Genomic DNA, 57007 nt, shown 5'->3' with positions numbered 1-57007 from the left:
GTTAATCGCACTAAGTTCACCGACGCCAAAGGTGGTCAGCAGCGCGGCCGCGCCGTTGCAGCGACCGTAACCATCGGCCGCATAGGCGGCATTGAGTTCATTAGCGCAGCCGACCCAGGTAATGCCGGGATGGTCAATGACGCTGTCGAGAAATTGCAGGTTGTAGTCGCCGGGTACGCCGAACAGATGGCGGATACCCGCCTGGTGCAAACGATGCAGTAAATAGTCGCCAACGTTAAGAGTGTTCATCGACCGCTCCTGTGAGGGGGAATGATCAGGAGTATTAGCGATGTGGCTGAACTGGCGAGATTTTCACCATCATCGCGCTGTCATGCATGGCAAGCATTCGTTACGACGACAGAAAATTCTGTAAGTTGCGATCTTTGCCGCGTTACGGCGCAGTGTAAACGCATACACTGCTATGCTGATGCCACTTTCTCCCACCTGAGACAGGAACGCTGCATGAGTACTTTTCCCCACGCCGAACGTTATCACCAGATGCAGTATCGCCGCAGCGGCCGCAGCGGCCTGAAGCTGCCGGCGATTTCGCTGGGTCTATGGCACAACTTTGGCGACAGCACGCGCGTCGACAACAGCCGCGCGCTGCTGCGTCACGCATTTGATCGCGGTATTACCCATTTTGATCTGGCCAATAACTACGGGCCGCCGCCCGGTTCTGCGGAGAGCAACTTTGGCCGCATTCTGCGCGAAGATTTTCACGGCCTGCGCGACGAGCTGGTGATCTCCACCAAAGCGGGTTACACCATGTGGGACGGTCCGTACGGCGACTGGGGCTCACGCAAGTACCTGATTTCCAGCCTCGATCAAAGCCTGAAGCGCATGGGGCTGGAGTACGTGGATATCTTTTATCACCATCGTCCGGATCCGGAAACGCCGCTGGAAGAGACCATGCGCGCGCTCGATCAGGTGGTGCGTCAGGGTAAAGCGCTGTACGCGGCGATTTCGAACTACCCGGCGGATAAAGCCGCCGCCGCTATCGCCATGCTGCGCGATCTCGGCACCCCCTGCCTGATCCACCAGCCGCGCTATTCGATGTTCGAACGCACGCCGGAACAGGGTCTGCTGGACGTGCTGGGTGACAATGGCGTCGGCTGTATTGCTTTTTCACCACTGGCCGGTGGCGTGCTGACCGACCGCTATCTGCAGGGCATTCCGCAGGATTCGCGCATCGCCAGCGGCAGCAAATTCCTCAACGAAAACCAGCTGACGCCAGAGAAGATGGCGAAAGTGCAGCAGCTGCAGGCGCTGGCGCATCAGCGCGGTCAAAAGCTGGCGCAAATGGCGCTGCGCTGGGTGCTGCGCGACACGCGCGTCACGTCGGTGCTGATTGGCGCCAGTAAAACCGCGCAGATTGACGATGCCGTCGACATGCTGAGCCAGCCTGAATTAACCGCGGACGAGATCGCTGCCATTGAGCAAATTCTGGTGTAACCGTTTACCCGCCCGGAATTTTCCGGGCGCTGTCTTTAGCAGAAAACGCTGCACAACCTTTCGCTGACACTTTTTCAGACTAAATCTCAAGGCGTGTCTGGTCCGATATGGCACACTAGCGCCACGGTAGCCTCGATGCTATCGATGAGGAGAAAGTATGAAACGTGCAATTTTGTTTGCCGCTTTGCTGGCAACGTTATCCCCTCTGGCGCTGCACACAGCTGAAGCCAGTAGCGCTACCATCAATCTGGCCCCTGGCGTCACGCTGCATCTCGGCGATCGCGATCGTCGCGGCTACTACTGGGACGGTGGTCGCTGGCGTGAACCGCGCTGGTGGCACGATCGCTATCAGTACAACGATCATCGCTGGTGGCGTCACGAAGAGTGGAAACGCCACCGTGCCTGGGAGCGTGAACGTGAGCGCCGCTGGCACGAGCGCGAACGTCGCGAACACTGGCGTCACGATCACCGGCACGACCGCCACGACCATCATCACCATTAAAAAAAATCCCGGCGCAGACGCAGCCGGGATTTTTTTATTCAGTCATTTGTTTACCAGCCGAGCGCTTCGCCCACCAGCAAATAGATATTCAGCGCCACCACCAGCACCACAATCAGCCGACCGGCATTTTGCATCAGGCGTGAGTTCACCAGTTCATCGCCCATGATGTCACGGTTCCCGGTGAACGACAGCAGCGGAATCAGCGCCAGCGCAATACCGAAGCTCAGCAGCACCTGGCTCATCACCAGAATGCGCGTCGGATCCCAGCCCGCCCAGATAACAATAAAGGACGGCAGCATAGTAATGGTACGACGGAACCACAGCGGAATGTGGAAGCGGATAAAGCCCTGCATCACCACCTGGCCGGCCAGCGTGCCCACCACGGTAGAAGAGAGGCCGGCCGCTACCAGACTCAGCCCGAACACAATCGCCGCCGCGTGACCCAGCAGCGGCTGCAGCGTCAGATAGGCCTGGTCGAGATCGACAATGCTGGTGTGACCGCTAAAGTGAAACGCGGCCGCTGCGGTGGCCATCATCGCCAGGTTAACGAAACCGGCAATGGTCATGGCGATCGCCACGTCGAGCTTGGTGGAGGAGTAGCGCTCCGCCTTGCTGCCTTTATTACCGTACTGCGTCAGCGCCGAGTGCAGATAAATGACGTGCGGCATAATGGTCGCGCCCAGTACGCCAGCCGCGAGGAATACCGCGTCCGAAGTAGGCAGGCTCGGCAGCGCCATGCCCACCACCAGATCGCTGACGCGCGGCTGCGAGAAGAACAGCTCAACGATATAAGCGGCGGCGACAAACAGCAGCAGCCCGCCAATCACCAGCTCCAGCGGCTTCTGTCCACGGTTTTGCAGCATCAGGATCAGGAACGTGGCGATACCGGTTAACACCGCGCCCTGCAGCAGCGAGATGCCGAGCAGCAGCTTAAAGCCGAGCGCAGCCCCGATGAATTCCGCCAGATCGGTGGCCATGGCGATAATCTCCGCCTGTACCCAGTAGAACCACACCGCCGGGCGCGGGAAGCGATCGCGAATATGCTCGGCGAGGTTTTTACCGGTGGCAATACCCAGCTTGGCAGACATCAGCTGGATCAGCATCGCCATAATGTTGGCCCATACCACCACCCACAGCAGTTTGTAGCCGTACGCGGCCCCCGCCTGGATGTTGGTGGCAAAGTTGCCGGGATCGATATAACCAATGGCCGCGATGAAGGCCGGTCCCAGCAGCGCGAGCTTGATCTTTCTGGCTCCGCGAGCGGCGCGCTCGGCGGTGCGACTTTCTGACATAGTTTTGACCCTGTCCTAACGCTTGTCTGACCCATCCAGCTTACGGGGCATTCAAGGCAAGTGAAATTTGGTTATAGTTATCGCATTGATAGATGGTGCTATAAAGTATAGCCATTGCTATACCACAAGGTAAAGTTAGCGCTTGCTAAAAATTATGCAACAGGTTTCACTCTACTCCCGGGTCAAATTATAGACAATCTCTTTGTGGATATTTCTTGTGATCGATTTGTAAACAGGTTGTGAGCGGTGAGACTAATCCGAGAAATAAAGCGATACCGAATACTTATATTGTGGTTTTGATCTCGTTTTTAAGTAACGCGTTACATAGAATACGCAGCAAAATACAACCCTCCTCAAATTTGGAGCCGATATGTCCCATATTTTGCACTTCCTTTTAGCATTGGTGGTGGTAGCCGTGCTGGCGTTACTCGTCAGTCACGATCGTAAGAGTATCCGGATTCGCTATATCGTTCAGCTGCTGGTGATTGAAGTGCTGCTGGCGTGGTTCTTCCTTAACTCCGAAGCAGGCCTCGGTTTTGTTAAAGGTTTCGCCGGGCTGTTTGATCATCTGCTCAAATATGCAGCAGAAGGCACCAATTTCGTGTTCGGTAACATGAACGAGAAAGGTCTGGCCTTCTTCTTCCTCAATGTTTTGTGCCCTATCGTCTTCATCTCAGCCCTGATCGGTATTTTGCAGCATTTCCGCATCCTGCCGTGGGTGATTCGCGCTATCGGTACCGTGCTGTCGAAGATCAACGGCATGGGCAAACTGGAATCCTTTAACGCCGTCAGCTCTCTGATTCTGGGACAGTCAGAAAACTTTATCGCCTATAAGGATATCCTTGGCAAAATGTCACAGCGCCGCATGTACACCATGGCAGCCACCGCGATGTCGACGGTGTCGATGTCGATTGTGGGTGCATACATGACGATGCTGCAGCCAAAGTACGTGGTGGCCGCGCTGGTGCTCAACATGTTCAGTACCTTTATCGTGCTGTCGCTGATTAACCCGTACCGCGTGGACAGCGAAGAAGACCTGCAGCTGCAGGATCTGCATAAAGGTCAGAGCTTCTTTGAGATGCTGGGTGAATACATCCTGGCCGGTTTCAAGGTGGCGATTATCGTTGCGGCGATGCTGATTGGCTTTATCGCGCTGATCTCCGGCCTCAACGCGCTGTTTGATACCATCTTCGGCATCAGCTTCCAGGGCGTGCTGGGCTATGTGTTCTATCCGTTTGCCTGGGTAATGGGCGTACCATCCAGCGAAGCGCTGCAGGTGGGCAGCATCATGGCGACCAAGCTGGTTTCTAACGAATTCGTTGCAATGATGGACCTGCAGAAAATCGCCGGTCAGCTGTCGCCGCATGCGGAAGGCATTCTGTCGGTGTTCCTGGTCTCCTTCGCCAACTTCTCCTCCATCGGCATTGTCGCAGGCGCGATCAAAGGTCTGCATGAAGAGCAGGGTAACGTGGTATCACGTTTCGGCCTGAAACTGCTGTACGGCTCGACGCTGGTGAGCGTGCTTTCCGCCGCCATCGCCGGTCTGGTGCTGGGCTTCTGATCTACAGGGCGGGCTGCGGCTCGCCCTTCTCTTCTTTTATATACCTAAGCGTTATATCCCGCGCCAGTCAGCCTGCCGCCGCGTCACGCCCTGCTTCACCGTTTCCCGCAAACCCTTTGCACAATATCGAATTTCCGTTGTTGCCGTCTGCGCCCGTAGCTTTTCCTTCTGACCTCACCTCAGGAGAATCGCATGAGCATTCAGTTCCTTGGCATGATTGGCCACCGGCTTGCCTCAGAAATCATTCCCGCATCCGGCACGTTGTTCGATAAAGATTACATTGCCCGCTTTGCCCGCGCCCATGAAGCGGCCGGCTTCGATCGCATTCTTGTCGGCTACTGGTCCGATCAACCCGATGGCTTTCTGGTCACCGCTCACGCAGCGGCGCATACCCAGAAGATTAAATTCCTGCTGGCGCACCGTCCGGGGTTTGTCGCGCCCACGCTGGCGGCCCGCAAGCTGGCTTCGCTCGACCATCTCACCGACGGCCGCCTGGCCGTGCACATTATCAGCGGCGGCAGCGACAGCGAACAGCGCCGCGACGGTGATTTTCTCAGCAAGGCTGAACGCTATGCGCGCACCGACGAATTTCTCAGCGTGCTGAAACAGAGCCTTGAGTCGCCACAGCCTTACGATCATCAGGGCCGGTTTTACCAGGCTGAGCAGGCTTTCTCTGCCATTAAACCGCTGCAACATAAGCTGCCGATCTATTTCGGCGGATCGTCACCGGAGGCGATTGACGTGGCGGCGCGACATGCCGATGTCTTCGCGCTGTGGGGCGAACCGTTAAAAGGCGCGGCCGAGACGGTACGTAATGTGCGTGCGGCGGCGGCCGCGCAGGGGCGCCAGATTGCGTTTAACATCTCCTTCCGGCCAATTCTGGGTAACACCGAAAAAGAAGCCTGGGAGCGTGCCGAACATATCCGCGCCACCGCAGAGAAGCAGCTGGCGGATACCGGCTATACCTTTGGTTTGCCGAAGCCGCAGAGTGTCGGTGCGCAGCGTCTGCTGGCGGCGGCGCATGAGAGCGAACGCCACGACAAAGTGCTGTGGACCGGCGTGGCAAAACTGGTGCAGGGCGGCTACAACTCCACCGCGCTGGTCGGCACGCCGGATCAGGTTTCTGAGGCGCTGCTGGATTATTATCGCCTCGGCATTCATAGCGTGCTGATCCGCGGATTTGACCCGCTGAATGATGCGGTGGAATACGGCCGTGAGCTGCTGCCGCTGACGCGTGAAAAAGTGGCTGCGCTCAGCGCAACTGAAAAAAGGAGCGCCTGATGCGTCTCGCCGCTCTGTTTGCCGGTGTTGCGCTGGCCCTCGCGTCACTCCAGCCGCTGCTGGCGGCCGATAAAGTCACGCTGCGCCTTGGCGATGTGAAAGGCGATCGTTTTGCCGCCCTGAAAGCCTCGGGCGAACTGAACAATCTGCCTTACGATCTTAAGCTCACCGCCTTTGACTCCGGCGCGCCGGTGCAGGAAGCGCTCAATGCCGGGGCGCTCGATGTTGGCTTTACCGGTGATTTGCCGTTTCTGTTTGTCTATGCGGCAGGCGCGCCGGTGAAAGCCGTGGGTGCCTGGCAGAATAACCCGGACAGCATCGCCCTGCTGACCCGCCCCGACGCCGGCATTCACCGGCTGCAGGATTTAAAAGGTAAGCAGATCGCGGTCAACCGCGGCGGCTGGGGACACTATCTGCTGCTTGGCTTGCTGGAGCGCGCTGGCCTGACGCCGCAGGATGTCACGCTGCGCTTCCTTGGACCGGTGGATGGCCGCGCGGCGCTGACGTCCGGTGCGGTCGCGGCCTGGGCGCCGTGGGAGCCCTATATCGCCACCTCGACCGCCATCGACGGTACGGTGCGCGTGCCGGACGGCGGCGGTAAAGGCATTATGTCTGGTTACTCCTACGCACTGGCCCGTAATGAAGCGTTGCAGGACGCCGGCAAGCGGGAAGCGATTGCCGACCTGCTGGCGCGACTGGCGAAGGCGCAAATCTGGGCGCAACACCATCCGCAGGAATTCGCCGGCGTGCTGAGCCAAACCCTGAATATGCCCCCCGCCATTACCCGCAGCTGGATTGACGATGCGCGCATCCGCCCGCTGGTGTTTGACACGCACCTGATTGCCACGCTGCAGAAATCCGCCGACTTTTTCCATCGTTATCAGGTGTTGCCAAAGCAGGTCGATGTCAGCCAGGCGTTTGACTTCAGCCTGTCCGCCGCCGCTAACCGCATCGCCCAGCACGCGCCGGGAGACAAATCATGAGTGATTATCAGCAACATCGCCTGCGCACCTTCGTCGCCCGGCTGGCCACCCTGCTCGACAGCCAGCCGGACGAAGCGACCATTTTGCGGCAGGGCAGCGGCTGGCTGGCCGAACTGATTCGCCACGATGACTGGCTGGATGAGGCGTTTACCCAGCCCCATCCGCAGCACTATCAGCAATATCTGCTGTATGCCGATGCGCAGCAGCGCTTTTCCGTGGTGAGTTTTGTCTGGGGGCCGGGTCAGCAGACGCCGATTCACGATCACCGCGTCTGGGGACTGATTGGCATGCTGCGCGGCGCCGAGATTTCACAATCGTGGCAGCCGGGCCCGCACGGTTTACAGGCAGAAGGTGCGCCGGTGCGGCTTGAACCCGGCAGCGTGGAGGCGGTGTCGCCGACGGTCGGTGATATCCATCGCGTCAGCAACGCCTATGACGATCGCGTCTCTGTCAGTATCCACGTGTATGGCGCGAATATCGGCGCGGTTGAGCGCGCGGTCTACACCGCCGACGGCCACGAAAAACGCTTTATTTCCGGCTACAGCAACCGTTATCTACCTAACATTTGGGACCTTTCACATGACTAAACCGGTTTTCCCGTTTCGCCAGGCGGCGGAACTGCTGACAGCGCTGCGTCAGCAACAGGAAGTGGCGATCATTGACGTGCGCGATGAGGCGCTGTTTGCCACCGGGCACCCGCTGTTTGCCGTCAACATTCCGCTATCAAAGCTGGAGCTGGAGCTGCTGGACCGCATTCCCCAACGTCACACCGCCATTACGCTGTATGACAACGGCGAAGGCCTGGCGCAGACCGCCGCTGAACGTCTCGCCGCACTGGGTTATCAGCAGGTCACGCTACTGGCCGATGATTTAGCCGGCTGGCAGGCGGCTGGCGGCGAGCTGTTTATCGATGTTAATTCACCCAGCAAAGCGTTTGGCGAACTGGTGGAACATCATGCCCGCACGCCTTCGCTCTCCGCCGATGAGGTACAGGCGCTGATTAGCGATGATGCCGACGTGGTGGTTTTGGATGCGCGGCGCTTCGATGAATATCACACCATGAGCATTCCGGGCGCCACCAGCGTACCGGGCGGCGAACTGGTGCTGCGCGTGCGCGATTTAGCCCCCTCACCGCGCACCACGGTGATTGTGAATTGCGCCGGACGCACGCGCAGCATTATTGGCACGCAGTCGCTGGTCAATGCCGGTATTCGTAATCCGGTATTCGCGCTGCGCAACGGCACCATTGGCTGGACGCTGGCTGGTCATGCCCTGGAGCATGGGCAGAGCCGCCGCTATGGCAACGCCAGCGAAACCGCGCAACGTCAGGCCGCGAGCCAGGCCCGCGCCATTGCCGATCGCGCTGGTGTGACACGCATTCCTCTGGCGACGCTGACGCGCTGGCAGCAGGAAGCACGCACCACCTACCTGTTTGACGTGCGTGATGCCGAAGAGTACGCCGCCGGTCATCTGCCGGGCAGCCGCCACGTGGCGGGCGGCCAGCTGGTACAGGAGACCGATCATTACGCCAGCGTGCGCGGTGCGCGTATCGTGCTGGTGGATGATGACGGTGTCCGCGCCAATATGACCGGCTCCTGGCTGGCGCAGCTTGGCTGGCAGGTGGCGGTGCTTGATGCATTGCAGGCCAGCGATTTCAGCGCTGTCGGTAGCTGGCAGCCGCAGGTCGCGCCGGTTGCTGCGCCGGAATCGATCTCCCCCGCGCAGCTGGCCGAGTGGCTGGCGGCTGGCGACACGCAGGTGCTGGATTTCACCACGCTCGCCAATTACCGCAACAGCCATATTCCCGGGGCGGCCTGGCTACTGCGTTCCACCCTGCAGCAGCAGGGCAAAGCACTACTGCCCGATGCTGGCCGCTATGTGCTGACCTGCGGCAGCAGTCTGCTGGCCAGCTATGCCGTGGAGCAAATTGCCACGCTGACCGGCAAACCGGTGCGGGTGCTGGCGGGAGGCAATGCAGCCTGGCGTGCCGCCGGTCTGCCCACCGAACAGGGCGAGCAGCGCCTGCTCTCGCCGCCCATCGATCGTTATCGCCGCCCGTACGAAGGCACCGATATTGAACCGGACGTGATGCAGGCCTATCTCGACTGGGAATATGGTCTGGTGGCGCAACTGGATCGCGACGGTACCCACGGTTTTCGCGTGCTGCAGCTGCAGCCACAGGCCGTAACGGTTTAACACGGAAAGGCGCTGCAGGTCAGCGCCATTGCGCGCAGCCAGTCGGCGAATGCAACGTCACACTGCGCAAACGGGCAGTATTATTATCGGGTTTTAAGTACGTTTGTTCTGAACGAACAGAGAATTGGTGGAGATAAGCGGGATCGAACCGCTGACCTCTTGCATGCCATGCAAGCGCTCTCCCAGCTGAGCTATACCCCCACATCTGGAATTCGTTTTTTCAGTGCAAACCGTTGGGAGCGGTTTGGTGGAGCTAAGCGGGATCGAACCGCTGACCTCTTGCATGCCATGCAAGCGCTCTCCCAGCTGAGCTATAGCCCCGTACCGAAAAAACCGCCGAGTTACCTCGACGGACGGCATAATATGAGACCGCTGTTTGAGTGTCAACGGCAAATTCTCGTTCTGCGTGCGATCGCTGAAAAAGGCGGCAACCCTGTGTCGCCGTGGCTTTTTTTTCAGCGCAGCGCGTACTCGTCATCCCTGCCCTCAGCCGTTATCTCAACGCCGCCTCAACGGTGCACCACGCCGAGGTTAACTTTAGGTTAAAGATGTTAGCGTCAGGCTTGTTTTCGTTAATGGTGCGTGTAAAACTTAGCGCGCTAATTAACCGGTTAGCCGTCCAGGGTATTCACTCGCTAACCGGCCAGCACGTCCTCCTTGTTTAATAAAAGAAAAGTGAACTATGTCGCTGCATACACCTAAAGAGATCGCGCAACTGGCGATTCAGGCCGGCGTGGCTAAAAGCCGTCTGCCGGTTTCCACCTTATTAATTCTTGGCTTTATGGCTGGCGCGTTTATCGCGACCGGCTTCCTGCTCGATCTGCACGTTATTAACCAGCTGCCTGCTGAATGGGGCTCGTTTGCCGGCTTCCTCGGTGCGGCGGTATTCCCGGTCGGACTGATTCTGACCGTGCTGGCGGGCGGCGAGCTGCTGACCGGCAACATGATGACCCTGCCCATTGCCTGGTTCGCGCGCCGCATTAGTGGTTTCAGCGTGCTGCGTAACTGGTTTTGGGTCACCATCGCCAATTTTATTGGCAGCGTTGCGGTAGCATGGTTCTTCGGCCATCTGCTCGGCATGACCGAAGGCGACTATCTGAAGAAAACCGTGGCGATCGCGCATGCCAAAGTGAACGCCGATTTCATGCACGCGTTCATCTCCGGCATCGGCTGCAACTGGCTGGTGTGTCTGGCGGTGTGGCTGGCCTTCGCCAGTAAAGATATGGTCGGCAAAATCTTCGGCATGTGGTTCCCGGTGATGGCCTTCGTGGCAATCGGTTTCCAGCACGTGGTGGCCAACATGTTTATCGTGCCTGCCGCAATTTTTGCCGGTCAGATGAGCTGGGCAGAATTTGCACCTAACGTGGTTGCGGTATTTTTAGGCAATGGTGTGGGCGGTGCGATCTTTGTCGGCCTCACCTATTTCCTCGCCTTCCGTCCGGCACAGGCGGCGGTCAGCGAAGCGCAGTAAACCGATTTTGCCTTTTGTCGCACAGCAAAAGGCATTTTCTGCCTTGATTACTTTTCCCCGTAACGTTTTGTTGTAATATGTAGAGCTAATGTATTTAACAGGGACAGCATCGTGAAAAAGGAATGGCTCACTCCCGAAGAGCTCGCGCTGGAAACGGGCTACAGTCGGCAGACAGTGAATAAATGGATCAAGCGTGAAAACTGGACGACCACGCCCAAGCCCGGTGTACAGGGCGGTAAGGCGCGATTAATCCACATTGATGAGCGTGTCAAAAGCTTCATTCAGTCCACCCGCCATGCAAACGAACCGGCGGCGAATTACGGCGCTCAGCAAAATACGTTACCTGCGTTATTAATAAATTCTGTCCAGCAAATGACGCCCACCGAACAGGAACAACTGGCGGCGCTGTTATTGCGGGAAGGGATCAGGGGCGTATTACAGCGGTTAGGAATCCAGGAAGAATAGAAAAGCCGGAAGCAGTGAGATGCTTCCGGCTTTTTTGTTGCCTGCCGCATCACAGCAGCCTGACAGGCCGCTGTTCAGCTCAATCAGGCCTGTGCTTCACGCTCCGCGATGAACGCCAGTGCTTTTTCGATACGCGCCACGCTGCGGCTGCGGCCGATGGCTTCCACCGTCACGTCGAGCCCAGGCGACTGACCGGCACCGGTTACGGCAACGCGCAGCGGCATACCGACTTTGCCCATGCCGAGCTCGAGTTCATCCGCAGCAGCCTGGATGGCGTGATGCACGTTTTCCGCATTCCAGTCGCTGTCGCTGATGGCCGCCAGCTTGTCGCGTACCACTTCCAGCGGCTGACGCGCCACCGGACGCAGATGCTTTTTCGCTGCATCCGCATCAAACGCGTCAAACTCTTCATAGAAGTAGCGGCAGGACGCGGCGATTTCGACCAGCGTTTTGCAACGCTCACCCAGCAGCGTCACCAGCTTCGCCAGCTCCGGTCCGGTGCGGGTATCGATATTCTGCTGCTCAATGTGCCACTGCAGCTGGGTCGCGACATATTCCGGCGGCAGCGTATTAATGTAGTGGTGGTTGAGCCACTGCAGTTTCTCGGTGTTGAAGGCGCTGGCCGACTTGCTTACCGCATCGAGGGTGAACAGTTCGGTCATTTCCGCCACGCTGAAAATCTCCTGATCGCCATGTGACCAGCCGAGGCGCACCAGATAATTAAGCAGCGCTTCCGGCAGGTAGCCGTCGTCGCGATACTGCATGACGCCCACTGCGCCGTGACGCTTGGACAGCTTTTTACCGTCATCGCCAAGGATCATGGATACGTGCGCATAAGTTGGCACTTCCGCACCAATCGCTTTCAGGATGTTGATCTGACGCGGCGTGTTGTTGATATGGTCTTCACCACGAATAACGTGCGTGATGCCCATATCCCAGTCGTCGACCACCACACAGAAGTTGTAGGTCGGTGAACCGTCGGTACGGCGGATGATCAGATCATCCAGTTCCTGGTTGCTGAATTCGATCGGACCACGAATCTGATCGTCAAAAATCACCGAACCGTCCTGCGGGTTGCGGAAGCGCACCACGCACGGCTCATCGACAGCATGATGTTCATGGCTGTCGCGGCAGCGGCCGTCATAACGGGGCTTCTCGCCTTTTTCCATCTGCTCTTCACGCAGCGCTTCCAGACGCTCTTTCGAGCAATAGCATTTATAAGCAGTACCGGCTTCCAGCATTTCGTCGATAACGTCGTTATAACGGTCGAAACGTTTGGTCTGGTAGTACGGGCCCTCATCCCAGTCGAGATTCAGCCAGTTCATCCCATCCATAATGGCTTCGATCGCTTCCGGCGTGGAGCGCTCCAGGTCGGTATCTTCGATACGCAGGACGAATTCGCCCTGGTTATGGCGAGCATAAAGCCATGAGTAAAGCGCAGTACGCGCACCACCGACGTGCAGGTAGCCCGTCGGGCTGGGTGCGAAGCGAGTTTTGATTTTCATTCAGCATTGCCTTAAATGCGCAGGTTTCGTTGTCTGGATGACAAAAAAACGGGTTAACGCGGAAAAACAGTGCGCATATTCTAGCAGGTGAGGCTGATTCCTCAATCACTGTCACGCTGGCGGCGCGGGCAGAAGTGCGTTTTTCTGCTAATAAAACCAGCACATTGGCTAAAAGCGCTGCATGATGTCTAAATTTAAAGCGAACGCACATTTATGTTTTAAAAAGCGTTGACTCACTTCGAAGGATCCCTATAATGCGACTCCACACAGCGGGGGTGATTAGCTCAGTTGGTAGAGCATCTCCCTTACAAGGAGGGGGTCGGCGGTTCGAGCCCGTCATCACCCACCACTCTTAATGAGATGGCCCGCAGTGAACAAGAGATAAGATATGGGTGATTAGCTCAGTTGGTAGAGCATCTCCCTTACAAGGAGGGGGTCGGCGGTTCGAGCCCGTCATCACCCACCATATCTTAGTCAGATGACACTCTTGTTAAGCAGTACCGAAGTGGGTGATTAGCTCAGTTGGTAGAGCATCTCCCTTACAAGGAGGGGGTCGGCGGTTCGAGCCCGTCATCACCCACCACTTCGGGTCGTTAGCTCAGTTGGTAGAGCAGTTGACTTTTAATCAATTGGTCGCAGGTTCGAATCCTGCACGACCCACCAAATTCAGGAAAAAGCGCCCTCTGGGCGCTTTTTTCGTTTCTGTGTACCGATGCTGAACGTGCAGGATGAGGACCTGCTGCAGGTTCGACTGAATCGCCGGGAGCGATTCAGGCTGATGCGCCAGTATCACCCGCAGGGCGAGGCCCCGGATGGGCCGAGGCATATCCTGCACGACCCACCAAATTCAGGAAAAAGCGCCCTTTGGGCGCTTTTTTCGTTTCTGTGTGCCGATGCTGAACGTGCAGGATGAGAACCTGCTGCAGGTTCGACTGAATCGCCGGGAGCGATTCAGGCTGATGCGCCAGCATCACCCGCAGGGCGAGGCCCCGGATGGGCCGAGGCATATCCTGCACGACCCACCAAATTCAGAAAAGAGCGCCCTTTGGGCGCTTTTTTCGTTTCTTCATATCCCACTTCCCAGGCTGCCAGTTAAGCTGCAACTGCGTTCAACCACGTTTGCACATGTTGTAGCGGCGCAATTTATTGCGCGATGAATCGCGCCGCTACAAATGGTGTGCGATTTGCGGTTGCCTTACCTGGTTGCCCTTACGCCCACCGGGCGCTTTTTTCGTTTCTTCACGTTCCCCCGGGCTGCCAGTAAAGCTGAAACTGCATTCAACCACGGTTGCACGTTTGGTAGCGCCGCAATTTATTGCGCGATTAATCGCGCCGCTACGAATAATGTGCGACTTGCGGTTGCCTTACCTGACCGCTCTTACTTTCTCAAGGCACTTTTTTGCTTCAGCCGTGAAGAAAGCACCCGCTCTGCCTGAGGCCGTGCCCGCCCTGTCCCCTTCCGCCCTCGTTCCTGGCGAAACCTTTTCGCAAATTTAACACTTCTCACTATCAAGCCGCAGCGGCTGCGTTCCGATAACCAAAGAGCACATTTGCAAGGAGAACGTTATGACCACCATTTCGACCAATACCAATATTGGCAGCAGCAGTACTTCCGGCTCCGGAAGCGCATCCGGCAGTAGCGATAGCGCCTCGAAAATCGCCAGCCTGACCAAACAAATTGCCAGCCTGAACGATGAACTGAAAGACATTGCGAAGGACAAAAGCCTGACCGAGAAGCAAAGAAAGGATAAGCAGGAGACGATTAACGCGCAGATTCAGCTGCTGCAGGCGCAAATCCAGCAGTTGCAGAAGCAGGAAAAGGAGAAAGCGGAGCAGAAGCAGGAGAAACAGGAGGTTACTGCAGTGAAAGCGGATGGCATCAACCGCCCAACCGACAGCAACCAACTTGACGTTTATGTTTAAAACGCCGGATTAAGCGCGCGATCCTGCGTCAGCAGCGCCGCCTGCTGACGCACTTCCTGCCAGATAGCCTCCGCTGCCGGCGTGAGTGAACGGTTTTTGCGTTTAATCAGCATCAGGCTGCGATTGATCTCCGGATAGAGCCGGCGCACCGTCAGCTTACGTCCGGACGGCAGCGGCAGCGCCAGTGCCGGTAAAATACTGATGCCAATGCCCGCTTCCACCATCGGATAAAGCGTGGCCGGATGGCCAATCTCCTGCACCACCTGCACGTTCAGCGCCAGCCGCTGCAATGCGGCATCGACCAGCAATCGGCTGCCCGACGCGTAATCCTGCAGCACCATAGCGCGACCAGCCAGCATTGACCACTGGGCCTGCGGCACCTGCGCCAGCGCATCATCCTGATGACACAACAGTAAAAACGGCTCCTGCAGAATCTCCTCGCTATCGAAATCCGCATCCTGCAGCGGACCGATGACGATGCCAAAATCGACTTCCGCATTGCGCACGCTCTGCAATACCCACTGCTGCACGCGGTCGTGCAGAATCACCCGAATGTCGGGGTAACGCAGCTGGCTGCTGGCCAGGCATTGCGGCATCAGATGCGCCGAGGGCGTCTGGCTGGCCGCCACGCGCACCGTGCCGCTGCGCTGCTCGCCATAGCTGCGCACATCGAGCAGCGTGGTATTGAGCTCCTCCAGCAGTCGTTCCAGCCGCGTTGCCAGTTGCTGTCCGGCTTCACTCAGTAACACCTCGCGCGTGGTGCGATCCAGCAGCCGTACACCCATCTCCGCTTCCAGCTCTTTAATGCTGTGACTGACAGCCGACTGGCTCAGCCCAATCGCCTGCCCTGCCTGGCTGAAACTGCCGTGCTGCACCACCGCCACAAAGGTGCGCAACTGTCGTAAGGTGTAATTCATCTATTGCGCTCATAGATTAATGCAATAAATCAATTTTATTTCTAAACGCGTCTGACGCACAATCAGCAGCATCATTTATTACATTTAACCGGATTGTAACAATGGGCTTTTTACGACTTGACCCGATGATGGTCAAACTCATCATCACCGTGCTGCTGGCCAGCTTCTTCCCGGCCAAAGGCGGGTTTGTCGATTTCTTCGAATACCTGACCACTGCGGCCATCGCCCTGCTGTTCTTCATGCACGGTGCCAAACTGTCGCGTGAGAAGATCATCGCCGGCAGCAGCCACTGGCGGCTTCATCTGTGGATTATGTGCAGCACCTTCGTGATTTTCCCGATCCTTGGCCTGCTGCTGGTGTGGTGGCATCCGGTTAACGTCGGCGCGGAGATTTACACCGGTTTCCTCTACCTGTGTATCCTGCCGGCGACGGTGCAGTCCGCGATTGCTTTCACCTCCATGGCGGGCGGTAACGTTGCCGCGGCGGTGTGTGCTGCCTCCGCCTCCAGTCTGCTGGGCGTCTTTATTTCGCCGCTGCTGGTTAACCTGGTGATGAATGTGCACAGCGATGCGCCGGGTAACGGTCTGGAGCAGATTGGTAAAATCATGCTGCAGCTGCTGGTGCCCTTTGTGCTGGGCCACCTGGCACGCCGCTGGATTGGTGGCTGGGTGGAGAAGCATCGCAGCCTGATTGGCAAAACCGATCAAACCTCGATTCTGCTGGTGGTCTATTCGGCGTTCAGTGAAGCGGTGGTTAACGGCATCTGGCATCGCGTCGGCGTTGATACCCTGCTGTGGATTCTGGCTGGCAGCCTGCTGATTCTGTTCGTCGCACTGGCCATCAACCTTGGCGCTTCCCGGCTGTTTGGCTTTAGCCGTGCGGATGAGATTGTGGTGCTGTTTTGCGGCTCGAAAAAGAGCCTGGCAAACGGCGTGCCGATGGCCAACATTCTGTTCCCGGCCAGTGCAGTGGGGATTATTGTCCTGCCGCTGATGATCTTCCATCAGGTCCAGCTGATGGTGTGCTCGTTCATTGCCCAGCGCTATAAAGCCGGCAATGAGAAGAAGCTGGCGAAGCAACAGATAGAAGCGCAGAAGTCATAATACATCAGGCCCGCAATTGCGGGCCTGTCACTTATTCACTGCGCTTGAGCGGTTTAACTAAGCCCTGTAAGCCTTCGATTTTGATCGCCAGCGTCAGCTGCATCAGCTCACCCAGTTTGCCGGCGGGAAACTCATTTTTACGCGCAAACCACAGCAGATACTCTTCCGGCACATCGATCAGCATCCGTCCTTTGTATTTGCCAAACGGCATCGCGGTATTGGCAATCTCAACCAGCTGCTGCTTATCCATCTCAGGCGCCCAGTAACCGAATCATTTCGGCTTCATCGATCACCGCAATCCCCAGCTCCTGCGCTTTTGCCAGCTTGGAACCGGCGGCCTCACCGGCGATCAGCAGATCGGTTTTTTTCGATACGCTGCCGCTAACTTTGGCTCCCAGCGCCGTCAGCCGCGCTTTGGCATCGTCACGGTTCATCTGCGACAGCGAGCCAGTCAGTACCACGGTTTTTCCGGCGAACGGGCTGTCGATCTCTTCGGCTTTGACCACCACCACCGCCGGCCAGTGCACGCCCACCTCCTCCGTCAGCTGGCGGATCACTTCACGGTTGCTCTCCTCTTCCATGAAGTTGCGCACGTGAGCTGCCACCACTTTGCCGACGTCCTGTACCGCGATTAGCGCATCGAGATCGGCGTTCATGACCTTTTCCAGCTCGCCAAAGTGGTTCGCCAGGTTGGCCGCCGTCGCCTCGCCCACTTCGCGGATGCCGAGCGCATACAGGAAGCGCGGCAGCGTGGTGAATTTGGCTTTTTCCAGCGCGTCCACCACGTTTTGCGCTGATTTCGGCCCCATGCGGTCCAGTCCGGTCAGCTTGCCGGCGGTGAGACGGAACAGGTCGGCCGGGGTTTTGACGTACTCTTTTTCCACCAGCTGGTCGATGATTTTATCGCCCATGCCGTCCACGTCCATCGCACGGCGTGAGACAAAGTGCTTCAGTGCCTCTTTGCGCTGCGCGCCGCAAATCAGCCCGCCGGTACAGCGCGTTACGGCTTCGCCTTCCACACGCTCTACGTCAGAGCCGCACACCGGACAGTGGCTGGGAAACACAATCTCGCGCGCATCCGCCGGACGCTCAGATTCCACCACGTTGACCACCTGCGGAATCACGTCACCGGCGCGACGAATCACCACTTTGTCACCGATACGCAGCCCCAGCCGGGCGATTTCATCGGCGTTGTGCAACGTCGCATTACTGACTATCACGCCCGCGACCTGCACCGGTTCGAGGCGCGCCACCGGCGTAATCGCCCCGGTACGTCCGACCTGAAACTCGACGTCGCGCACCACCGTCATCTGCTCCTGCGCCGGGAACTTGAATGCCACCGCCCAGCGCGGTGCGCGCGCCACAAAGCCCAGCTGCTCCTGCAGCGCCTGCGAGTCGACTTTGATCACCACGCCGTCAATATCAAAGCCGAGTGACGGACGGTCCTGCTCAACCTGACGATAAAACGCCAGCACTTCATCCGCGGTGTGCACCAGGCGAATCCGATCGCTGACCGGTAATCCCCAGGCCTTAAACTGTTGCAGACGCTGCCAGTGGCTGGCAGGCATTTCGCCGCCCTCCAGCAGGCCAAAACCGTAGCAGAAGAAGGTCAGCGGACGTTTCGCGGTGATACGCGGATCGAGCTGGCGCAGCGAGCCGGCTGCCGCATTACGCGGGTTGGCGAACACTTTGCCGCCGGTGCGTCGCGCTTCCTCATTCAGCTTCTCAAAGCCGCTTTCGGTCATGAATACTTCGCCGCGCACTTCTACCCGCGCCGGAATATTGTCGCCGTGCAGGCGCAGCGGAATGGCGTGAATGGTGCGCACGTTCGCCGTAATGTTTTCACCGGTGGTGCCATCGCCGCGCGTGGCGGCACGCACCAGCAGGCCGTTTTCATACAGTAAACTTACCGCCAGACCATCCAGCTTCAGCTCGCAGCAATAGGTGAGATCGTCAGTGCTTTTCAGGCGATCCTGCACGCGCTTATTGAAGGCAAGAAATCCGGCTTCATCAAAGGTGTTATCGAGCGACAGCATTGGCACTTCGTGGCGCACCTGTTCAAAGGTGGCAAGCGGTGCCGCGCCTACGCGCTGGGTGGGAGAATCCGGGGTGATTAAATCGGGATGCGCGCTCTCCAGCTCACGCAGTTCGCGCATCAATCGGTCATATTCTGCATCCGGGATTTCCGGCGTATCCATCACGTGATAGAGGTATTCGTGGTGGCGTAACGTGGTGCGCAGCGCGGTGATCTGCTCCTGAACCGATGTCATATTCTCTCGTCCGATAAAAAACCCCCGGCAAGCGGGGGTTATTTAGTTAAAGGGTGATACTGCTGGCGGCGCTTAGCCAATAACCTCGCGGATGCGTGCTTTGTAGGTTTCCAGCTTTTGTGGTGTCATCATGCGACGCTCATCATCCAGCACCACGCCACCAACATCATCGGCGATGCGCTGTGCTGATTGCAGCATCAGCTTAAAGTTCTGATTGGCGTCACCGTAGGACGGCACCATCATAAAGATTGAGACGCCCGGCGTAGTGAAATCGCCCATTTCATCCGGATTGAACGAACCCGGTTTGACCATGTTCGCCAGGCTGAACAGCACCGGACCGCTGCCGGCCGGGCTGAGATGGCGATGGAAAATGTTCATTTCACCAAACTGGAAGCCAGCCTGCAGAATGCCCTGCAGCAGCGCTTCACCGTTCAGTGCGCCACCGGCATGCGCGGCAACGTGCAACACCAGCACCGCTTCTTTTTTACTGCCCGGCGCAGCGGGCTGCGGTTGCGGTGCAGCTTCCTGCACAGGCGCAGGTTCAGGTTGTTTAACCTCCGGCTCGGCGGCGGTAAACTCCGGTGCCGGCTGGGTGGCGGACAGCGGTTCATTATCCAGCAGCGGATCGGCCTGAATCGGTTGTGGCTGCGGCACAGGCTGCGCCACTGGCGCCTGCGGTTGTGGCGCAGGTGCAGGCTGACGTACCGGCTCATCGTCCAGCAGCGGATCGCCGCTTAACGGCGTTTCCTGGCGTGGGAACGGCTGACGCACCGGTTCCGGCGCACGCGGAGCAGCAGGTTTGGTGACCGGCGCATCGAACTGCGGCTCGTCTTCGGCATCACGCTGACGACGCACGCGTACTTCGCCGACGCCATCGTCTTCGCTGTTCAGCAGATCATCGTCATCCGCTTCTTCACGCTGTTTCAGACGTTTGTGCGGGCGATCGCGAAACACGGAAGAGCGCTCTTTACGGCTGGTCCACAGTCCGTGAAGAAGCAGCGCTATTATGGCGATCGCGCCAACAACGATTAATATCAGACGCAAATCCTGCATCATTGTATTCTCTGTTGTTCCAATACCTTGCCACCACGGCAAACTTTATCCTCTAACTGTATTTGCCCAGCTACACAAGTGCAAGTCTGTGCAGTATTTTCTGACAAATAAGATAGCTGCCCCACGCTTTTTTGCTGTTTTTTCGCGCAAAGTGCGCCTGTCACCGATAAAAAGCCAGGTTATGATGTTGGCGCCGCTACATAAAGGAGAAAGGCTCGCTATGCCCGCTGAGAATTCGGTCTCATCCATGAATGGTATTCATTATTTTGCCCAGGGCTGGAAACTGGTGCGTCTGCCCGGTATCCGCCGCTACGTCATCATCCCGCTGCTGGTAAACATTGTGCTGCTGGGCGGTGCGTTTATCTGGCTGTTTCAGCGCCTCGGCCAGTGGATTCCCCGGCTGATGTCGCACGTGCCGGACTGGCTGCAGTGGCTGAGCTATCTGCTGTGGCCGCTGTCGGTGATTTCGATTGTGCTGGTATTCAGCTATTTCTTCTCCACCATCGCCAACTGGATTGCCGCGCCGTTTTGCGGCCTGCTGGCGGAGCAGCTGGAAGGACGTCTGACCGGAAAACCCCTACCGGACAGTGGCTGGCTCGGCATGATGAAAGACATCCCGCGCATCATGAAGCGCGAGTTACAGAAGCTCGGCTACTATTTGCCGCGCGCACTGGGCCTGCTGCTGCTCTATTTTATCCCCGGCTTTGGCCAGACCGTGGCGCCGGTGTTGTGGTTTCTGTTTAGCGCCTGGATGCTATCGATACAATATTGCGACTATCCGTTCGACAACCACAAAGTCAGTTTTCCTCAGATGCGTAACGCGCTGCGTCAGCATAAAACCGCCAATATGCAGTTTGGCGCGCTGGTCAGTCTGTTCACCATGATTCCGATCCTCAATCTCGCCATCATGCCGGTCGCGGTATGCGGCGCGACCGCCATGTGGGTCGATCGCTACCGCAGCCAGCATGCGCGTCATCTATAATGCATCAAAAAGCCTTATGCATTTTTGCATCAGGCTTATGGTTGCAGGCTATATAGATATACGATTTCTTTCCTTCCGCCGGGGGTCAGAACAGGTATGCTCTGAGGGTTCCCAATATTTCATACAGTTAAGGACGGGCTATGAGTAAGATCTATGAAGACAACTCTCTGACAATTGGTCATACGCCGCTGGTTCGACTGAACCGCATCGGTAATGGACGCATTCTGGCTAAGGTCGAGTCGCGTAACCCGAGCTTCAGCGTTAAATGCCGTATCGGTGCCAATATGATTTGGGACGCAGAAAAACGCGGTATTCTGAAACCGGGCGTTGAGCTGGTAGAGCCAACCAGCGGCAACACCGGCATTGCGCTGGCCTATGTCGCCGCTGCGCGCGGCTACAAGCTGACGCTGACCATGCCTGAGACCATGTCGATTGAACGTCGCAAGCTGCTGAAAGCGCTGGGCGCCAATCTGGTGCTGACCGAAGGGCCAAAAGGCATGAAGGGCGCCATCGCTAAAGCAGAAGAGATTGTTGCCAGCGATCCGGACAAATATGTGCTGCTGCAGCAGTTCAGCAACCCGGCCAACCCGGAAATTCACGAAAAGACTACTGGCCCGGAGATCTGGGAAGACACTGACGGCGCCGTAGACGTCTTCATTGCCGGCGTGGGCACCGGCGGTACGCTGACCGGCGTGAGCCGCTACATCAAGAACACCAAAGGCAAGCAGGATTTGATCACCGTGGCCGTTGAGCCTACGGATTCCCCGGTCATCGCACAGGCGCTGGCGGGAGAAGAGATCAAACCGGGTCCGCATAAGATTCAGGGCATCGGTGCCGGTTTTATTCCGGGCAACCTTGACCTGAAACTGATTGACCGCGTGGTGGCCATCACCAATGAAGAAGCGATCAGCACCGCGCGTCAGTTGATGGAAGAAGAAGGCATTCTGGCCGGTATCTCTTCCGGTGCAGCGGTGGCGGCTGCCCTTAAGCTGCAGGAAGATGAAGCCTTCGCCAATAAAAATATCGTGGTGATTCTGCCCTCTTCCGGCGAACGCTATCTCAGTACCGCACTGTTTGCCGATCTGTTCACCGAAAAAGAGCTGCAACAGTAAACGACAGAGTCTGAAAATGATGAAAAAAGCACCCAAATGGGTGCTTTTTTGTGGCGCAGATCTCACTTTTACCACCGGGCAGATTGATTTCAGTGATGCGGCTCTGGTATTTAAGCAGCCAATTATTTCGGTGCCTGAAATTAATCTGCCTTTGAAGTGGATCAAGCTGAATCGATTTACTGATTTGGTGAAACGGCGAATCACGGCATAATCAGCAGAGTGACGTATTGCAGCAGTTTTGATCCGTCATCGAAAAAATGACTTTTTCATTCAAGCGCATTTTTTGGTCAGCGTGATGCCGTACCAGCGCACCTACACAGGCTAAAGTTACGGCTCCAGGCTAGACTTTAGATCCATAACACCAAACCTGATAAAGTTGGGGAAATAGAATGTTCCAGCAAGAAGTTACCATTACCGCACCTAACGGCCTCCATACCCGTCCTGCAGCTCAGTTCGTGAAAGAAGCGAAGGCTTTCCAGTCTGAAATCACCGTTACTTCTAACGGCAAATCTGCCAGCGCGAAAAGCCTGTTCAAACTGCAGACTCTGGGTCTGACTCAGGGTACGGTTGTTACGCTTTCTGCAGAAGGTGAAGACGAGCAGCAGGCGGTTGAGCATCTGGTCAAACTGATGGCTGAACTGGAGTAATTCCGCTCCGGCAAGCCATTAAACCGACTCCTTTGCCCCATTGAGTGCAATTATGTTGATCGCGGACAACCTGTCCGCGTTATTGCTTCCTTAGAGTACTGCTCCGCGACAGTGGCAACGCATTGGGTCAATGAGCCATCGTGATTAAAAGGTAGGGTTATGATTTCAGGCATTTTAGCATCACCGGGTATCGCTTTCGGCAAAGCACTGCTGCTGAAGGAAGACGAGATCGTCATCAGCCGTAAAAAGATTACTGACGACCAGGTTGAGCAGGAAGTTCAGCGCTTCCTCGACGGTCGCAGCAAAGCAGCCGGGCAGCTTGAAGCCATCCGTGTGAAAGCCGGTGAAACCTTCGGTGAAGAGAAAGCGGCGATCTTTGAAGGTCACATCATGCTGCTCGAAGACGAAGAGCTTGAGCAGGAAATCATCGACCTGATTAAAAAAGATCACGTAACCGCTGACGCCGCCGCCCACTCTGTGGTTGAAGGCCAGGCGAAAGCGCTGGAAGAGCTCGACGACGAATATCTGAAAGAGCGCGCGGCTGACGTACGTGACATCGGCAAGCGTCTGCTGCAGAACATTCTGGGTCTGCATATCGTTGACCTGAGCGCCATTGCTGACGAATCCATTCTGGTGGCGAAAGATCTGACGCCATCCGAAACCGCACAGCTGAACCTGAAAAAGGTGCTGGGCTTTATTACCGATCTGGGTGGTCGTACTTCACACACCTCGATCATGGCGCGTTCGCTGGAGCTGCCTGCGATTGTCGGCACCGGCAACGTGACCGCTACCGTGAAAAACGGTGATTTCCTGATTATCGATGGCGTGAACAACAAGATTTACGTCAATCCGACCGACGACGTGCAGGAAGAGCTGAAAGCGATTCAGACGCAGTATCTGTCTGAGAAGCACGAGCTGGCGAAACTGAAAGATCTGCCAGCGATTACGCTGGACGGCCATCAGGTTGAAGTGTGCGCCAACATCGGTACCGTGCGAGATGTCGCCGGTGCTGAGCGCAACGGCGCAGAAGGTGTAGGTCTGTATCGTACTGAATTCCTGTTCATGGACCGCGATTCGCTGCCAAGCGAAGAAGAGCAGTTCCAGGCCTACAAAGCCGTGGCGGAAGCGATGGGTTCCCAGGCCGTGATCGTGCGTACCATGGACATCGGCGGCGACAAAGATCTGCCGTACATGAACCTGCCAAAAGAAGAGAACCCGTTCCTCGGCTGGCGTGCGATTCGTATCGCCATGGACCGCAAAGAGATTCTGCATGCCCAGCTGCGCGCCATTCTGCGTGCGTCTTCCTTCGGCAAACTGCGCATCATGTTCCCGATGATCATTTCGGTGGAAGAAGTGCGCTTCCTGAAGGCTGAGCTGGAGATGCTGAAGGCACAGCTGCGTGAAGAAGGTAAAGCCTTTGATGAGTCCATTGAAGTGGGCATCATGGTGGAAACCCCGGCTTCCGCAGTGATTGCCCGCCATCTGGCGAAAGAAGTCGACTTCTTTAGTATTGGGACAAATGACCTGACGCAGTATACTCTGGCGGTCGATCGTGGTAATGATTTGATTTCACACCTCTATAACCCAATGACGCCATCTGTACTGGGCCTCATTAAGCAAGTGATCGACGCATCACATGCCGAAGGGAAATGGACCGGCATGTGTGGTGAGCTGGCTGGTGATGAACGTGCTACACTACTGTTACTGGGAATGGGGCTGGACGAATTCAGCATGAGTGCCATTTCAATCCCAAGCATCAAGAAGATCATTCGCAATACCAATTTCGAAGATGCGAAGGCACTGGCAGAGCAGGCTCTGGCTCAACCCACAGCGGAAGATTTGATGAACCTGGTGAACAAGTTCATCAAAGAAAAAACGCTCTGCTGATCCACGAGACGCTGGCCCCAAATTACTGCTTAGGAGAAGATCATGGGTTTGTTTTCTAAACTTTTTGGCGATAAATCAGAGAGCGCGTCAGGGACTATCGATATCGTTGCGCCTCTGTCAGGCGAAATCGTGAATATCGAAGACGTACCTGATGTGGTATTCGCAGAGAAAATCGTCGGTGATGGTATCGCCATCAAACCTACTGGCAACAAAATGGTTGCACCAGTGGATGGCACTATCGGCAAGATTTTCGAAACCAACCACGCGTTTTCTATCGAGTCTGATAACGGCATCGAACTGTTCGTGCACTTCGGTATCGACACGGTAGAACTGAAAGGTGAAGGCTTCAAACGCATCGCTGAAGAAGGCCAGAAAGTGAAAAAAGGCGATGTGGTGATCGAGTTTGATCTGCCGCTGCTGGAAGAGAAAGCCAAATCCACGCTGACCCCGGTCGTGATCTCGAATATGGATGAGATCAAAGACCTGGTGAAACTCTCCGGTCAGGTTACCGTGGGCGAAACGCCGGTTATCCGCATCAGGAAGTAAACCGCGCTGATTGCGTGAAAACGGCACCCAATGGGTGCCGTTTTTGTTTGTTTCACACGCTGATGAATGATTTGCAGGCGAGCGCTTCTGGCAAAGCGCACCGTGCCTGTTTGAGGGCAGGACGACCGGACAGAGAAGCAAAGCGTCCCGCGCCATGGATGGCGCGGGACGAGGCCCAGGGACGGTTTATGCCATCTTTGCGATCTGTCCGGTCGTCCTGACCGCCTGCGCCTGGCGTGATGATTTACGCCTGCTTCCAGCGCGGTAGCCGCAGTGTCACTTCCAGCCCGCCTTCCGGACGGTTCACTGCCTGAACTTCGCCGTGATGTGCCAGAACCACTTTGCGCACGATCGAAAGCCCCAGCCCGTAGCCTTTGCCCATCAGCGGCGAATTCACCCGAACGAACGGATCGAAGATACTCGACAGCTTCTCATCATCCACGCCCGGCCCCTGATCGCGCACGCGAATCGCCAGCCACTGATTCTCCGCCTGCAACTGCACGCTGATATGCTGCCCCTGATGTGAGAAACGCAGCGCATTGCGCAGCACATTCTCCACGCCGCGGCGGATCAGCTCAGCATTACCGCGCACGGTGTAATCTGCGTTCTCATCCACCAGAAAATCTACGTGCACACCGGGGATCTGCGCTTCGTAGCGCACATCAGTTACCACCGCGTGTAGCAGGCCGGTCAGGTCAAAATACTGCTCGCCAGGCATGCTCTCATGTTCAGCGCGCGATAGCGTCAGCAGTTCGCCGATCATCTTATCCAGACGGCGCGCCTCCTCGTCGATGCGATTCAGTGAGGAGGCTACCGACTCCGGCGTCTGACGCGCCAGACCGGTGGCTAATTGCAGGCGCGCCAGCGGAGAGCGCAGCTCGTGGGAGATATCGTGCAGCAGCTCTTCACGCGCTTTCACCAGCGTATCCAGCCGCTCCACCATCGCATCAAAATCCTGGGCCACAATCGACAGCTCATCATGGCGGCGGCGCATCACCGGATAGAGCCGCACCGACAAATCACCGCGCGACACGCGGGCAAACCCCTCGCGCAGCTGACGCATTGGCCGCGTCAGGTTCCACGCCAGCAGCAGACTGAACAGCAGCCCCAGCGCGCCGGCAAAGGTAAACATCGGCTCGGGGATATTCAGAATACGACGCGGGCCTCCGCCGCCCATTGAACTGTCCTCGCGCAGCCCTTTGACGTCATAGCGCAGTTCGTACTCTTTACCGTCAGCACCCTTCACCCAGCGCACAATCACCTGCGGAAACGGGCCGTGAAACGGCTGATTAAAGGTCTCCGGCGGCGCATTATCCGGCGTAGTGGCCGGTCTGGCGTGCTGAATCACCGAGAAAAACTGGCGATCGTTCGGCTCCCAGTCGGCCATCATATCGTCGAGCGAGCTGGGACCGCCGCGTTCCAGTACCGACACCGCTGAAGCCATTTGCAGATTAACGATCCGGCGCACCGCCACAATCTCCGGCGGCTCGTGACGATTTCCTGACAAGGTAAAGCCCAGCCACAGCAGCTGGCTGATAATCACAAACACAATCCAGAAGCCCAGCAGGATCTTCCAGAACATGCGGCCACGGTAGCTGTGTTTCATCGAATGCGATAACCAATGCTGCGCACGGTTTCAATATTCACGCTGTCTGCGGTCAGCGCAGCCAGCTTCTGGCGGATATTGCTGATGTGCACGTCCACGCTGCGATCGTAAGCTTCACGCGGACGGCCCAGCCCCTTCTCCGACAGCTCATCTTTGGACACCACGCGGTCCGGTGCGCGCAGCAGCAAATCCAGCAGATTGAACTCCGACGCGGTGAGATCAAAAGCTTTGCCCTGCCACTCCGTGATACGCGTGGCCGGGTTCAGGCTGAGATCGCCCCAGCGCAGGACCTCTTTCTTATCCGGCACCGGTGCCTGATCTTCAAAGCGACGCAGCACCGCGCGCAGACGCGCCACCAGCTCGCGCGGATAGCAGGGTTTGGGCACGTAGTCATCCGCGCCCATCTCCAGGCCGATAACGCGGTCGATATTGTCGCCCTTCGCCGTCAGCATAATCACCGGCAGGCGGCTGTTCTGCCGCACCTGACGCAGCACATCAATACCGCTCATATCCGGCAGCATGATGTCGAGAATCATCGCGGTGTAGTGTCCGGATAACGCCCCTTCAATCCCGGCGCTGCCGGTCAGCACCAGCTGGGTTTCAAAACCTTCGGCAATCAGGTACTGGCTCAGCATGGTGCCAAGTTCAACATCGTCATCAACAAGCAGGATTTTCATCTTTTTCTCTCGTACAAAATTGCCGCTATTTTGTCCTGAGTGCCGCGGGAAAGCAGCCGGTTTTACGCGATCCTTACAGTGACCGCGTCAGAACATGCTTAGGGAGACTATAGACAAAAATGGCCCGTACGCCGCGTCACAGGGCGCACGAAGCCAGAAACAGGCGGGGGAACTAGCGGTGAAAAACGCCGGTGGAAAGATAGCGATCGCCGCGATCGCAGACAATGGCGACAACCACACTGCCCGGCTGCGCCGTCGCGATGCGCAATGCGCCAGCCACTGACCCACCTGAACTGACGCCGCAGAAAATGCCTTCGCGCTGCGCCAGCGCGCGCATGGTCTCTTCTGCCTCCTGCTGCGCCATATCTATCACTTCATCCACCAGTTCCGGACGATAAATCCCCGGCAGATAGGCCGCCGGCCAGCGACGAATACCGGGAATACTGCTGCCCTCCTGCGGCTGCAAACCAATCACTTTCACCGCCGGGGCAAACTCTTTCAGATAGCGCCCGACGCCGCTGATGGTGCCGGTGGTGCCCATGCTGGAGACAAAATGCGTCATACGACCGTGGCTTTGCTGCCAGATCTCCGGACCGGTGGTGAGATAGTGACCGAGCGGGTTGTCGGGATTATTAAACTGATCCAGCACTTTGCCTTCACCGCGCTGCGCCATGGCCTGCGCCAGATCGCGTGCGCCCTCCATGCCCTGCTCGCGTGTCACCAAAACCAGCTCAGCCCCGTAGGCGCGCATCGCATCCTGACGCTCCTGGCTCATGTTCTCCGGCATCAGCAGGCGTAACCGGTAGCCTTTCAGCGCGGCAATCATCGCCAGCGCAATGCCGGTATTTCCGCTGGTGGCCTCAATCAGGGTGTCGCCGGGCTGGATTTCACCCCGCAACTCAGCGTGGTGGATCATCGACCAGGCCGCGCGATCTTTCACCGAACCTGCCGGATTGTTGCCTTCCAGCTTGAGCCAGATTTCGCTGCCGTTATCCGGCGTCAGGCGCTGCAACTTAATCAGCGGCGTATTGCCGATGGTGTTTTCCAGAGTGGTCACGGTGTCATTCCAGCTGAAAGGAGTACAAATAAATCGGGCGGGAAAATCCCGCCCGAAGGAGTGACAAAAATATCAGGCGCTTTCGGCAAAGGCAACCGGGCGCAGCGGCGTGGTGCCCTGGTAGATACGTGCCTGTTGCAGACCAACAAACAGCCGTTCGCCGCGGATCGGCGCCGTCTGTTCACCGGCAAATACCACCGAGATTGGCTCGCTCTGCCAGCCGACGGGCTGAACCACCAGCTGCCAGAAGTGGCCACGCGGGCTGATCTCCAGCACCTGTACCGGCAACGGCGTCTCCAGGCTACTCTGGCGTGACACGTCAACTTCCCACGGACGCAGGAACAGCTCCACGTCGCCCTGATGCGCTGGCGTATAGCCCAGCGGCCAGCGATGCGCGCCCACATGGAACTGCGAGCCGTGCACTTCGCCGTCAAAGCGGTTCACTTCGCCGAGGAACTCCAGCACGAAGCGGGTCGCGGGTTCGCGCCACACGTCATCCGGTGCGCCCACCTGCTCAATATTGCCCTGACTCATTACCACCACGCTATCCGCCACTTCCATCGCTTCTTCCTGGTCGTGGGTCACAAACACGCTGGTAAATTTCAGCTCTTCATGCAGCTGACGCAGCCAGCGGCGCAGCTCTTTACGTACCTGGGCATCCAGCGCGCCAAAGGGTTCGTCCAGCAGCAGAATCTGCGGCTCAACCGCCAGCGCACGCGCCAGCGCCACGCGCTGTTTCTGTCCACCGGAGAGCTGTGCCGGGTAGCGGTTGGCCAGATGTGCCAGCTGTACCATCTCCAGCAGGCGGGTAACGCGCTGCTTAATTTCGGCGCTGTTCGGACGCTCGCGGCGCGGCAGCACCGTCAGGCCAAAGGCGATGTTGTCGAACACCGTCATATGGCGGAACAGCGCATAGTGTTGAAACACAAAGCCGACCTGACGATCGCGCGCATGCGTGCGGCTGACGTCTTTGCCATGAAAATGGATCTGCCCGCTGTTCTGGTGCTCCAGCCCGGCGATAATGCGCAGCAGCGTGGTTTTACCTGAACCGGACGGTCCGAGCAGCGCCACCATCTTGCCGGAAGGAATATCCAGAGAGATATCGTTCAGCACCGGCGTGCGGCCAAATGCTTTATTAATGTGTTTAATCTCAATGCTCATGATTTTCCTCCTGTTGGCGCTTCTGCTGATGCTCTAATCGCCACTGCACCACGCTTTTCAGAAACAGCGTCACAATTGCCATCAGGGTTAGCAGCGCGGCGGCGGTAAAAGCGCCCACGGTGTTGTAATCCTGATGCAGTAATTCCACCTGTAAAGGTAAGGTATAGGTTTCGCCGCGAATCGAGCCGGACACTACCGATACCGCACCAAATTCGCCGATGGCGCGCGCGTTGGTCAGCACCACGCCGTACAGCAGCGCCCAGCGGATATTTGGCAGCGTCACGCGGCGGAACATCTGCCAGCCAGACGCGCCCAGCAGCACGGCGGCTTCATCTTCGTGGCTGCCCTGGCTCAGCATCACCGGCACCAGCTCGCGCACCACAAACGGACAGGTAACGAAAATCGTCGCCAGCACCATACCCGGCCAGGCAAACATCACCTGGATGTTGTGCGCATCAAGCCAGCCGCCAGCCGGGCCGTTCACGCCCCAGAACAACAGATACATCAGACCGGCCACCACCGGCGACACGGCAAACGGAATATCAAACAGGGTCAGCAGCAGCTGGCGACCGGGGAAAGTGAAGCGCGTCACCAGCCAGGCCAGCAGCGTGCCGAACACCAGGTTAACCGGCACGGTAATCAGCGCCACCAGCACCGTCAGCCAGATAGCATGCAGCATGTCACCATCCTGCAGGTTGCTAAAGGCCTTGCCGATGCCCTGCCCCAGCGCCTCCCAGAAGATGGAGACCATCGGCACCACCAGCAGGCCAATCGATACCAGCACGCCAATGCCGATCAGCAGCCATTTGCCCCAGTTCACCGGCTGACGCTCGGCATGATTGATCTGTGAAATCTCAGCCATCAGTGACCTCCCAGACGGCGGCCAAAGCGGCTCTGCAGAGTGTTAATCGCAAACAGCAGCAGCAACGACGCCGCGAGGATCACCGAAGCGATGGCGCTGGCAGCCGGATAATCAAACTCCTGCAGGCGAACAAAAATCATCAGCGAGGTCACTTCAGTTTTCCAGGCGATGTTACCGGCGATAAAGATCACCGCGCCAAATTCACCGAGGCTGCGGGTAAACGACAGCGCGGTCCCGGCCAGCAGCGCCGGCGCGACTTCCGGCAGCACTACGCGCCGGAAACTCTGCCACGGCGTGGCACCGAGGGTTTCCGCCGCTTCCTCATACTCCGGGCCTAACTCTTCCAGCACCGGCTGCACGGTACGCACCACAAACGGAATGCTGGTGAAAGCCATCGCCACCGCGATACCGAGCCAGGTGTAAGACACTTTGATATCAAAATGTGCCAGCCACTGACCGTACCAGCCGTTAACCGAAAACAGCCCGGCCAGCGTCAGGCCGGCCACCGCCGTCGGCAGCGCAAACGGCAGGTCCATCAGGCCATCCAGCAGCGTACGGCCGGGAAAGCGATAGCGGGTCAGAATCCACGCCATCAGCATGCCAAACACCGCGTTAAACAGCGAGGCCACGCCCGCTGACAGCAGCGTGACTTTATACGCCGCCACCAGCTGCGGATTGCTGATCACCTGCCAGTACTGCGCCAGCGTCATCTGCGACAGCTGCATGATCAGCGCGCTGATCGGCAGCAGCAGAATCAGGCAGGTAAACAGCAGGCTGGTGCCAAGGCTGAGACCAAATCCGGGCAGAACGCGTTTCTGTGCAGAAGCCAACATCAGCCGCGCCCCGCTGCCAGTAATTTATCCAGCTCACCGCCGCTGGCGAAGTGGGTTTTCATCACCTGTGGCCAGCCGCCAAACGCGTCATTAACATTGAACAGCGCAGTCTGCGGGAAGCGATCTTTCTGCTCCGCCATCAGCTGCGGGTTATTCACGCGATAGTAAAAGCCGGTGATGATTTTCTGCGCCTGCGGCGTGTAGAGGTAGTTAAGATAGGCTTTCGCCGCTTCCGCCGTGCCATTGTGTTCGACGTTCTTATCGACCCACGCGACCGGGAATTCAGCAAGGATGTTGGTTTTCGGCACAATCACTTCGTATTGGTCTTTACCGTACTGGTTACGGATATTGTTCACTTCCGACTCAAAGCTGATCAGCACATCACCCAGCCCGCGCTCGGCAAAGGTGGTGGTGGCACCACGGCCGCCGGTATCAAATACTTCGACGTTCTTCAGGAACCTGGTCATAAACGCTTCGGTTTTGGCCTGATCTTTGCCATCCGCCTGGTCGGCAGCGCCCCACGCGGCCAGATAGGTGTAACGGCCGTTACCGGAGGTTTTCGGATTCGGGAAAATCAGTTTCACGTTATCGCGCGCCAGATCGGCCCAGTCGTGAATCTGCTTGGGATTCCCCTTGCGCACCAGGAAGGCCATGGTGGAATAAAACGGTGAGCTGCTGTTGGGCAGACGACTCTGCCAGTCGGCCGGGATCAGGTTACCTTTGTCGTGCAGCACCTGCACATCGGTCACCTGATTATAGGTCACGACATCGGCACGCAGCCCCTGCAGAATGGCCAGCGCCTGTTTTGAGGAGCCCGCATGTGACTGTTTAATGGTCAGCTTGTCGTCAGGGTGCGCCGCGTCCCACTGCTGTTCAAACGGCGCATTCAGGGCAACAAAAAGTTCACGTGACACATCGTAAGAGCTATTGAGCAGCTCTGTTGCCTGTGCCGCGCCCGCTAAACTCAGCGACAGCGCTATACCGCCAAGCCATTTTTTCGAAACCGAACGTGTCATGCTGCACCCTGAGAAATGGAGTTCGAGCCTATGCCATTAGATGCTGTCAGTGTATTTATAACTCTGGCGAAAGCTGTAACGGTTTTATATATCGTTTAGGGATTTCAAAGTCTAAAAAGGCATAAGCCAGCGGCAGAGTTTATGCGCAGGGCGGGATTAACTGAGCCGCGTCAAGCGGGGATGTGGTGCGCACGGCGGCGCACCGGTAAAACGCGATGGATTAACGTGACAGCGCCTGCAGCGCCGTCAGCGAAGGGGCAAAGAAGTAGCTGCCGCTCACCGGTTTGGTGAACCGTAACATGGCATCCATCTTGCCGTCGCGCTCGCCAAACATGCTCAGCAGCTGCTGCTCAATGTTATACAGGCGATGGCAGTACGAAATAAAATAGAGACCGTGGCGTCCGCTGGCGGTGCCGTACGGCAGGCTCTGGCGCAGAATCTTCAGGCCTTTGCCCGCTTCTTTCAAATCCACGCGGCTCAGGTGCGACGTCGCTGGCCGCTGATCGCCCGGCAGCTCTTCATTATCCTGTTTGGTGCGGCCAATAATCGCTTCCTGCTTATCAATCGCCAGCCGGTTGAACTGCGGCAGGTTGTGCTCCCAGCGCTGGGTAAACACATAGCTGCCGCCGGCATCCGGGCCGTCAGCAATGATCGCCACCTGCTGGCGCGCTTCGCCCTGCGGGTTTTCGGTGCCATCAACAAAACCGGAAAGATCGCGATCCTCGACCCAGCGGAAACCGTGCGTCTCTTCTTCAATGGCGACCGCGCCGGCAAACGCCGTCAGCGCCGCCTGCGCCAGCGAAAAGTTCACGTCGTGACGCAGCGACTGAATATGGATCAACAGATCGCGCTGGGTCGCCGGTGCCGCACCTTTGCCGAGCGGCGTGAAAGCTTTGAGTTCGGGAGCTAAGTCGGTGCCCTGCAGATCGCGCCACAGCGCATCACCAAAGGCGATGACCGCACCAAGACCGGCGTCCGGGAATTGCTGCTGTAGCGCAGCCAGCTGTTGCAGAAAGGCGTGGCAACCCTGACGCAGCGCAGCGAGGTCGCCCGTGGCGCGGGCTTCCAGCCAAATGGCGAAACGGCGGTGCTCCAGCAGGATCCCGCTCTGAAACTGAGACATGACAATGCTCTCCGGCATAAAAGTTAACGGCGTTTTTTCGCCGGTATCATACCGGAAAGCCCTGCGCAGAAGATGCGTTAACGCAATTTTTTCGCCAGTTAACGCTGCCAGACGATCTTACTGATTTTCCAGCTTTTTAACGTATCATCCGACGGCATCAGCCCGGTCGGACCGTGCCACTCGCCGCTGTAGATATAGGCGATATGCTGACTACCCGGCGCACGGCACTCAACATCGCGCACATCCAGCCCGGCAACCATTTTGCAGTTATCAAACGCTTTGCTGAATTTATCGCTGAACGCATCACCGATTTTACTGCCGTCGGCGCTGCGTGCGTCGCTATCGAGCACTTCAATGCGCTCGACGCTGCGCTGGCCATTGATCACCAGCTTAACCTTACCGTCATCCAGCGCCTGCCAGAAATCCACCACCTGCCCGTTCTGCGTGCGCATGCCCTGACGCAGCTGATAATCATTGTTCAGCGCGGCGCTAATGGCGGACTCCGACATTGCCGTGTTGCTGTTCAGCCCGGCGACGCCCTGCTCGGTGACGGTGAGCGAACTGCCAAACCAGCTGAACGGATTGAGCGCCGACCAGTGATAGCTGAGCGGATTGTACCAGTGACTTTCGCTGGTGCTGGCAGGGGAAGATGAACCGGAACTGGCGCAACCGGCCAGCACCAGGGCGCTGACCAGCAGGGCGGGACGAACAACTTTCATGCAAACTCCTTTCTTTTGTGCCGACTGGCGTGCCTGTTGGAGTCGCAAACCGGCAAAAAGTTTATTCGCGGTGCTGCATGGCGGGCAGAAACCCGGCCGCGCGACGCGTGGAATCAATATTCACGGTCTTCAATCAGGCGTTTGCCCAGCAGCAGCGAGTCGACCGGCTCGTAATCCAGCTTCTCGTAGAAAGCCACCACCTGATCGTTCTCTTCGCGCACCATCAGATGGATTTTCGGGCAGCCGCGCGCAATCAGCTTTTTCTCCAGCCGGTTCATCAGCGCATTGGCAAATCCCCGGCCCTGATAATCGGGATGCACCGCCAGATAGTAGGCGGAGCCGCGATGGCCATCGTAGCCGCCCATCAGCGTGCCCACGACCTCGCCGCCTACCTCAGCCACCAGAAACAGCTCCGGGTCATGATTCATTTTGCGTTCGATGTCGAGTTCCGGATCGTTCCACGGCCGTAACAGATCGCAACGCTCCCAGAGCGTAATGACTTCTTCAAAATCTTCCTGGCGGAAGGAGCGGATTTCCATCGGCGTTACCCTGCAATGAGGCACAATTCGCTGATTATCACGCATTCTTTGCCAGGCGCAACCCTCGCAGGGCGCAACGGCTGAAAAAAACGGCTAAATAGCAATTCGCGGCCTGAAATACAAAGTAATGTCCTGAAATGGTTCGGCAGTCGCCGCCGGACGGCGCTTAGGCTATAACACGGGGCAGGTTTACTCTCAGGGACATGTTAATGAACAAGATTTCACTGTTGCGGCGCCTGACCAATCGCCGCCAGCTGATCCTCTCCGGCCTGGCGCTGGCGGTGTTGTCGCCGCGCGCGGTCCAGGCGCAGGAAACGCGCGCGGCAGTGCCCGTCAGCGCACGCCATACACCGCCGAAACCGGCCACCAGCGGCAAGCGCATCGTGATGATCGATCCCGGTCACGGCGGCATTGATTCTGGCGCGGTGGGTCAGGAAGGCTCAGAAGAGAAGCACATCGTACTGGAGATCGCCAACACCGTGCGTACGCTGCTGCAGAACCACCCGAAGGTGGAAGTGCGGCTGACGCGCGACAGCGACCACTTCATTCCGCTCTACCAGCGCGTGGAGATTGCGCATCAGCACGGCGCCAACCTGTTTATGTCGATTCACGCCGACGGCTACACCAGCCCGGAAGCCAACGGTGCATCGGTGTTTGCCCTCTCCAATCGCGGTGCCAGCAGCGCCATGGCGCGCTATATGTCGCAGCGCGAAAACGACGCCGATAAAGTGGGCGGCGCGGCGGTGCAGGAAAAAGATAATTATCTTAACCAGATCCTGTTCGACCTGGTGCAGACCGATACCATCCGCAACAGCCTGACGCTGGGTAAACACGTGCTGGACCAGATTCGGCCGGTGCATCACCTGCACAGCCAGCACACCGAGCAGGCGGCGTTCGCGGTGCTAAAATCCCCGTCCATCCCGTCGGTGCTGGTGGAAACCTCGTTTATCACCAACCCGCGTGAAGAACAGCTGTTGGGCACCACGGCGTTTCGCCAGAAAATTGCCCGGGCGATTGCCGACGGTATCGTCAATTACTTTGATGAGTACGATCGTCGCCAGGCCTGATAGCGTTTTGTGCTAGAATCGCGGCAAATTTTTGCAATGAGTGAGCCATGAGCAATCCCGATATTTCGCGCGTCAAAGCCTATCTGCTGGCGCTGCAGGATAACATTTGCGCCGGTCTGGCGGCGGAAGACGGCAGCGCCAGCTTTGCCGAAGACACCTGGCAACGCCCCGGCGGCGGCGGCGGACGCAGCCGCGTGCTGCGTAATGGCAAGGTGTTCGAGCAGGCTGGGGTTAATTTCTCCCATGTGTATGGCGAGCAGATGCCCGCCTCAGCCACCGCGCACCGCCCGGAGCTGGCGGGCCGCAGCTTCGAAGCGATGGGCGTGTCGCTGGTGGTACACCCGGAAAATCCGTATGTGCCAACCAGCCACGCCAACGTGCGCTTTTTCATTGCCGAAAAGCCGGGCGCCGATCCGGTCTGGTGGTTTGGTGGCGGTTTCGATCTCACCCCTTATTACGGTTTCACAGAAGATGCCCGGCACTGGCATCAGACCGCGTTCGATCTGTGCCAGCCGTTTGGCGACGACGTCTATGCGCGCTACAAAAAGTGGTGTGACGACTACTTCTACCTGAAACACCGCAACGAGCAGCGCGGCATTGGCGGCCTGTTTTTTGATGATTTGAATACGCCGGATTTTGACCACTGCTTTGATTTCATGCAGGCGGTCGGCAACGGCTTCATGCAGGCCTACCAGCCGATTGTAGCGAAGCGCAAAGAACTGGCTTGGGGCGAACGCGAGCGTCAGTTCCAGCTTTACCGCCGTGGCCGCTACGTTGAGTTCAATCTGGTGTGGGATCGCGGCACGCTGTTCGGATTGCAGACCGGCGGTCGCACCGAATCGATTCTGATGTCGATGCCGCCGCTGGTGCGCTGGGAATATGATTATCAACCCGCCGACGGCTCCCCGGAAGCCGCGCTGACCCGCGATTTCCTGCCGGTGCAGGATTGGCTGGGGCTGGAAAAATAAGCCAGGTGCGCATTCATGCGCACCCTGCGGAATAACCCGATAAAACGCGCCCGTAGGGTCGCCCTTCAGGGCGACCGGGTATCAGGCCAGCTTGCCGCTCACAACGGCTCGGTCTGCGCCTCCACCACCGCCAGCGCCACCATGTTAACAATGCGTCGCACCGAGGCGATGCGCGTCAGCACATGCACCGGCTTGCGGATGCCCATCAGCACCGGCCCCACCGTCACCCCTTCCGAGCAGGACACGCGCAGCAGGTTGTAGCTGATGCGTGCGGCCTCAACGTTCGGCATGATCAGCAGATTGGCGGTACCTTTCAGTGGGCTGTCCGGCATCAGCTCGCGACGAATACTCTCCACCAGCGCTGCATCGCCGTGCATCTCGCCATCAATTTCCAGTTCCGGCGCTCGCTGCTGAATCAGCGCCAGCGCCTCGCGCATCTTCCGCGCGCCGGGTGCGTTCGAAGTGCCAAAACTGGAGTGCGACAGCAGCGCCACGCGCGGCTCGATGCCGAAACGCCGCACGGTTTCTGCCGCCAGCAGCGTGATATCCGCCAGCTGCTCAGCGCTGGGATCCTCATTCACATAGGTATCGGCAATAAACGTGTTGCCGCTCGGCAGCAGCAGCGCGTTCATCGCTCCGGCGACCTTGACGTCATTGCGGAAGCCAAACACCTTCTCCACCACGTCGTAATGTTCACGGTAGTCGCCGATGGTACCGCAAATCATCGCGTCCGCTTCGCCGCGATGCACCATGATGGCGCCGATCAGCGTGGGATTGCCAATCACCGCGCGCTGGGCGGTTTCCGGCGTGACGCCGCGCCGCTTCATCAGCTGATAATATTCATTCCAGTACTCCTTAAAGCGCGGGTCGGACTCGTTGTTCACGATCTCAAAATCACGCCCGGCCTCGATTTTCAGCCCCTGCTTCTGCAAACGCATGGCAATCACGTTGGGACGACCAATCAGGATCGGCTTCGCCAGCCCGAGCGACACCAGCTCCTGAGTGGCGTGCAGCACCCGCACCTCTTCACCTTCCGCCAGCACCACGCGCTGCGGCGCTTTGCGCGCCTGCGAGAAGATTGGCTTCATGAACAGATTGGTTTTATACACGAACTCGGTGAGCTGCTCGCGGTAGGCGTCAAAGTCAGCAATCGGTCGCGTCGCCACGCCGGAATCCATCGCCGCTCTGGCGACGGCCGGGGCTATCTGCACAATCAAACGCGGATCGAACGGTTTGGGAATCAGGTATTCCGGGCCAAAGCTCAGATCCTGATCGTCGTAAGCGGACGCCACCACGTCGCTCTGCTCCGCCTGCGCCAGGGCGGCAATCGCATGCACCGCCGCCAGCTTCATCTCTTCGTTGATGGCGGTGGCACCGACGTCCAGCGCGCCGCGGAAGATGAACGGGAAGCACAGCACGTTATTTACCTGGTTGGGGAAATCCGAGCGCCCGGTACAGATAATCGCATCCGGTCGCACCTGCTTCGCCAGCGGCGGCATGATCTCCGGCTCCGGATTGGCCAGCGCCAGAATCAGCGGATTCGGTGCCATCTTCTGCACCATCGCTGGCGTCAGGGCTTTCGGACCGGAGCAGCCAAGGAAAATATCCGCGCCGCCAATCACCTCATCCAGCGTGCGCGCCCCGCTATCTTCCACGGCATAGGCGGCTTTGGTCGGCGTCATGTCCGCTTCGCGATCGTGGTAAATCACCCCTTTTGAATCACACACCACGATATTTTTCTGCTGCATGCCAAGCGCCACCAGCAGATTGAGGCAGGCAATGGCCGACGCGCCAGCGCCCGACACCACCAGCCGCACGTCAGCAATCGCCTTATTCACGATGGTCAGACCGTTAAGCACTGCCGCGGTACAGATGATGGCGGTGCCGTGCTGATCGTCATGAAACACCGGAATCTGCATGCGCTGCCGCAGCTGCTGCTCAATGTAAAAACACTCCGGCGCTTTGATGTCCTCAAGGTTGATGCCGCCGAACGTCGGTTCCAGCGCGGCGATCACCTCAATCAGCTTGTCCGGATCGTGCTCGTCGATTTCGATGTCGAACACATCAATGCCGGCAAACTTTTTGAACAGCACGCCCTTGCCTTCCATCACTGGCTTGCCGGCCAGCGCGCCAATATTACCGAGCCCCAGCACCGCCGTGCCGTTGGAGATCACCGCCACCAGATTGCCGCGCGCGGTGTATTTGTGTGCGGCCAGCGGATCGGCGGCAATTTCCAGACAGGGTGCCGCCACGCCGGGGGAATAGGCCAGTGCCAGATCGCGCTGCGTCGCCAGCGGCTTAGTGGGTGACACCTGAATTTTTCCGGGGGTGGGATATTGGTGAAAATCGAGCGCGCTTTGCTTGAGTTGATCGTCCATCAGACATCCTTTTGCACGGCTGAAAAGCCCTCAGTATAAGAACGCGCGGCGCAAAAGAGGGTGAAGGCGCTCAAAGAACGCATAGTCGCCAGGGCACGGATTGCCACGGCTTCGCCTGCGGCTTTGGGACAGCCTGCTATGCTTAAGGGTGGCAAAACGCTGAGCTGAACCGATCAGGCAGGCCTGACTATCAGAAACGCGCCCCGACGTCACAATCAGAGAAAACGCATTTTCTTCATCCGGCGTCTGTTGCACTGTGTGGAACCTCCCTTCCCCGATAAGGGCGCACCTAAGACGATGACTGCCCGGGTGCCTGTTTTGCCCACATTATTGCTAATCAAGGAGTTAAGCGATGAACCAGCTAGATGCATTAAAACAGTTCACCACCGTGGTGGCGGACAGCGGCGATATCGAATCCATTCGCCATTACCATCCGGAAGATGCCACCACTAACCCATCCCTGATCCTCAAAGCTGCCGGCCTCGACGCTTACAAACACCTGATTGATGACGCCATTGAGTACGCGAAAAAACAGGGCGGCAGCAAAGAGACGCAAATCATCAACGCCAGCGATAAAGTGGCGATCAACCTCGGTATGGAAATTCTGAAAAGCGTACCGGGCCGTGTTTCGACCGAAGTGGATGCGCGCCTCTCTTTCGATCGTGGCATGTGTGTGACCAAAGCGGAGAAACTGGTCCGCCTGTATGAAGAGAACGGCATCGACCGCTCACGTATTCTGATCAAACTGGCGTCCACCTGGGAAGGCATCAAGGCGGCGGAAGAGCTGGAGAAGAACGGTATCAACTGTAACCTGACGCTGCTGTTCTCCTTCGCCCAGGCGCGCGCCTGTGCCGAAGCCGGCGTGTTCCTGATTTCGCCATTTGTCGGCCGAATCTACGACTGGTACAACACGCGCAAACCGCTCGATCCGTATGTGGTCGACGAAGATCCGGGCGTTAAATCGGTGCGTCGTATTTACGACTACTACAAAAAGCACCGTTACAACACCGTCATCATGGGTGCCAGCTTCCGTAAAGTGGAGCAGATTGTGGCACTGGCCGGCTGCGATCGCCTGACCATCTCCCCGAACCTGCTGGAAGAGCTGGCCAACAGCGAAGCGCCGGTGGAGCGCAAACTGGAGCCATCAACCGAGGGCTTCCACCAGCCGGCACCGCTCTCCGAAGCGGAGTTCCGCTGGGAGCATAACCAGGATGCGATGGCCGTGGAGAAACTGTCCGACGGTATCCGCCAGTTTGCCGTCGACCAGCAGAAGCTGGAAGACGTGCTGGCCGCCCGCCTGTAATCCTGAACTCACCTTCTGCCGGACGGGTTGCGGCCCGTCCGCTTTTGCCCAATTACAAGGGAGAACCCTATGTCTTCACGCAGAGAGTTGGCTAACGCGATCCGCGCCCTGAGCATGGATGCGGTACAGAAAGCAAATTCCGGCCACCCAGGTATGCCGATGGGCATGGCTGATATCGCCGAAGTGCTGTGGCGCGACTTCCTGAAGCACAACCCGACCAACCCGGCCTGGGCGGATCGCGATCGCTTCATTCTGTCTAACGGGCATGGCTCGATGCTGCTGTATAGCCTGCTGCATCTCACCGGCTATGATCTGCCGCTGGAAGAGCTGAAAAACTTCCGCCAGCTGCACTCAAAAACGCCGGGCCACCCGGAAATTGGCTACACGCCGGGCGTTGAAACCACCACCGGCCCGCTCGGCCAGGGGCTGGCCAACGCTGTCGGTCTGGCGATTGCCGAGCGCACGCTGGCGGCCCAGTTTAACCAGCCTGGCCACGATATCGTCGATCACTTTACCTATGTGTTTATGGGCGACGGCTGTCTGATGGAAGGCATCTCACATGAAGTCTGTTCGCTGGCCGGCACGCTGGGCCTCGGCAAACTGATTGGCTTCTACGATCACAACGGTATCTCCATCGACGGCGAAACCGAAGGCTGGTTTACCGACGACACCCACAAGCGTTTTGAAGCTTATAACTGGCACGTGGTGGGCAGCGCCGAAGGCATCGACGGCCACGATCCGGACGCCATCGCGGCGGCCATCAAAGAAGCGCAAAGCGTCACCGACAAGCCTTCGCTGATTATCTGCCGCACGGTGATCGGCTTTGGCTCGCCAAACAAAGCCGGCAAAGAGGAGTCGCACGGGGCCGCGCTGGGCGAAGAAGAAGTGGCGCTGACGCGTAAACAGCTCGGCTGGAATTACGGTCCGTTTGAGATCCCGCAGGATATTTATCAGCAGTGGGATGCCAGAGAAGCCGGGGCCGCGCAGGAGAAATCCTGGGAAGAGAAGTTCACGGCTTATCAGCAGGCACATCCGCAGCTGGCGGACGAATTCAGCCGCCGCCTGAAGGGCGAAATGCCGGCTGACTGGGAAAACAAAACCAGCCAGTTCATTCGCGATCTGCAGGCTAACCCGCAGAAAATCGCCAGCCGCAAAGCCTCACAGAACACGCTGGAAGCCTTCGGTAAACTGCTGCCGGAGTTCCTCGGCGGTTCCGCCGACCTCGCGCCCAGCAACCTCACTATCTGGTCCGGCTCGAAGCCGATCAAAGAGGATCACGCCGGTAACTACATTCATTACGGCGTACGCGAATTTGGCATGACGGCGATTGCCAACGGTATCGCGCATCACGGTGGCTTTGTGCCTTATACCGCCACCTTCCTGATGTTCGTCGAATACGCGCGTAACGCAGCGCGCATGGCCGCCCTGATGAAAGCGCGCCAGATTATGGTCTACACCCACGACTCAATTGGTCTGGGCGAAGATGGCCCGACGCACCAACCGGTTGAACAGCTGGCCAGCCTGCGCGTGACGCCAAACTTCAGCACCTGGCGACCGTGCGATCAGGTCGAGACCGCCGTAGCGTGGAAAGCGGCGATTGAGCGCCATCACGGTCCGACCGCGCTGATTCTGTCGCGTCAGAACCTGCTGCAGCCGGAGCGTAGCGCGCAACAGGTAGAGAACATCGCGCGCGGTGGTTACATCCTCAAGGATTGTGACGGCACGCCGGACGTCATCCTGATTGCCACCGGTTCCGAAGTGGAGATCACGCTGGGCGCCGAAGCGAAACTCAGTGCCGACGGCCACAAGGTGCGCGTGGTGTCGCTGCCGAGCACTGACGTGTTTGATAAACAGGACGTGGCCTATCGTGAATCGGTGCTGCCTTCCACCGTGCGCGCGCGCGTGGCGGTTGAAGCCGGTATTGCCGACTACTGGTACAAATACGTCGGCATCGACGGCAAAATTGTCGGCATGACCACCTTCGGCGAATCGGCGCCAGCCGGCAAGCTGTTCCCGGCCTTTGGCTTTACCGTCGAGAACGTGGTGAGCCACGCCGAATCGCTGCTTAAGCCTGCCTGAGTGTCTGGCCCTTTCCCGCTACCGGGAGAGGGCCGTTTTATTTCACAGCCTGATACAGAAAAAAATCCGCCCCGCCCCCTTCCCGCTTTGCGCAAACTGATTACTATAGGTTTTCCTCCGATTCCTATAGCGGACGCTTTCCCGTTGAAAAAACGTACTCCTTTTTTACTGGCCTTAATAGTTGCCGTGCTGCCCTTTACCAGCGCGGCGCAGGTATCGCCCGATCCGCTGCTGGCCTCGCAGATTGTTGATCGCTATGCCGAGCATATTTTCTATGGCAGCGGTGCAACCGGCATGGCGCTGGTGGCAATTGACGGTAACCAGCGCGTGTTCGCCAGCTTTGGCGAAACCCGTCCCGGCAATAATGTGCGCCCACAGCAGGACTCACTGATCCGTATCGCCTCGCTGAGCAAACTGATGACCAGCGAAGTGATGGTGAAGATGGCCGAGCGCGGCCAGATTCGTCTTGACGATCCGCTGAGCAAATACGCGCCGCCGGGTGCCCGCGTACCGACTTACAACGGCCAGCCGATTCGGCTGATCAATCTCGCCACCCACACCAGCAGCCTGCCGCGCGAGCAGCCGGGCGGCAAACCGCATCGTCCGGTGTTTGTCTGGCCAACCAAAGCGGATCGCTGGCAGTGGCTGCGTGGCGCGCAGCTAAAAGCCGCGCCAGGCACGCAGGCGGCTTACTCCAACCTCGCCTTCGATCTGCTGGGCGACGCGCTGGCCAAAGCCGCCGGTATGCCTTATCCGGCACTGCTGCAGCAGCTGGTGACGCGTCCGCTCGGCATGAAGGACACCACCTTCACGCCGTCACCGGACCAGTGTCAGCGCCTGATGATCGCCGAAAAAGGGGCCAGCCCGTGCAATAACACGCTGGCAGCCATCGGCAGCGGCGGCGTGTATTCCACGCCGGACGATATGGGACGCTGGATGCAGCAGTTCCTCAACTCGGCGGTGAATCACCGCACGCCACAGATCGATCGGCTGCAAACGCTGATTTATCGCCGCGACCAGCTGACCAAAGTGGAAGGCATGGACGTGCCAGGACGCGCCGACGCGCTGGGCATGGGCTGGGTTTACATGGCACCGAAGGCGGGACATCCGGGCATCATTCAGAAAACCGGCGGCGGCGGCGGCTTCATCACCTACATGGCGATGGTGCCACAGCACAACGTCGGCGTATTTGTCGTGGTGACTCGCTCGCCGCTGACCCGCTTCACCCCGATGAGCGATGGCGTCAACAACATGCTGGCTGAGCTGGTGGGCAACCAGACGGGCTCACCGATGATGATCGGCAATATTCGCTAAGTCTTTGGCAAGCAGCCCGCTTGCCTTCCACCACGCGAACGCTCCCCTAAATCATTCGTGCTGCAGGAAGGCGGCAACTGAATGAATCCCCGGGAGCTTACATCAGTAAGTGACCGGGGTGAAAGAAGGCGGCCAACGCCCCTGCAGTGCGAAGGATGACGGGGATTACTGAGTCACCCAGAGGGTGGGCCAGTCATCACTACTATGCCAGGCGTCGCAGGTCTTCTCCTCCGCATACTCCGCCAGCACGAAAGCATTACCATCAAACTGCCAGCGTGTGGCCACACCGCAGTCGCCCAGACCGCGCCCTTTGCTGAAGGTATACAGCTGGCCGTTACTGGCATCGAACTCGGCGTTCACCAGTTCCAGCTGATTATCAGTACGCGACGGCGGGGTAAACGGCAGGTTGAGCGTGATGCCGCGCGACACATACGGCTGGCTGCGTGTGACTTCAAACGCCAGATCGATCACGTTGTAGGCACCGGTTTCGCAGCTTATCAGCAGCAGCGCTTTGCTGTCGGTGAGTGGCGCAACGCTGACTTCCCGCCGCAGCGGATCGAGCGAGCAGTTATCGGTATTGACGCGCCAGGTTCCGTAATCGATCAGGCCGGTGGTTTCCTGCTGCGTCAGCGGCGCGGGTGCGGGCAGCGCTGCCGGCAGCTGCGGAATTGAGGGCGGCGGTGGCACATCCCACTGGACGCGATCACCGCGCTTTACCCAGGCGCTGGCCCCGTTAACCCGCCCCTGTACGTCATCCATCAGCAGCAGCGCCGCTTTCATACCGCGCAGCGGAATACTGGCGCTGGCTTTATAGGTGAGCTGTAAATTGCTGGCATCCAGCGTCTGGGCGAGAAATTCGTCGATGGCGATGGCGTTGCTGGTGGCCAGATGATGCGGCTCCACCGTCCAGTGTTTGAGGTCCGGATTGAGGCGACGCTGATCAAGCAGCAGGTTGTCTTTAAGCGCCGCGCCCGGCAATGCACCGCTATAGGCGCTGCCGTAATCAATGCGCAGCAGCGGCCGATCGTTGACCCCGGCATGACGCGAAATCGTCATCACCAGGCCATTATCGCCAGGAAAACTGCGTGCCACGCAGAACGCCGCGTTGTTGCAGGTGATCTGCCAGTCGGAAAACGACTTTTGCAGCGGCTCGGCCTGTACGCTGGCGATCAGCAGAAAGGGCAATAAAAGCAGCGACTTCATCCAATACGACATGAAAACAAACGATCCCCGATTCCTGGAAAGAAAATGATAGCGCAATGCATGCGCGGTCATCAGGCCGAAACTGTGAAGTGGCCTGAAAAGCGAAGTTAACTGCTGAAAAAGCCGTCGCCTTATGGGCGATCTGTGTGGAATAGCGCAACAGCTCCATCATCCGGTGCGGCTGATTTCTGCTCAATCGGATTCGTCGGACAATTTTTACCCCCTTCACAAAACAGTCAAATACACACAAACGGTCATAAGCGGTCATGCTATGGTGCTGGCAGAGCGCCAACGCTGTGCATGGTCTCTCTCATTCCCTCGCGTAATAACGCGCATTTATGTGAATGCGATCACTTAAATTTGAAATAAAGAGATCTCATTTACATAAAAAATTCAATGAAAATCACCTTAATGTCGCCGGGCCAGTTGGTCGCTGCGGACTCGTGCCCAGCCCACATTTTCACATTCCGGCATCCAGTAATTTATAGCCATCGGAGGGAAGTCATGTTGCCGATTGAAAGACAGCAGCGAATTATTGACGAGCTTAATTTAAATGGTCGGGTCATTGTCGCTGAATTAGTCACGCTGTGTCAGGTTTCGCAGGAAACCATTCGCCGTGATTTAACCCAGCTGGAGAAACGTGGCGTATTACAGCGCAGTCACGGTGGTGCAGTACCAGCCAAACGACAGGCCGCCAACATTCAGGGAAATACACGCGGTATTAACGAGTATGAATTATCTTTTCGCCAGCGCATGAATGAAAACGTCGAGGCCAAGATGGCAATAGCCAAACGGGCACTCGATTTTATCAGCCCCGGTGATTGTTTATTACTCGACAGTAGTACCACCTGCTGGTATCTGGCACGACAGCTACCGGATATTGAATTAACGGTGTTAACCAATTCTATCAGAATCATCCAGACCCTTGCAGCGCGCGGCAGTATCCGCACCATCTGCCTGGGTGGAGAATATTCTGACCGTTATGAAGATTTCCACGGCGTCGTCGCAGAGCAGCCGCTACGGGAATTTCAGATCAATAAGATCTTTTTTTCCTGCAGCAGTTTGGGCAATGACGGTTATTTACGCGAAGGTAACGAAAACAACGCACATTTAAAACAGCAAATGTTGTTAGCGGCAGAAAGAAAACATCTGCTGCTGGACGGCAGTAAATTTCTGCGCCCCTCATTCGCGCGTATTTGTCACTACCGCGATGTGGATTTTCTCATCACTGACCAATTAAAAGACAAAGAGCTGGAACAAGAACTGGCGTGGAACGGCGTCAATATTATTGATTGCTCGCAACGCAGCCATTCGATGCAGCTAATAAAAAATTAATCCGGAGTCTTTATGAAAAAACATCTTATCGCCTGTTCTCTGCTTGCCCTGTTTGCCGCCGCTGGCGCGCAGGCCGCTGACAAAATCCGCATGGGCATCGTGGTAAAAATTGGCGGTATTCCGTGGTTCAACGCCATGGAAGCGGGCATCAAAAGTGAAGCAGCAAAACGCGGCATCGATGCGTGGATGGTCGGGCCAACCGCCGCTGACCCGGCGCTGCAGGTGCGCGCGATTGAAGATTTGATTGCGCAGAAGGTCGATATCATCGGCGTGGTGCCAAACGACCCGAAAGTGCTTGAGCCAGTGCTGAAGCGCGCGCGTGAAGCCGGGATCATGGTGATTACTCACGAATCGCCCGGCCAGAAAGACGCCAACTGGGATTTCGAGCTGGTCGATGCGCCGACCCACGGCATCAACCATATGAAAGCACTGGCGAAATGCATGCATGAAGAAGGCAAATACGCCATGTATGTCGGCAGCCTGACGGTGCCACTGCATCAGGAGTGGACCGACGCCGCGCTCAACTACCAGAAACAGCACTATCCGAAGATGCAGCTGGTGACCGACAAGTTCGGCGTCGGCGAATCGCTGGATGACTCCATCCGCACCACCAACGAGCTGATGTCTAAATACCCGGATCTGAAAGGCATTATGGCCTTTGGTTCTCAGGGACCGATTGGCGCCGGCCGCGCGGTCATGAACCGCAACAAGATCGATCAGGTGTGCGTCATCGGCGCCTTCAGCCCGGGCCAGGGCGCGTCGCTGGTACAGCGCGGTGCTATCAAGGGCGGTTATATCTGGAATCCGCAGACCGCCGGTGAAGTATTTGTGCGTATCGCCGACATGATGGAGAAGAAAGAGCCGATCACCGACGGCATGACCATTGAAGGGCTGGGCAAAGTGAAGGTGGATGAGGCGACGCACACCATTCTCGGTAACAACACCGAAAGTCTCGATAAAGAGAACCTGCCAAAACTGGTGAAAATGGGGCTGTAACATGCAAGAGGTCACTCCACAGACGCTGATTGCGCTCGACAACCTGTCGAAAACATTTGGTGGCAACCGCGCACTGAGCGATATCTCGCTGACCCTGCTGGCCGGCGAAGTGCACTGTCTCGCTGGCACCAACGGCTGTGGCAAGAGCACCTTAATTAAAGTCATTTCCGGGGTGCACGCCCCGGACAGTGGCAGCCGCATTACCCTCGGCGACGGCCAGAGTTTCCCGCGTCTGACCACCCGTCAGGCGCGCGACTTCGGTATCCAGGTGATTTACCAGGATCTGTCGCTGTTCCCCAATTTGAGCGTGGCGGAGAACATCGCCTTTGAGCATAACCTCAACGGGTTGCTCGGCTGGCACCGTCAGGCCCGGCTGCGCGACACCGCGCGCGGCATTATTGATGAGCTGAAATTCGATCTCGATCTGAATGAGAAAGTCGCCGCGCTGTCGATTGCCCAGCGCCAGCAGGTGGCGATTTGCCGCGCGCTGGTGGCCGAGGCACGACTGGTGATCATGGACGAACCCACCGCGTCGCTGACGCGTACCGAGGTCAATCAGTTGCTGCGCACCGTGCGTTATCTGAAAGACAAGAATATCTGCGTGGTGTTTGTCAGCCACCGGCTGGATGAAGTGCTGGAGATTTCGGATCGCGTGACGGTGATCCGCGACGGCCGCAAGATGGGCTGCTGGCCGGCCAGAGAGATGACGCCGCATCACCTGACCGAACTGATGACCGGCCTGAAGCTCGACTACCAGTTAAAAGCGCCAACGCGCAACGCCGATCGGGCGATTCTCGAGGTGGAGAAGCTGACGCGCGCTGGTCAGTATCACGACGTCAATTTCAAACTCTACGCCGGTGAAGTGCTGGGCCTGTGCGGCCTGCTCGGCTCCGGCCGCACCGAACTGGCGCTGTCGCTGTTTGGCATGACCAAACCGGACAGTGGCAAAATCTGGCTCGACAGCAAGCCGGTGCGTTTTCGCGGGCACGAAGACGCCATCAAAGCCGGCATCGGCTACGTTTCGGAAGATCGTCTGACGCTCGGCCTGGTGCAGCAGCAGTCGGTGGCCGACAACATGGTGCTGCCGATCCTTGATAAGCTACAAAACCGTTTCCATCTGATCGACGAATACCGCAAGAACAAGCTGATCCTGCAGTGGATTCAGCAGCTCGGCGTGCGCGTGGCCGATCCCAACCTGGCGATCTCCACCCTGTCCGGCGGCAACCAGCAAAAAATCGTGCTGGCGAAATGGGTGCTGACCCAGCCGCGCATTCTGATCCTCGACTCGCCGACCGTCGGCGTGGATGTCGGCGCCAAGGCCAGCATCTATCAGCTGATCCACGAGCTGGCGAAAGAGGGACTGTCGATCATCCTGATTTCCGACGAAGTGCCGGAGGTCTGGTACAACTGCGACCGCATTCTGCACTTCCGCGACGGCACCATCCATGCCGAATACCAACCCGATACCGTGGCGCAGGAACAGCTGGCGGAGGTGATTAATGCCTGATTTCTCTCGTTTACGTCCGCACTCCAGCCAGGGCTGGCTCGCCTGGGTGCTGCTGGCTTTCATGGTGTTCTTCTCGCTGGCCAGCGATCAGTTCCTGACGGTGCAGAACCTGCTGGATCTGGCGGAAAGCTATGCCGTTACCGGCATTTTCGCCCTCGGCCTGTTTGTGGTGCTGGTGACCGGCGGTATCGATATCTCCTTCGCCGCCGTGGCGTCGGTGGTGCAATACCTGATCGCCTCGCTGTTTGTGCAGTTCCAGTTTGATAACGCGCTGCTCAGCATTCTGCTGGCTATCGTCTGTGGCACGCTGTTTGGCGTGATCAACGCCCTGCTGATCACCTCGCTGCGCGTGGTGTCGATCATCATTACCATCAGCATGCAGTCGTTGCTGTTTGGTCTGCTGATGTGGGTTACCGGCGGCAAAAGCCTCTACTCGCTGCCGGACTGGTGGATCACCCTGCGCAGCGTGCTGCCGTTTAGCGTACAGGGCAACAGTTTTCAGATTGGCTTACCGCTGGCGATCATGCTGGTGATTGCCGCCCTCACCGCGCTGCTGCTCAACAAAACCAATCTGGGCCGTCAGCTGTATGCGGTGGGCGGCGATGCGGAATCGGCGCGGCGCATTGGCATCCGCGTGGGATTGATTCACGTGTTTGCCTACGGCTGGCTCGGGGCGATGGCGGCGATTGGAGGGCTGGTGCAGGTGTACCGCATGGGTGAAGTAGTGCCGAACGCGCTGGTCGGCGGTGAGCTGGATGTGCTGGCTGCGACGGTGCTGGGCGGTGCCAGCCTGATGGGCGGCAAAGGCACGGTCAGCGGCACGCTGATGGGCGTATTCCTGATCGCCATCCTGAAAAACGGCCTCAATCTGATCGGCGTCTCCAACTACTTCATGAACATTGTGGTCGGCGGCACGATTATGGTGGCGATTGCCGTCACCCACTACAAAAAACGTAAAGAAACCGACGTCAGTTTCGTCTGACGGGAGGAGCCATCACCATGAAATCTCTCTCTGCGCTGCGGCCGGACGGCACCAACATCGGCCTGATGCTGTTAATTGCGCTGGCGCTGGCCACCTTCAGCGTCATGCTGCCAGGCCGCTTTCTCACCGACTCGACCTTTATGAGCATGGCGTTTCAGCTGCCGGAGCTCGGCCTGTTAACGCTGGCGATGTTTATCGCCATCCTCAGCGGCGGCCTGAACCTCGCCATCATCGCCACCGCCAACCTGACGGCGCTGTTCATCGCCTGGACCCTGATGAGCGCCCTGCCCGCTGATGCCGGTACCGGTCAGCAGCTGCTGTGGCTGTTTATCGCTATCGTCGGCGCGATGGTGATTGCCGCCGTGATTGGCGTGATCACCGGCGTGATGGTAACGCGCATCGGCGCGCACCCGATTCTGGTGACGCTGGCCACCATGATGACGCTCAACGGCATCGGCATCTGGCTGACCAAAGGTGCGGCGGTGAGCGGTATGCCGCCGGTGGTGCAGTCGCTCGGCTCAGACACGCTGCTGGGCATGCCGCTGCCGCTGTGGGTATTCCTGGTTGCCGCCGCGCTGCTGGCGCTGTTCCTCGGCAAAACCCGCGCCGGTAAATGCATCTACATGGGCGGCAGCAACATCAACGCCACCTGGTTCAGCGGCATCAATACCCACCGTATGGTGATGCTGGTGTATGTCATCTCCAGCCTGCTGTGCGTGCTGGCCGGTCTGATCATGATGGCGCGCTTTAACTCGGCGCGCATGGGTTACGGCGATGCCTACCTGCTGCTGACCGTACTGGCCATTATTCTCGGCGGCACCGATCCCAACGGCGGTTTTGGCCGCGTGACCGGCGTGGTGCTGGCGCTGATTGCGCTGCAGGTGCTCTCCACCGGCTTCAACCTGATGAACATCAGCCAGCATGTCAGCCTGGCGATGTGGGGTGCCGTGCTGGTGGTGGTGCTGGCCTTCAAACAACTCAAAGCGCGCTTTAACGATCACCGTGCCGTCAGGCTCAGCAAACTGGCCGCGGCGCTTAATCCTCTGACCGAAAAAAAGGAAGTATGATGCGTATTCAAGTCTCCCCGTCGTTGATGTGTATGAATCTGATGGAGATCAAGCACCAGCTGGCCGTGCTGGACTCCCGCGCTGACTTCCTGCACATCGACATCATGGACGGTCACTACGTTAAAAACATCACCCTGTCGCCGTTCTTTATTGAGCAGATCCGCCCGCATACCCAGGTGGCGATCGATGTGCATCTGATGGTGGAAGAGCCGACCGACTTTATTGAAGCGGTGGCCAATGCCGGTGCCGATTACATTTGCCCGCACGCTGAAACCATCAATCGTGATGCGTTTCGCGTGATTAACCTGATTCGCAGCTACGGCAAAAAAGTGGGCGTGGTGCTCAACCCGGCCACGCCGGTCTCCTTTATCCATCATTACATTCATCTGCTGGATAAAATCACCGTGATGACGGTGGACCCGGGCTATGCCGGTCAGCCGTTTATTCCGGAGATGGTGCAGAAGGTGCAGGAGCTGAAGGCGCTGAAACAGGCGCACGGCCACCGCTACCTGATTGAGATTGACGGTTCCTGTAATACGCGCACCTACAACACGCTGGTCGGTGCCGGTGCCGAAGTGCTGATTGTCGGCACCTCCGGCCTGTTTAACATTCACGAAGATCTCGCCACCGCGTGGAACATGATGCGTGAGAGCATTGATGAAGCGCAGGGCCTGGCGCAGGTGTCGGCATGACAACACGCTGGCTCGGTATCGACATTGGCGGCACCGGCACCCGTCTGCAGTTGATGGAGGCGGGCCGCATCTGGAGCAGCTTTCGTAAAGTGCCCACCGCCAGCTGGGCGCAACAGCCCGATGCGCTGGCCGCACTCGGGCAGCTGATTGCGGAAACGCTGGAGCAGCAGCCGGTCAGCGGTGTGATGCTCGGCCTGCCGGGCATTCTCAGCCGCGATCGCCAGCAGGTAATTTCACTGCCGTTCATTCAGGCGCTCGATCACCAGCCGGTAGCGGCGCTGCTGAGTGAACGACTGGGCGTGCCGGTGGCGATGGATAAAGACGTTAACCATCTGATGCTGTGGGATTTAATGCAGCTGGAACAGCTGCCGGAAAATGCGGTAGGTCTGTATCCTGGCACCGGCATGGGCAACAGCCTGTGGATCAACGGCCGCTTCTACCATGGTCAGCATGGCGGAGCCGGTGAACTCGGCCACGTGCCGGTGGCCGGTAACGCGCTGCCCTGCCCGTGCGGCAACCACGGCTGCGCGGAAACCGTGACCTCCGGCCACTGGTTAAGTCACTGGGCGCAGGCCAATGCGGCGCAAACGCCGATGTCGGCGCTGTTTACCCATCACGGTTCTGACCCGGCGCTACAGGCGTTTGTGCAGCGTCTGGCGCAGCTGATCGCCACCGAGATGAACATTCTCGATCCGGAGTACCTGATTCTGGGCGGCGGCGTGCTGGCGATGGCAGATTTCCCGCTGGCGCAGCTGCGCAGCCAGATTCAGCAGCATTTACGGCCGCCGGCCACGCGGGATGGTTTGAAAATCATCTTCAGTCAATCCACCGATCACACCGGCTGTCGCGGCGCGTGCCTCGCCGCAGAACGGCTGTTCAGGAGCGCGCAATGAAAGGAAAAGTGTGTGTGTTTGGCTCGTTCAACCTCGACGTGGTCGCGGTGATGAACCGTTTCCCCCTGCCGGGCGAATCGCTCACGGCGCACAACAGCATGATGGGGCCCGGCGGCAAAGGGGCCAACCAGGCCACCGCCGCGCTGCGCGCCGGGGCGCGCGTGCACTATATCGGTAAGGTGGGTAATGACGATTTTGGCACCTTTGCCCGCCGCCATCTGGAGAAGACCGGTTTCGACGCTATTACGCTGTTCACCTGTAAAGAGAAACCCACCGGCAACGCGCTGATTTACGTGGCAGGCGATGATGCCGAGAACATGATTTCGGTCTATCCCGGCGCAAATACCACCGTGACCGCGGCCGAAGTGGCGCGCTGTCAGCCCACCGTGGCTGCCGCCGATATTCTGCTGGTGCAGCTGGAGAACAACCTCAGCGCCATTCAGCGCATGATCGACAACGCGCGTGCCGGCGGCACGTTTGTCATTCTGAATCCGGCACCGTGGCAGAAAGTCAGCGATGCGCTGCTGGCTAAGGTGGATCTGTTAACGCCCAACAGCACCGAAGCGATGCAGCTGAGCGGGATAAAGGTGACCGATTTTGCCAGCGCGCAGCGCGCCGCCGAAGTGCTGCACCGTAAGGGCGCGCGTCAGGTGATTATTACGCTTGGCACCGCGGGCGCCCTGCTTTCCAGCGCGGAGCAGCAGCTGCGTATTCCGCTGTTTCCTGCCCAGCCGCTCGACACCACCGGTGCCGGCGATGCCTTCAACGGTGCGCTGGCGGCGCGCCTGGCGTCCGGCGATGCGTTACCGCAGGCGGCGCTGTTTGCAGCGGCGTTTGCCTCGCTGTGCGTCGAGCGTTCCGGCGCGGCCAATTCCATGCCCTCCTACGCCGAAGCGCTGGCGCGCATGCAGGCTCATCCGGAGTGTGAAGTAACGCCGTTAAATGCCCCGGAAATAACGCACATGGCGTAGTGGCGCAATGCATTGCGCCCTGCCATCTGCAGAGTCGGCATTCGTGCCGGCCCTGCGAATCACCGCCGCGGTTATGCCTGCAACCAGCCCATCAGCTGCGCATAGTGCAGTAACATAATGGTTTTACCGTCGCGAATGCGCCCCTCTTTCACCATCGACAGCGCCTGGGGAAACGGCAGCTCGAGTACGGTGATCTCTTCATCTTCCACGCCGCCGCCGTCGTTAGCGCGCTGCGCGTCGCTGTATTCAGCGGCGAAAAAGTGCAGCAATTCCGTTACGCCGCCCGGCGACATGTAGGCCTCAAACAGTTTCTCGACCTTGCCAACCTGGTAGCCGGTCTCTTCCACCGCTTCTTTACGGATGCAATCTTCCGGCGTGTCGTTATCCAGCAGTCCGGCGCAGGTTTCAATCAGCTCACCGCTGGCGTTGTCGTTAACATAGGTCGCGATGCGGAACTGACGAATCAGCACCACACTGTTTTTTTCGCGGTTATAGAGCAGGATGGTGGCGCCGTTGCCGCGATCGTAGACTTCACGTTTGTGACGTACCACGTCGCCGTTGCTGCGGGTGAGTTCGTAGGTGTAGTTGCGCAGAATGAAATAATTATCAGACAACAACTTATCTTTGATGATGTTGATCTTTAACGACATAGCCGCTCCACTGCGTAGCTGAGGGAGCCTGAGATAATAGGCCGAAGCCGCAGGGAAAACTATCTGAATTGTGGAGCAGATTGCCTGCGATGGCGTAAAGCTGTCAGTTGAGTATTACGCCTTTTCAACGCTCATGGCACGTGTCGTAGCGGCGCCATTCATCGCGCATCCGGGCAGCTGTGCAGTGATTAACTTAGCGCGATAAATCGCGCCGCTACAATGTGCGCAGAATGATGGTGCAGAAATAAAATGCCGTACGAATCGTAGCGGCGCAATTCATTGCGCATCCGGGCAGCTGTGTAGTGATTAACTTAGCGCGATAAATCGCGCCGCTACAATGTGTGCAGGATGAGGGTGCAGAAATAAAATGCCGCACGAATCGTAGCGGCGCAATTTATTGCGCATCCGGGCAGCTGTGCAGTGATTAACTTAGCGCGATAAATCGCGCCGCTACGATGTGTGCAGGATGATGGTGAAGAAATAAAATGCCGCACGAATCGTAGCGGCGCAATTTATTGCGCATCCGGGCAGCTGTGCAGTGATTAACTTGGCGCGATAAATCGCGCTGCTACGATGTGTGCAGGATGAAGGTGCAGAAATAAAATGCCGCACGAATCGTAGCGGCGCTATTCATTGCGCATCCGGACAGCTGTGCAGTGATTAACTTAGCGCGATAAATCGCGCCGCTACGATGTTGTGTGGTTTGCGGCTGCCTCAACCGGTCGGCACGAAAACCCTGATACCGCACCGGCAGGCGCGGCCAGGGTCGCGATCAAAAACCGTTCGGCTGGTCTTTCATATCCGGCAGATGGTGGGCAATGCCTTTGTGGCAGTCGATACAGGTCTGTCCGTCCTGAACCGCTTTGCTGTGCATTTTGGCGGCGACCGTTTTCTGCGCGGTGAAGTCCATATAATCGAAGTTGTGACAGTTACGACACTCCTGCGAATTGTTGTTCTTCATCCGGCGCCACTCGTTCTGCGCCAGCTCAATACGCGTCTCTTCAAACTTCTGCGGCGTATCAATCAGGCCGAAGATCTTGGCGTACACCTCTTTACTCGCCTGGATCTTACGAATCATCTTCGGCCCCCACTCGTGCGGCACGTGACAATCCGGGCAGGTGGCGCGCACGCCGCTGCGGTTGTTGTAGTGCACCGTCTGCATATATTCCTGATAGACGTTGTTGCGCATTTCGTGACAACCAATACAGAACTGCTCGCGGTTGGTCATCTCCATCGCGGTGTTAAAACCGCCCCAGAAGATGATGCCGCCAGCAAAGCCAAGAATCAGCAGCGTGCCGAGCGCCAGACGGCTGGGGCGTCGCCACCAGCGCCAGATACGTAAAAGTTTCTGTTTCATCGTCACCTCACTGCCCAAAGCCGTCAGCCGGCTTAAAGGTGTTTTCCACCACCGGTTTGGCATCGGTCTGCGGCACGTGACACTGCAGGCAGAAGTAGCGACGCGGCGATACCGTGCTGCTCACCACGCCGTCGCGGTCAGTAAAGTGCGTCGGACTGACGCGCGGCGCGCCGGTGGTCAGATAGCTCTGGGTGCCGTGACACTGCAGGCAGCGGTTCACGTTCTTCGTCACCTGGTAGCCCTCCACGCTGTGCGGGATCACCGGCGGCTGATTAACATAGTTCAGCGGCTTGCGGCTCTGCTCTTTGGGCTGATGAATGGTGCCCTGCTGCGTTGCCGTCACTTCCGGTGACTGATTGAGATCGACGCCGTTATTAGCGTACACCACGCCGCCCAGCATCAGGGCGGCAACGGTTACAAGAGTGATAAAAGGTTTCATTGCATCCTGCCTCAGATTTTCACCAGCTTAACGGCGCATTTTTTGTAATCGGTCTGCTTCGACAGCGGATCGGTGGCGTCCAGCGTGATGTTGTTGGCCAGCACGCCGGCATCAAAGAACGGCATAAATACCAGCCCCTGCGGCGGCTGATTACGCCCGCGCGTTTCCACGGTGGCGAGGGTTTCGCCACGACGCGATACCACGCGCACCTTCTCACCGCGACGGAAACCGCGATCTTTGGCGTCCAGCGGATGGATATACAGCAGCGCCTGCGGCACCGCGCGGTGCAGTTCCGGCACGCGGCGCGTCATGGTGCCGGTGTGCCAGTGCTCCAGCACGCGACCGGTGCAGAACCACAGGTCATATTCGGCATCCGGCGCTTCCGCTGGCGGCTCGTACGGCAGGGCAAAAATGGTGGCTTTGCCGTCCGGCTTACCGTAAAAACGTACGCCCTCACCGGCTTTCACATAGCTGTCGAAACCTTCACGATAGCGCCAGCGCGTCTCTTTGCCGTCCACTACCGGCCAGCGCAGACCGCGCGCCTCGTGATAAGTATCAAACGGTGCGAGATCGTGACCGTGGCCGCGCCCAAAACTGGCATACTCCTCGAACAGGCCTTTCTGGATATAGAAGCCAAACTCACGCGCTTCATCGTTAAGGCGGTCGTCGGCCACTTCGCTCAGCGGGAACTGATTCACCTGGCCGTTGGCATACAGCACGTCGTAGAGGGTTTTGCCTTTCAGCTCAGGCTGCTGAGCAATCAGCGCCTCTGGCCACACGTCCTCAACGCGGAAGCGTTTGGCAAAGGTCACCAGCTGCCACAGATCCGATTTCGCCTCGCCCGGCGCTTTCACCTGCTGATGCCAGAACTGGGTACGGCGCTCGGCGTTGCCGTAGGCGCCCTCTTTCTCTACCCACATCGCCGTCGGCAGAATCAGGTCGGCAGACAGGGCGCTGACGGTCGGATACGGGTCGGATACCACCACAAAGTTGCGCGCATCGCGCCAGCCCGGCATGCGCTCCTGCGTCAGGTTCGGCCCGGCCTGCATGTTGTTGTTACACATC

53 protein-coding genes, 6 tRNA genes and 2 other RNA genes (2 of these 61 cut by a window edge) are annotated in these 57007 nt (G+C 58.0%); 36 read left to right on the top strand and 25 right to left on the bottom strand.

Translation table 11 applies throughout. The annotated features are described in order from the left end of the window. Positions 1 to 249, bottom strand: partial view of an alpha-keto acid decarboxylase family protein gene (locus E7738_RS01190; protein WP_104188604.1) — the start only. It extends 1413 nt beyond the left edge of the window; 249 of the gene's 1662 nt are visible here — the first part of the coding sequence; it begins with the start codon at positions 247 to 249; its stop codon lies beyond the left edge, outside the window. Positions 250 to 462: 213 nt separating this feature from the next. On the opposite strand from E7738_RS01190, the gene E7738_RS01185 reads away from it, so the two are divergent. Both E7738_RS01185 and E7738_RS01180 read left to right on the top strand, forming a co-directional pair. Continuing rightward, positions 463 to 1452: an aldo/keto reductase gene (locus E7738_RS01185; RefSeq protein WP_215480569.1), complete on the top strand. Its 990-nt coding sequence runs from the start codon at positions 463 to 465 to the stop codon at positions 1450 to 1452. A gap of 157 nt (positions 1453 to 1609) precedes the next feature. After that, entirely contained in the window at positions 1610 to 1954 is a 345-nt protein-coding gene (locus E7738_RS01180; RefSeq protein ID WP_059012163.1) for a DUF2502 domain-containing protein, read from the top strand. A 50-nt stretch (positions 1955 to 2004) separates the two neighbouring features. On the opposite strand, the gene E7738_RS01175 is transcribed toward E7738_RS01180, so the two are convergent. Then, positions 2005 to 3246, bottom strand: a complete 1242-nt coding sequence (locus E7738_RS01175; RefSeq protein ID WP_021508247.1) for an Nramp family divalent metal transporter — start codon at positions 3244 to 3246, stop codon at positions 2005 to 2007. A 370-nt stretch (positions 3247 to 3616) separates the two neighbouring features. Between E7738_RS01175 and E7738_RS01170 the strand changes: the two genes are divergently transcribed. From E7738_RS01170 to E7738_RS01150, 5 genes are all read left to right on the top strand, one after another. Further along, positions 3617 to 4807, top strand: coding sequence for a NupC/NupG family nucleoside CNT transporter (locus E7738_RS01170; RefSeq protein ID WP_031279840.1), 1191 nt, complete (start codon positions 3617 to 3619; stop codon positions 4805 to 4807). A 192-nt stretch (positions 4808 to 4999) separates the two neighbouring features. After that, complete coding sequence (locus E7738_RS01165) at positions 5000 to 6088, top strand: LLM class flavin-dependent oxidoreductase (protein WP_127834401.1); 1089 nt, start codon at positions 5000 to 5002, stop codon at positions 6086 to 6088. Beyond that, on the top strand, positions 6088 to 7071 hold the full coding sequence (locus E7738_RS01160) for an ABC transporter substrate-binding protein (protein WP_021508244.1): 984 nt from the start codon (positions 6088 to 6090) through the stop codon (positions 7069 to 7071). The genes E7738_RS01165 and E7738_RS01160 overlap by 1 nt, the downstream gene beginning before the upstream one ends. Beyond that, entirely contained in the window at positions 7068 to 7658 is a 591-nt protein-coding gene (locus E7738_RS01155; RefSeq protein WP_211725266.1) for a cysteine dioxygenase family protein, read from the top strand. The genes E7738_RS01160 and E7738_RS01155 overlap by 4 nt, the downstream gene beginning before the upstream one ends. Continuing rightward, entirely contained in the window at positions 7651 to 9267 is a 1617-nt protein-coding gene (locus E7738_RS01150; protein ID WP_127834403.1) for a rhodanese homology domain-containing protein, read from the top strand. The genes E7738_RS01155 and E7738_RS01150 overlap by 8 nt, the downstream gene beginning before the upstream one ends. A 125-nt stretch (positions 9268 to 9392) precedes the next feature. On the opposite strand, the gene E7738_RS01145 is transcribed toward E7738_RS01150, so the two are convergent. Both E7738_RS01145 and E7738_RS01140 read right to left on the bottom strand, forming a co-directional pair. Beyond that, positions 9393 to 9468: transfer RNA gene (locus E7738_RS01145), tRNA-Ala, on the bottom strand. A 44-nt stretch (positions 9469 to 9512) separates the two neighbouring features. Further along, positions 9513 to 9588 (bottom strand) — tRNA-Ala (locus E7738_RS01140). A 361-nt stretch (positions 9589 to 9949) separates the two neighbouring features. Between E7738_RS01140 and E7738_RS01135 the strand changes: the two genes are divergently transcribed. Beyond that, a complete protein-coding gene (locus tag E7738_RS01135) occupies positions 9950 to 10738 on the top strand; it encodes a formate/nitrite transporter family protein (RefSeq protein ID WP_021508241.1) in 789 nt (262 codons plus the stop codon). A 111-nt stretch (positions 10739 to 10849) separates the two neighbouring features. Then, complete coding sequence (locus E7738_RS01130; protein ID WP_021508240.1) at positions 10850 to 11203, top strand: YfeC-like transcriptional regulator; 354 nt, start codon at positions 10850 to 10852, stop codon at positions 11201 to 11203. Between the two features lie 83 nt (positions 11204 to 11286). On the opposite strand, the gene gltX is transcribed toward E7738_RS01130, so the two are convergent. Continuing rightward, positions 11287 to 12708, bottom strand: coding sequence for a glutamate--tRNA ligase (gene gltX, locus E7738_RS01125; protein WP_021508239.1), 1422 nt, complete (start codon positions 12706 to 12708; stop codon positions 11287 to 11289). 273 nt (positions 12709 to 12981) lie between these two features. Here gltX and E7738_RS01120 point away from each other — a divergent pair. From E7738_RS01120 to E7738_RS01090, 7 genes are all read left to right on the top strand, one after another. Continuing rightward, positions 12982 to 13057: transfer RNA gene (locus tag E7738_RS01120), tRNA-Val, on the top strand. A 41-nt stretch (positions 13058 to 13098) separates the two neighbouring features. Next, positions 13099 to 13174: transfer RNA gene (locus E7738_RS01115), tRNA-Val, on the top strand. Between the two features lie 41 nt (positions 13175 to 13215). After that, positions 13216 to 13291 (top strand) — tRNA-Val (locus E7738_RS01110). Positions 13292 to 13295: 4 nt separating this feature from the next. After that, a tRNA-Lys gene (locus E7738_RS01105) sits at positions 13296 to 13371 on the top strand. 44 nt (positions 13372 to 13415) lie between these two features. Further along, positions 13416 to 13552, top strand: a non-coding RNA gene (locus tag E7738_RS01100) — RtT sRNA. Positions 13553 to 13596: 44 nt separating this feature from the next. Continuing rightward, positions 13597 to 13733, top strand: a non-coding RNA gene (locus E7738_RS01095) — RtT sRNA. 541 nt (positions 13734 to 14274) lie between these two features. Further along, positions 14275 to 14631 carry a FlxA-like family protein gene (locus E7738_RS01090; RefSeq protein ID WP_021508090.1) on the top strand — a complete coding sequence of 119 codons (357 nt, stop codon included), beginning with the start codon at positions 14275 to 14277 and terminating at the stop codon, positions 14629 to 14631. On the opposite strand, the gene E7738_RS01085 is transcribed toward E7738_RS01090, so the two are convergent. Next, the gene (locus tag E7738_RS01085; RefSeq protein WP_264442358.1) at positions 14628 to 15548 is read right to left on the bottom strand and encodes a LysR family transcriptional regulator; all 921 of its coding nucleotides are present in this window, start codon (positions 15546 to 15548) and stop codon (positions 14628 to 14630) included. The two genes, E7738_RS01090 and E7738_RS01085, sit on opposite strands and share 4 nt — an antisense overlap. Before the next feature lie 101 nt (positions 15549 to 15649). Here E7738_RS01085 and E7738_RS01080 point away from each other — a divergent pair, with 101 nt between their 5' ends. Beyond that, positions 15650 to 16651, top strand: a complete 1002-nt coding sequence (locus E7738_RS01080) for a bile acid:sodium symporter family protein (protein ID WP_021508088.1) — start codon at positions 15650 to 15652, stop codon at positions 16649 to 16651. 31 nt (positions 16652 to 16682) lie between these two features. On the opposite strand, the gene E7738_RS01075 is transcribed toward E7738_RS01080, so the two are convergent. From E7738_RS01075 to zipA, 3 genes are all read right to left on the bottom strand, one after another. After that, positions 16683 to 16901: a DUF3820 family protein gene (locus tag E7738_RS01075; protein WP_021508087.1), complete on the bottom strand. Its 219-nt coding sequence runs from the start codon at positions 16899 to 16901 to the stop codon at positions 16683 to 16685. 1 nt (position 16902) lies between these two features. Continuing rightward, a complete protein-coding gene (ligA, locus tag E7738_RS01070) occupies positions 16903 to 18921 on the bottom strand; it encodes an NAD-dependent DNA ligase LigA (RefSeq protein ID WP_058758355.1) in 2019 nt (672 codons plus the stop codon). A gap of 72 nt (positions 18922 to 18993) precedes the next feature. Further along, a complete protein-coding gene (zipA, locus tag E7738_RS01065) occupies positions 18994 to 19977 on the bottom strand; it encodes a cell division protein ZipA (protein ID WP_058775693.1) in 984 nt (327 codons plus the stop codon). Positions 19978 to 20194: 217 nt separating this feature from the next. Between zipA and cysZ the strand changes: the two genes are divergently transcribed. The 6 genes from cysZ (at position 20195) to crr (ending at position 25148) form a co-directional block, all read left to right on the top strand. Then, on the top strand, positions 20195 to 20956 hold the full coding sequence (cysZ, locus tag E7738_RS01060; protein WP_021508084.1) for a sulfate transporter CysZ: 762 nt from the start codon (positions 20195 to 20197) through the stop codon (positions 20954 to 20956). 140 nt (positions 20957 to 21096) lie between these two features. Further along, positions 21097 to 22068 (top strand): cysteine synthase A, encoded by a 972-nt coding sequence (gene cysK / locus E7738_RS01055; RefSeq protein WP_021508083.1) that lies wholly within the window; start codon positions 21097 to 21099, stop codon positions 22066 to 22068. A gap of 16 nt (positions 22069 to 22084) precedes the next feature. Further along, positions 22085 to 22279, top strand: a complete 195-nt coding sequence (locus E7738_RS01050; protein WP_021508082.1) for a hypothetical protein — start codon at positions 22085 to 22087, stop codon at positions 22277 to 22279. A 178-nt stretch (positions 22280 to 22457) separates the two neighbouring features. Continuing rightward, positions 22458 to 22715: a phosphocarrier protein Hpr gene (ptsH, locus tag E7738_RS01045; RefSeq protein WP_007889063.1), complete on the top strand. Its 258-nt coding sequence runs from the start codon at positions 22458 to 22460 to the stop codon at positions 22713 to 22715. A 159-nt stretch (positions 22716 to 22874) separates the two neighbouring features. Next, positions 22875 to 24602: a phosphoenolpyruvate-protein phosphotransferase PtsI gene (gene ptsI / locus E7738_RS01040; protein ID WP_021508081.1), complete on the top strand. Its 1728-nt coding sequence runs from the start codon at positions 22875 to 22877 to the stop codon at positions 24600 to 24602. Between the two features lie 42 nt (positions 24603 to 24644). Continuing rightward, positions 24645 to 25148 (top strand): PTS glucose transporter subunit IIA, encoded by a 504-nt coding sequence (crr, locus tag E7738_RS01035; RefSeq protein WP_010617547.1) that lies wholly within the window; start codon positions 24645 to 24647, stop codon positions 25146 to 25148. A 244-nt stretch (positions 25149 to 25392) separates the two neighbouring features. On the opposite strand, the gene E7738_RS01030 is transcribed toward crr, so the two are convergent. From E7738_RS01030 to E7738_RS00985, 10 genes are all read right to left on the bottom strand, one after another. Continuing rightward, entirely contained in the window at positions 25393 to 26754 is a 1362-nt protein-coding gene (locus E7738_RS01030; RefSeq protein WP_021508080.1) for an ATP-binding protein, read from the bottom strand. Then, positions 26751 to 27431 carry a response regulator transcription factor gene (locus tag E7738_RS01025; RefSeq protein ID WP_021508079.1) on the bottom strand — a complete coding sequence of 227 codons (681 nt, stop codon included), beginning with the start codon at positions 27429 to 27431 and terminating at the stop codon, positions 26751 to 26753. The genes E7738_RS01030 and E7738_RS01025 overlap by 4 nt, the downstream gene beginning before the upstream one ends. A 172-nt stretch (positions 27432 to 27603) precedes the next feature. Beyond that, positions 27604 to 28488 carry a cysteine synthase CysM gene (gene cysM, locus E7738_RS01020; RefSeq protein WP_104188616.1) on the bottom strand — a complete coding sequence of 295 codons (885 nt, stop codon included), beginning with the start codon at positions 28486 to 28488 and terminating at the stop codon, positions 27604 to 27606. Between the two features lie 72 nt (positions 28489 to 28560). Then, positions 28561 to 29649, bottom strand: a complete 1089-nt coding sequence (gene cysA / locus E7738_RS01015) for a sulfate/thiosulfate ABC transporter ATP-binding protein CysA (RefSeq protein WP_058770811.1) — start codon at positions 29647 to 29649, stop codon at positions 28561 to 28563. Continuing rightward, positions 29639 to 30511: a sulfate/thiosulfate ABC transporter permease CysW gene (gene cysW, locus E7738_RS01010; protein WP_021508076.1), complete on the bottom strand. Its 873-nt coding sequence runs from the start codon at positions 30509 to 30511 to the stop codon at positions 29639 to 29641. The genes cysA and cysW overlap by 11 nt, the downstream gene beginning before the upstream one ends. Beyond that, entirely contained in the window at positions 30511 to 31344 is an 834-nt protein-coding gene (cysT, locus tag E7738_RS01005) for a sulfate/thiosulfate ABC transporter permease CysT (RefSeq protein WP_021508075.1), read from the bottom strand. The genes cysW and cysT overlap by 1 nt, the downstream gene beginning before the upstream one ends. Further along, complete coding sequence (locus tag E7738_RS01000) at positions 31344 to 32360, bottom strand: sulfate ABC transporter substrate-binding protein (RefSeq protein ID WP_141496617.1); 1017 nt, start codon at positions 32358 to 32360, stop codon at positions 31344 to 31346. The genes cysT and E7738_RS01000 overlap by 1 nt, the downstream gene beginning before the upstream one ends. A gap of 220 nt (positions 32361 to 32580) precedes the next feature. Beyond that, a complete protein-coding gene (locus E7738_RS00995) occupies positions 32581 to 33483 on the bottom strand; it encodes a Dyp-type peroxidase (protein ID WP_394516002.1) in 903 nt (300 codons plus the stop codon). A gap of 98 nt (positions 33484 to 33581) precedes the next feature. Then, positions 33582 to 34202 (bottom strand): RpoE-regulated lipoprotein, encoded by a 621-nt coding sequence (locus E7738_RS00990; protein ID WP_058758347.1) that lies wholly within the window; start codon positions 34200 to 34202, stop codon positions 33582 to 33584. Between the two features lie 113 nt (positions 34203 to 34315). Further along, the gene (locus E7738_RS00985; protein ID WP_021508071.1) at positions 34316 to 34741 is read right to left on the bottom strand and encodes a GNAT family acetyltransferase; all 426 of its coding nucleotides are present in this window, start codon (positions 34739 to 34741) and stop codon (positions 34316 to 34318) included. 209 nt (positions 34742 to 34950) lie between these two features. Between E7738_RS00985 and amiA the strand changes: the two genes are divergently transcribed. Together amiA and hemF are read left to right on the top strand one after the other, a co-directional pair. Further along, positions 34951 to 35808, top strand: coding sequence for an N-acetylmuramoyl-L-alanine amidase AmiA (gene amiA, locus E7738_RS00980; RefSeq protein ID WP_021508070.1), 858 nt, complete (start codon positions 34951 to 34953; stop codon positions 35806 to 35808). 47 nt (positions 35809 to 35855) lie between these two features. Beyond that, positions 35856 to 36776, top strand: a complete 921-nt coding sequence (gene hemF, locus E7738_RS00975) for an oxygen-dependent coproporphyrinogen oxidase (protein WP_394516001.1) — start codon at positions 35856 to 35858, stop codon at positions 36774 to 36776. Between the two features lie 98 nt (positions 36777 to 36874). Here the strand turns inward: hemF and maeB are convergent, their stop codons facing one another. Further along, complete coding sequence (maeB, locus tag E7738_RS00970; RefSeq protein ID WP_394516000.1) at positions 36875 to 39154, bottom strand: NADP-dependent oxaloacetate-decarboxylating malate dehydrogenase; 2280 nt, start codon at positions 39152 to 39154, stop codon at positions 36875 to 36877. Between the two features lie 352 nt (positions 39155 to 39506). On the opposite strand from maeB, the gene tal reads away from it, so the two are divergent. The 3 genes from tal (at position 39507) to ampH (ending at position 43850) form a co-directional block, all read left to right on the top strand. After that, the gene (gene tal, locus E7738_RS00965) at positions 39507 to 40457 is read left to right on the top strand and encodes a transaldolase (RefSeq protein WP_021508067.1); all 951 of its coding nucleotides are present in this window, start codon (positions 39507 to 39509) and stop codon (positions 40455 to 40457) included. 69 nt (positions 40458 to 40526) lie between these two features. Then, a complete protein-coding gene (gene tkt, locus E7738_RS00960) occupies positions 40527 to 42536 on the top strand; it encodes a transketolase (RefSeq protein ID WP_031279807.1) in 2010 nt (669 codons plus the stop codon). Positions 42537 to 42680: 144 nt separating this feature from the next. Continuing rightward, positions 42681 to 43850 (top strand): D-alanyl-D-alanine-carboxypeptidase/endopeptidase AmpH, encoded by a 1170-nt coding sequence (gene ampH, locus E7738_RS00955; RefSeq protein WP_288445578.1) that lies wholly within the window; start codon positions 42681 to 42683, stop codon positions 43848 to 43850. A 165-nt stretch (positions 43851 to 44015) separates the two neighbouring features. Here the strand turns inward: ampH and E7738_RS00950 are convergent, their stop codons facing one another. Continuing rightward, entirely contained in the window at positions 44016 to 45065 is a 1050-nt protein-coding gene (locus tag E7738_RS00950; protein ID WP_132464819.1) for a DUF1176 domain-containing protein, read from the bottom strand. Positions 45066 to 45557: 492 nt separating this feature from the next. Here E7738_RS00950 and E7738_RS00945 point away from each other — a divergent pair, with 492 nt between their 5' ends. The 8 genes from E7738_RS00945 to rbsK are packed head-to-tail and all read left to right on the top strand — an operon-like array spanning position 45558 to position 53496. Next, entirely contained in the window at positions 45558 to 46388 is an 831-nt protein-coding gene (locus tag E7738_RS00945) for a DeoR/GlpR family DNA-binding transcription regulator (RefSeq protein WP_104094119.1), read from the top strand. A 12-nt stretch (positions 46389 to 46400) separates the two neighbouring features. Next, on the top strand, positions 46401 to 47384 hold the full coding sequence (locus E7738_RS00940) for a substrate-binding domain-containing protein (protein WP_058758342.1): 984 nt from the start codon (positions 46401 to 46403) through the stop codon (positions 47382 to 47384). Between the two features lies 1 nt (position 47385). Further along, complete coding sequence (locus E7738_RS00935) at positions 47386 to 48891, top strand: sugar ABC transporter ATP-binding protein (RefSeq protein WP_127834415.1); 1506 nt, start codon at positions 47386 to 47388, stop codon at positions 48889 to 48891. Then, positions 48884 to 49873 carry an ABC transporter permease gene (locus E7738_RS00930; protein WP_021508060.1) on the top strand — a complete coding sequence of 330 codons (990 nt, stop codon included), beginning with the start codon at positions 48884 to 48886 and terminating at the stop codon, positions 49871 to 49873. Before E7738_RS00935 ends, E7738_RS00930 begins: the two co-directional genes overlap by 8 nt. A 17-nt stretch (positions 49874 to 49890) precedes the next feature. Next, the gene (locus E7738_RS00925; RefSeq protein WP_021508059.1) at positions 49891 to 50940 is read left to right on the top strand and encodes an ABC transporter permease; all 1050 of its coding nucleotides are present in this window, start codon (positions 49891 to 49893) and stop codon (positions 50938 to 50940) included. Then, on the top strand, positions 50940 to 51632 hold the full coding sequence (gene alsE / locus E7738_RS00920) for a D-allulose 6-phosphate 3-epimerase (protein ID WP_031279804.1): 693 nt from the start codon (positions 50940 to 50942) through the stop codon (positions 51630 to 51632). The genes E7738_RS00925 and alsE overlap by 1 nt, the downstream gene beginning before the upstream one ends. Next, positions 51629 to 52525, top strand: a complete 897-nt coding sequence (gene alsK / locus E7738_RS00915) for an allose kinase (RefSeq protein WP_021508057.1) — start codon at positions 51629 to 51631, stop codon at positions 52523 to 52525. Before alsE ends, alsK begins: the two co-directional genes overlap by 4 nt. Beyond that, positions 52522 to 53496: a ribokinase gene (gene rbsK, locus E7738_RS00910; RefSeq protein WP_058781764.1), complete on the top strand. Its 975-nt coding sequence runs from the start codon at positions 52522 to 52524 to the stop codon at positions 53494 to 53496. The genes alsK and rbsK overlap by 4 nt, the downstream gene beginning before the upstream one ends. Positions 53497 to 53567: 71 nt before the next feature. Here the strand turns inward: rbsK and nudK are convergent, their stop codons facing one another. The 4 genes from nudK to napA all read right to left on the bottom strand — a co-directional run. After that, positions 53568 to 54146 carry a GDP-mannose pyrophosphatase NudK gene (gene nudK, locus E7738_RS00905; protein ID WP_058770821.1) on the bottom strand — a complete coding sequence of 193 codons (579 nt, stop codon included), beginning with the start codon at positions 54144 to 54146 and terminating at the stop codon, positions 53568 to 53570. Positions 54147 to 54918: 772 nt separating this feature from the next. Further along, the gene (gene napC / locus E7738_RS00900; protein WP_058758337.1) at positions 54919 to 55503 is read right to left on the bottom strand and encodes a cytochrome c-type protein NapC; all 585 of its coding nucleotides are present in this window, start codon (positions 55501 to 55503) and stop codon (positions 54919 to 54921) included. Positions 55504 to 55510: 7 nt separating this feature from the next. Continuing rightward, positions 55511 to 55942: a nitrate reductase cytochrome c-type subunit gene (gene napB, locus E7738_RS00895; RefSeq protein ID WP_058758336.1), complete on the bottom strand. Its 432-nt coding sequence runs from the start codon at positions 55940 to 55942 to the stop codon at positions 55511 to 55513. Between the two features lie 11 nt (positions 55943 to 55953). Next, positions 55954 to 57007 carry the 3' end of a nitrate reductase catalytic subunit NapA gene (gene napA / locus E7738_RS00890; protein WP_394515999.1) on the bottom strand. The gene runs 1433 nt beyond the window's last position, so the window shows 1054 of its 2487 coding nt (coding positions 1434–2487); the start codon falls outside the window, past its right edge; it ends in the stop codon at positions 55954 to 55956.

Source organism: Pantoea sp. SGAir0430 (assembly GCF_043549295.1).
Note: the sequence above shows the minus strand (reverse complement) of the source record. Positions and strands in the feature narration are given on the sequence as shown.

Coding starts and splice junctions, on each gene's coding strand:
- cysW (WP_021508076.1), bottom strand. CDS start 30,511: ATGGCTGAGATTTCACAGATCAATCATGCCGAGCGTCAGCCGGTGAAC.
- E7738_RS01175 (WP_021508247.1), bottom strand. CDS start 3,246: ATGTCAGAAAGTCGCACCGCCGAGCGCGCCGCTCGCGGAGCCAGAAAG.
- E7738_RS01000 (WP_141496617.1), bottom strand. CDS start 32,360: ATGACACGTTCGGTTTCGAAAAAATGGCTTGGCGGTATAGCGCTGTCG.
- ptsI (WP_021508081.1), top strand. CDS start 22,875: ATGATTTCAGGCATTTTAGCATCACCGGGTATCGCTTTCGGCAAAGCA.
- E7738_RS00995 (WP_394516002.1), bottom strand. CDS start 33,483: ATGTCTCAGTTTCAGAGCGGGATCCTGCTGGAGCACCGCCGTTTCGCC.
- crr (WP_010617547.1), top strand. CDS start 24,645: ATGGGTTTGTTTTCTAAACTTTTTGGCGATAAATCAGAGAGCGCGTCA.
- alsK (WP_021508057.1), top strand. CDS start 51,629: ATGACAACACGCTGGCTCGGTATCGACATTGGCGGCACCGGCACCCGT.
- E7738_RS00930 (WP_021508060.1), top strand. CDS start 48,884: ATGCCTGATTTCTCTCGTTTACGTCCGCACTCCAGCCAGGGCTGGCTC.
- ligA (WP_058758355.1), bottom strand. CDS start 18,921: ATGACATCGGTTCAGGAGCAGATCACCGCGCTGCGCACCACGTTACGC.
- alsE (WP_031279804.1), top strand. CDS start 50,940: ATGCGTATTCAAGTCTCCCCGTCGTTGATGTGTATGAATCTGATGGAG.
- E7738_RS00925 (WP_021508059.1), top strand. CDS start 49,891: ATGAAATCTCTCTCTGCGCTGCGGCCGGACGGCACCAACATCGGCCTG.
- E7738_RS01170 (WP_031279840.1), top strand. CDS start 3,617: ATGTCCCATATTTTGCACTTCCTTTTAGCATTGGTGGTGGTAGCCGTG.
- nudK (WP_058770821.1), bottom strand. CDS start 54,146: ATGTCGTTAAAGATCAACATCATCAAAGATAAGTTGTTGTCTGATAAT.
- E7738_RS01025 (WP_021508079.1), bottom strand. CDS start 27,431: ATGAAAATCCTGCTTGTTGATGACGATGTTGAACTTGGCACCATGCTG.
- E7738_RS01075 (WP_021508087.1), bottom strand. CDS start 16,901: ATGGATAAGCAGCAGCTGGTTGAGATTGCCAATACCGCGATGCCGTTT.
- E7738_RS00950 (WP_132464819.1), bottom strand. CDS start 45,065: ATGTCGTATTGGATGAAGTCGCTGCTTTTATTGCCCTTTCTGCTGATC.
- E7738_RS01160 (WP_021508244.1), top strand. CDS start 6,088: ATGCGTCTCGCCGCTCTGTTTGCCGGTGTTGCGCTGGCCCTCGCGTCA.
- E7738_RS01180 (WP_059012163.1), top strand. CDS start 1,610: ATGAAACGTGCAATTTTGTTTGCCGCTTTGCTGGCAACGTTATCCCCT.
- E7738_RS01150 (WP_127834403.1), top strand. CDS start 7,651: ATGACTAAACCGGTTTTCCCGTTTCGCCAGGCGGCGGAACTGCTGACA.
- napC (WP_058758337.1), bottom strand. CDS start 55,503: ATGAAACAGAAACTTTTACGTATCTGGCGCTGGTGGCGACGCCCCAGC.
- E7738_RS00945 (WP_104094119.1), top strand. CDS start 45,558: ATGTTGCCGATTGAAAGACAGCAGCGAATTATTGACGAGCTTAATTTA.
- E7738_RS01090 (WP_021508090.1), top strand. CDS start 14,275: ATGACCACCATTTCGACCAATACCAATATTGGCAGCAGCAGTACTTCC.
- cysZ (WP_021508084.1), top strand. CDS start 20,195: ATGCCCGCTGAGAATTCGGTCTCATCCATGAATGGTATTCATTATTTT.
- amiA (WP_021508070.1), top strand. CDS start 34,951: ATGAACAAGATTTCACTGTTGCGGCGCCTGACCAATCGCCGCCAGCTG.
- E7738_RS01085 (WP_264442358.1), bottom strand. CDS start 15,548: ATGAATTACACCTTACGACAGTTGCGCACCTTTGTGGCGGTGGTGCAG.
- tkt (WP_031279807.1), top strand. CDS start 40,527: ATGTCTTCACGCAGAGAGTTGGCTAACGCGATCCGCGCCCTGAGCATG.
- napB (WP_058758336.1), bottom strand. CDS start 55,942: ATGAAACCTTTTATCACTCTTGTAACCGTTGCCGCCCTGATGCTGGGC.
- E7738_RS01165 (WP_127834401.1), top strand. CDS start 5,000: ATGAGCATTCAGTTCCTTGGCATGATTGGCCACCGGCTTGCCTCAGAA.
- gltX (WP_021508239.1), bottom strand. CDS start 12,708: ATGAAAATCAAAACTCGCTTCGCACCCAGCCCGACGGGCTACCTGCAC.
- E7738_RS01185 (WP_215480569.1), top strand. CDS start 463: ATGAGTACTTTTCCCCACGCCGAACGTTATCACCAGATGCAGTATCGC.
- maeB (WP_394516000.1), bottom strand. CDS start 39,154: ATGGACGATCAACTCAAGCAAAGCGCGCTCGATTTTCACCAATATCCC.
- E7738_RS01135 (WP_021508241.1), top strand. CDS start 9,950: ATGTCGCTGCATACACCTAAAGAGATCGCGCAACTGGCGATTCAGGCC.
- cysA (WP_058770811.1), bottom strand. CDS start 29,649: ATGAGCATTGAGATTAAACACATTAATAAAGCATTTGGCCGCACGCCG.
- cysT (WP_021508075.1), bottom strand. CDS start 31,344: ATGTTGGCTTCTGCACAGAAACGCGTTCTGCCCGGATTTGGTCTCAGC.
- ptsH (WP_007889063.1), top strand. CDS start 22,458: ATGTTCCAGCAAGAAGTTACCATTACCGCACCTAACGGCCTCCATACC.
- hemF (WP_394516001.1), top strand. CDS start 35,856: ATGAGCAATCCCGATATTTCGCGCGTCAAAGCCTATCTGCTGGCGCTG.
- E7738_RS00990 (WP_058758347.1), bottom strand. CDS start 34,202: ATGAAAGTTGTTCGTCCCGCCCTGCTGGTCAGCGCCCTGGTGCTGGCC.
- E7738_RS00985 (WP_021508071.1), bottom strand. CDS start 34,741: ATGGAAATCCGCTCCTTCCGCCAGGAAGATTTTGAAGAAGTCATTACG.
- E7738_RS01030 (WP_021508080.1), bottom strand. CDS start 26,754: ATGAAACACAGCTACCGTGGCCGCATGTTCTGGAAGATCCTGCTGGGC.
- E7738_RS00935 (WP_127834415.1), top strand. CDS start 47,386: ATGCAAGAGGTCACTCCACAGACGCTGATTGCGCTCGACAACCTGTCG.
- E7738_RS01080 (WP_021508088.1), top strand. CDS start 15,650: ATGGGCTTTTTACGACTTGACCCGATGATGGTCAAACTCATCATCACC.
- cysK (WP_021508083.1), top strand. CDS start 21,097: ATGAGTAAGATCTATGAAGACAACTCTCTGACAATTGGTCATACGCCG.
- tal (WP_021508067.1), top strand. CDS start 39,507: ATGAACCAGCTAGATGCATTAAAACAGTTCACCACCGTGGTGGCGGAC.
- E7738_RS01155 (WP_211725266.1), top strand. CDS start 7,068: ATGAGTGATTATCAGCAACATCGCCTGCGCACCTTCGTCGCCCGGCTG.
- E7738_RS00940 (WP_058758342.1), top strand. CDS start 46,401: ATGAAAAAACATCTTATCGCCTGTTCTCTGCTTGCCCTGTTTGCCGCC.
- rbsK (WP_058781764.1), top strand. CDS start 52,522: ATGAAAGGAAAAGTGTGTGTGTTTGGCTCGTTCAACCTCGACGTGGTC.
- E7738_RS01050 (WP_021508082.1), top strand. CDS start 22,085: ATGATGAAAAAAGCACCCAAATGGGTGCTTTTTTGTGGCGCAGATCTC.
- zipA (WP_058775693.1), bottom strand. CDS start 19,977: ATGATGCAGGATTTGCGTCTGATATTAATCGTTGTTGGCGCGATCGCC.